The organism is Kribbella sp. NPDC050459 (assembly GCF_040655315.1).
Classification (GTDB): Bacteria; Actinomycetota; Actinomycetes; order Propionibacteriales; family Kribbellaceae; genus Kribbella.
Genome location: NZ_JBFAJQ010000002.1, coordinates 1003197 through 1059431, shown reverse-complemented (window position 1 = coordinate 1059431; position 56235 = coordinate 1003197). Strand labels below are relative to the sequence as shown.

53 protein-coding genes (1 of these 53 cut by a window edge) are annotated in these 56235 nt (G+C 69.7%); 33 read left to right on the top strand and 20 right to left on the bottom strand.

What is annotated here, in order from left to right; translation table 11 throughout:
• On the top strand, positions 1-100 hold a 100-nt coding region (locus AB0I12_RS11140; protein ID WP_359927761.1), incomplete at its 5' end, for an integrase core domain-containing protein.
• Here AB0I12_RS11140 and AB0I12_RS11135 read toward each other — a convergent pair.
• The gene (locus AB0I12_RS11135) at positions 97-1206 is read right to left on the bottom strand and encodes a hypothetical protein (protein WP_359927730.1); all 1110 of its coding nucleotides are present in this window, start codon (positions 1204-1206) and stop codon (positions 97-99) included. The genes AB0I12_RS11140 and AB0I12_RS11135 overlap by 4 nt on opposite strands.
• 54 nt (positions 1207-1260) lie before the next feature.
• Here AB0I12_RS11135 and AB0I12_RS11130 point away from each other — a divergent pair, with 54 nt between their 5' ends.
• The gene (locus AB0I12_RS11130; RefSeq protein WP_359927727.1) at positions 1261-2943 is read left to right on the top strand and encodes an ATP-binding cassette domain-containing protein; all 1683 of its coding nucleotides are present in this window, start codon (positions 1261-1263) and stop codon (positions 2941-2943) included.
• Between the two features lie 16 nt (positions 2944-2959).
• The gene (locus AB0I12_RS11125) at positions 2960-4720 is read left to right on the top strand and encodes a hypothetical protein (protein ID WP_359927724.1); all 1761 of its coding nucleotides are present in this window, start codon (positions 2960-2962) and stop codon (positions 4718-4720) included.
• Here the strand turns inward: AB0I12_RS11125 and AB0I12_RS11120 are convergent.
• Together AB0I12_RS11120 and AB0I12_RS11115 are read right to left on the bottom strand one after the other, a co-directional pair.
• Positions 4717-5673, bottom strand: a complete 957-nt coding sequence (locus AB0I12_RS11120) for a hypothetical protein (RefSeq protein ID WP_359927722.1) — start codon at positions 5671-5673, stop codon at positions 4717-4719. The two genes, AB0I12_RS11125 and AB0I12_RS11120, sit on opposite strands and share 4 nt — an antisense overlap.
• Positions 5674-5714: 41 nt before the next feature.
• Positions 5715-6263 (bottom strand): helix-turn-helix domain-containing protein, encoded by a 549-nt coding sequence (locus AB0I12_RS11115; RefSeq protein ID WP_359927719.1) that lies wholly within the window; start codon positions 6261-6263, stop codon positions 5715-5717.
• A 121-nt stretch (positions 6264-6384) separates the two neighbouring features.
• Here AB0I12_RS11115 and AB0I12_RS11110 point away from each other — a divergent pair, with 121 nt between their 5' ends.
• The gene (locus AB0I12_RS11110) at positions 6385-6840 is read left to right on the top strand and encodes a nuclear transport factor 2 family protein (RefSeq protein ID WP_359927716.1); all 456 of its coding nucleotides are present in this window, start codon (positions 6385-6387) and stop codon (positions 6838-6840) included.
• A gap of 200 nt (positions 6841-7040) precedes the next feature.
• On the opposite strand, the gene AB0I12_RS11105 is transcribed toward AB0I12_RS11110, so the two are convergent.
• On the bottom strand, positions 7041-8327 hold the full coding sequence (locus AB0I12_RS11105; RefSeq protein WP_359927713.1) for a citrate synthase: 1287 nt from the start codon (positions 8325-8327) through the stop codon (positions 7041-7043).
• A 279-nt stretch (positions 8328-8606) separates the two neighbouring features.
• On the opposite strand from AB0I12_RS11105, the gene rplM reads away from it, so the two are divergent.
• Genes rplM through glmM form a run of 3 tightly spaced genes read left to right on the top strand, consistent with a single transcriptional unit; the run spans position 8607 to position 10961 of the window.
• Positions 8607-9050 (top strand): 50S ribosomal protein L13, encoded by a 444-nt coding sequence (gene rplM, locus AB0I12_RS11100; protein WP_131286311.1) that lies wholly within the window; start codon positions 8607-8609, stop codon positions 9048-9050.
• Positions 9051-9085: 35 nt separating this feature from the next.
• Positions 9086-9607 carry a 30S ribosomal protein S9 gene (gene rpsI / locus AB0I12_RS11095; protein WP_355482625.1) on the top strand — a complete coding sequence of 174 codons (522 nt, stop codon included), beginning with the start codon at positions 9086-9088 and terminating at the stop codon, positions 9605-9607.
• Between the two features lie 7 nt (positions 9608-9614).
• Positions 9615-10961: a phosphoglucosamine mutase gene (gene glmM / locus AB0I12_RS11090; RefSeq protein ID WP_359927710.1), complete on the top strand. Its 1347-nt coding sequence runs from the start codon at positions 9615-9617 to the stop codon at positions 10959-10961.
• Between the two features lie 48 nt (positions 10962-11009).
• Here glmM and AB0I12_RS11085 read toward each other — a convergent pair whose 3' ends face one another.
• The 6 genes from AB0I12_RS11085 to AB0I12_RS11060 form a co-directional block, all read right to left on the bottom strand.
• Positions 11010-11810, bottom strand: coding sequence for an ATP-binding cassette domain-containing protein (locus AB0I12_RS11085; RefSeq protein WP_359927708.1), 801 nt, complete (start codon positions 11808-11810; stop codon positions 11010-11012).
• Positions 11807-12652: an ABC transporter ATP-binding protein gene (locus AB0I12_RS11080; protein WP_359927706.1), complete on the bottom strand. Its 846-nt coding sequence runs from the start codon at positions 12650-12652 to the stop codon at positions 11807-11809. Before AB0I12_RS11080 ends, AB0I12_RS11085 begins: the two co-directional genes overlap by 4 nt.
• Positions 12649-13566, bottom strand: a complete 918-nt coding sequence (locus AB0I12_RS11075; protein ID WP_359927703.1) for an ABC transporter permease — start codon at positions 13564-13566, stop codon at positions 12649-12651. The genes AB0I12_RS11080 and AB0I12_RS11075 overlap by 4 nt, the downstream gene beginning before the upstream one ends.
• Before the next feature lie 14 nt (positions 13567-13580).
• Entirely contained in the window at positions 13581-14570 is a 990-nt protein-coding gene (locus AB0I12_RS11070) for an ABC transporter permease (protein WP_359927701.1), read from the bottom strand.
• A gap of 13 nt (positions 14571-14583) precedes the next feature.
• Positions 14584-16281 carry an ABC transporter substrate-binding protein gene (locus AB0I12_RS11065; RefSeq protein ID WP_359927698.1) on the bottom strand — a complete coding sequence of 566 codons (1698 nt, stop codon included), beginning with the start codon at positions 16279-16281 and terminating at the stop codon, positions 14584-14586.
• A 134-nt stretch (positions 16282-16415) separates the two neighbouring features.
• Positions 16416-17621, bottom strand: coding sequence for an ROK family transcriptional regulator (locus tag AB0I12_RS11060; RefSeq protein ID WP_359927696.1), 1206 nt, complete (start codon positions 17619-17621; stop codon positions 16416-16418).
• 73 nt (positions 17622-17694) lie between these two features.
• Here AB0I12_RS11060 and AB0I12_RS11055 point away from each other — a divergent pair, with 73 nt between their 5' ends.
• The 3 genes from AB0I12_RS11055 to ilvY are packed head-to-tail and all read left to right on the top strand — an operon-like array spanning position 17695 to position 19776.
• Positions 17695-18552, top strand: coding sequence for a substrate-binding domain-containing protein (locus AB0I12_RS11055; protein WP_359927693.1), 858 nt, complete (start codon positions 17695-17697; stop codon positions 18550-18552).
• A gap of 10 nt (positions 18553-18562) precedes the next feature.
• Positions 18563-18946 (top strand): RidA family protein, encoded by a 384-nt coding sequence (locus AB0I12_RS11050; protein ID WP_359927692.1) that lies wholly within the window; start codon positions 18563-18565, stop codon positions 18944-18946.
• 2 nt (positions 18947-18948) lie between these two features.
• Positions 18949-19776 carry an HTH-type transcriptional activator IlvY gene (gene ilvY / locus AB0I12_RS11045; protein ID WP_359927689.1) on the top strand — a complete coding sequence of 276 codons (828 nt, stop codon included), beginning with the start codon at positions 18949-18951 and terminating at the stop codon, positions 19774-19776.
• On the opposite strand, the gene AB0I12_RS11040 is transcribed toward ilvY, so the two are convergent.
• Positions 19700-20764, bottom strand: a complete 1065-nt coding sequence (locus AB0I12_RS11040) for a LacI family DNA-binding transcriptional regulator (protein ID WP_359927686.1) — start codon at positions 20762-20764, stop codon at positions 19700-19702. The genes ilvY and AB0I12_RS11040 overlap by 77 nt on opposite strands.
• Before the next feature lie 148 nt (positions 20765-20912).
• On the opposite strand from AB0I12_RS11040, the gene AB0I12_RS11035 reads away from it, so the two are divergent.
• From AB0I12_RS11035 to AB0I12_RS11005, 7 genes are all read left to right on the top strand, one after another.
• Positions 20913-22142, top strand: a complete 1230-nt coding sequence (locus AB0I12_RS11035; RefSeq protein ID WP_359927684.1) for an ABC transporter substrate-binding protein — start codon at positions 20913-20915, stop codon at positions 22140-22142.
• Positions 22143-22147: 5 nt separating this feature from the next.
• On the top strand, positions 22148-23086 hold the full coding sequence (locus AB0I12_RS11030; RefSeq protein WP_359927681.1) for a sugar ABC transporter permease: 939 nt from the start codon (positions 22148-22150) through the stop codon (positions 23084-23086).
• 9 nt (positions 23087-23095) lie between these two features.
• Positions 23096-23896, top strand: a complete 801-nt coding sequence (locus tag AB0I12_RS11025) for a carbohydrate ABC transporter permease (RefSeq protein WP_355699499.1) — start codon at positions 23096-23098, stop codon at positions 23894-23896.
• 19 nt (positions 23897-23915) lie between these two features.
• Positions 23916-24689 (top strand): ThuA domain-containing protein, encoded by a 774-nt coding sequence (locus AB0I12_RS11020; RefSeq protein ID WP_359927678.1) that lies wholly within the window; start codon positions 23916-23918, stop codon positions 24687-24689.
• Positions 24682-25773, top strand: coding sequence for a Gfo/Idh/MocA family oxidoreductase (locus AB0I12_RS11015; RefSeq protein ID WP_359927676.1), 1092 nt, complete (start codon positions 24682-24684; stop codon positions 25771-25773). Before AB0I12_RS11020 ends, AB0I12_RS11015 begins: the two co-directional genes overlap by 8 nt.
• A gap of 199 nt (positions 25774-25972) precedes the next feature.
• Positions 25973-27418 carry a ketol-acid reductoisomerase gene (locus AB0I12_RS11010; protein ID WP_359927674.1) on the top strand — a complete coding sequence of 482 codons (1446 nt, stop codon included), beginning with the start codon at positions 25973-25975 and terminating at the stop codon, positions 27416-27418.
• A gap of 27 nt (positions 27419-27445) precedes the next feature.
• Positions 27446-28618 (top strand): low temperature requirement protein A, encoded by a 1173-nt coding sequence (locus AB0I12_RS11005; protein WP_359927672.1) that lies wholly within the window; start codon positions 27446-27448, stop codon positions 28616-28618.
• Between the two features lie 6 nt (positions 28619-28624).
• Here the strand turns inward: AB0I12_RS11005 and murQ are convergent, their stop codons facing one another.
• The 6 genes from murQ to AB0I12_RS10975 all read right to left on the bottom strand — a co-directional run bounded on the left by murQ (position 28625) and on the right by AB0I12_RS10975 (position 36715).
• Entirely contained in the window at positions 28625-29518 is an 894-nt protein-coding gene (gene murQ, locus AB0I12_RS11000; protein ID WP_359927669.1) for an N-acetylmuramic acid 6-phosphate etherase, read from the bottom strand.
• 59 nt (positions 29519-29577) lie between these two features.
• A complete protein-coding gene (locus AB0I12_RS10995) occupies positions 29578-30465 on the bottom strand; it encodes a MurR/RpiR family transcriptional regulator (RefSeq protein ID WP_359927667.1) in 888 nt (295 codons plus the stop codon).
• A gap of 36 nt (positions 30466-30501) precedes the next feature.
• Complete coding sequence (locus tag AB0I12_RS10990) at positions 30502-32178, bottom strand: serine hydrolase (protein ID WP_359927664.1); 1677 nt, start codon at positions 32176-32178, stop codon at positions 30502-30504.
• A gap of 44 nt (positions 32179-32222) precedes the next feature.
• Entirely contained in the window at positions 32223-33497 is a 1275-nt protein-coding gene (locus AB0I12_RS10985; protein WP_359927661.1) for a DUF1343 domain-containing protein, read from the bottom strand.
• A gap of 25 nt (positions 33498-33522) precedes the next feature.
• The gene (locus AB0I12_RS10980) at positions 33523-36087 is read right to left on the bottom strand and encodes a glycoside hydrolase family 3 N-terminal domain-containing protein (protein ID WP_359927659.1); all 2565 of its coding nucleotides are present in this window, start codon (positions 36085-36087) and stop codon (positions 33523-33525) included.
• Positions 36088-36169: 82 nt separating this feature from the next.
• Positions 36170-36715, bottom strand: coding sequence for a 4'-phosphopantetheinyl transferase superfamily protein (locus tag AB0I12_RS10975; protein WP_359927656.1), 546 nt, complete (start codon positions 36713-36715; stop codon positions 36170-36172).
• Between the two features lie 171 nt (positions 36716-36886).
• On the opposite strand from AB0I12_RS10975, the gene AB0I12_RS10970 reads away from it, so the two are divergent.
• Positions 36887-38047 carry an MFS transporter gene (locus tag AB0I12_RS10970; protein WP_359927654.1) on the top strand — a complete coding sequence of 387 codons (1161 nt, stop codon included), beginning with the start codon at positions 36887-36889 and terminating at the stop codon, positions 38045-38047.
• Positions 38048-38142: 95 nt separating this feature from the next.
• On the opposite strand, the gene coaA is transcribed toward AB0I12_RS10970, so the two are convergent.
• Positions 38143-39096, bottom strand: a complete 954-nt coding sequence (gene coaA / locus AB0I12_RS10965; protein WP_355482669.1) for a type I pantothenate kinase — start codon at positions 39094-39096, stop codon at positions 38143-38145.
• Between the two features lie 152 nt (positions 39097-39248).
• Between coaA and AB0I12_RS10960 the strand changes: the two genes are divergently transcribed.
• From AB0I12_RS10960 to AB0I12_RS10940, 5 genes are all read left to right on the top strand, one after another.
• On the top strand, positions 39249-41087 hold the full coding sequence (locus AB0I12_RS10960; protein ID WP_359927651.1) for an alpha-glucuronidase: 1839 nt from the start codon (positions 39249-39251) through the stop codon (positions 41085-41087).
• Positions 41088-41119: 32 nt separating this feature from the next.
• Complete coding sequence (locus AB0I12_RS10955) at positions 41120-42133, top strand: LacI family DNA-binding transcriptional regulator (protein WP_359927649.1); 1014 nt, start codon at positions 41120-41122, stop codon at positions 42131-42133.
• A 9-nt stretch (positions 42134-42142) separates the two neighbouring features.
• Positions 42143-42493, top strand: a complete 351-nt coding sequence (locus AB0I12_RS10950; RefSeq protein WP_141854699.1) for a holo-ACP synthase — start codon at positions 42143-42145, stop codon at positions 42491-42493.
• Positions 42494-42495: 2 nt separating this feature from the next.
• Positions 42496-43926 carry an NAD(P)H-hydrate dehydratase gene (locus tag AB0I12_RS10945; RefSeq protein ID WP_359927645.1) on the top strand — a complete coding sequence of 477 codons (1431 nt, stop codon included), beginning with the start codon at positions 42496-42498 and terminating at the stop codon, positions 43924-43926.
• A gap of 79 nt (positions 43927-44005) precedes the next feature.
• Positions 44006-46954 carry a PIG-L family deacetylase gene (locus AB0I12_RS10940; RefSeq protein WP_359927642.1) on the top strand — a complete coding sequence of 983 codons (2949 nt, stop codon included), beginning with the start codon at positions 44006-44008 and terminating at the stop codon, positions 46952-46954.
• Here AB0I12_RS10940 and AB0I12_RS10935 read toward each other — a convergent pair.
• Both AB0I12_RS10935 and AB0I12_RS10930 read right to left on the bottom strand, forming a co-directional pair.
• Positions 46903-47391, bottom strand: coding sequence for a hypothetical protein (locus AB0I12_RS10935; RefSeq protein WP_359927639.1), 489 nt, complete (start codon positions 47389-47391; stop codon positions 46903-46905). The genes AB0I12_RS10940 and AB0I12_RS10935 overlap by 52 nt on opposite strands.
• Before the next feature lie 5 nt (positions 47392-47396).
• Positions 47397-48194, bottom strand: a complete 798-nt coding sequence (locus AB0I12_RS10930; RefSeq protein ID WP_359927636.1) for an META domain-containing protein — start codon at positions 48192-48194, stop codon at positions 47397-47399.
• A 221-nt stretch (positions 48195-48415) separates the two neighbouring features.
• Here AB0I12_RS10930 and AB0I12_RS10925 point away from each other — a divergent pair, with 221 nt between their 5' ends.
• From AB0I12_RS10925 to AB0I12_RS10880, 10 genes are all read left to right on the top strand, one after another.
• A complete protein-coding gene (locus AB0I12_RS10925) occupies positions 48416-49660 on the top strand; it encodes a hypothetical protein (RefSeq protein WP_359927633.1) in 1245 nt (414 codons plus the stop codon).
• A 91-nt stretch (positions 49661-49751) separates the two neighbouring features.
• Entirely contained in the window at positions 49752-50393 is a 642-nt protein-coding gene (locus AB0I12_RS10920; RefSeq protein ID WP_359927630.1) for an HAD-IA family hydrolase, read from the top strand.
• A gap of 15 nt (positions 50394-50408) precedes the next feature.
• On the top strand, positions 50409-51587 hold the full coding sequence (gene alr / locus AB0I12_RS10915; protein ID WP_359927628.1) for an alanine racemase: 1179 nt from the start codon (positions 50409-50411) through the stop codon (positions 51585-51587).
• A gap of 6 nt (positions 51588-51593) precedes the next feature.
• Positions 51594-52709, top strand: coding sequence for an alpha/beta hydrolase (locus tag AB0I12_RS10910; protein WP_359927625.1), 1116 nt, complete (start codon positions 51594-51596; stop codon positions 52707-52709).
• A complete protein-coding gene (gene tsaE / locus AB0I12_RS10905; protein WP_359927622.1) occupies positions 52706-53632 on the top strand; it encodes a tRNA (adenosine(37)-N6)-threonylcarbamoyltransferase complex ATPase subunit type 1 TsaE in 927 nt (308 codons plus the stop codon). The genes AB0I12_RS10910 and tsaE overlap by 4 nt, the downstream gene beginning before the upstream one ends.
• A gap of 1 nt (position 53633) precedes the next feature.
• Positions 53634-54299, top strand: a complete 666-nt coding sequence (gene tsaB, locus AB0I12_RS10900) for a tRNA (adenosine(37)-N6)-threonylcarbamoyltransferase complex dimerization subunit type 1 TsaB (RefSeq protein WP_359927620.1) — start codon at positions 53634-53636, stop codon at positions 54297-54299.
• The gene (locus AB0I12_RS10895) at positions 54296-54745 is read left to right on the top strand and encodes a GNAT family N-acetyltransferase (RefSeq protein ID WP_359927618.1); all 450 of its coding nucleotides are present in this window, start codon (positions 54296-54298) and stop codon (positions 54743-54745) included. The genes tsaB and AB0I12_RS10895 overlap by 4 nt, the downstream gene beginning before the upstream one ends.
• Entirely contained in the window at positions 54742-55791 is a 1050-nt protein-coding gene (gene tsaD / locus AB0I12_RS10890) for a tRNA (adenosine(37)-N6)-threonylcarbamoyltransferase complex transferase subunit TsaD (protein WP_359927615.1), read from the top strand. The genes AB0I12_RS10895 and tsaD overlap by 4 nt, the downstream gene beginning before the upstream one ends.
• Positions 55788-56234, top strand: coding sequence for a GNAT family N-acetyltransferase (locus tag AB0I12_RS10885; protein ID WP_359927612.1), 447 nt, complete (start codon positions 55788-55790; stop codon positions 56232-56234). The genes tsaD and AB0I12_RS10885 overlap by 4 nt, the downstream gene beginning before the upstream one ends.
• A protein-coding gene (locus AB0I12_RS10880) for an alpha/beta hydrolase (protein ID WP_359927610.1) crosses the window boundary here: on the top strand, positions 56231-56235 show its 5' end (the start). Its footprint extends 721 nt past the window's final position; 5 of the gene's 726 nt are visible here — the first part of the coding sequence; its start codon is at positions 56231-56233; its stop codon lies beyond the right edge, outside the window. Before AB0I12_RS10885 ends, AB0I12_RS10880 begins: the two co-directional genes overlap by 4 nt.

The following is a 56235-nucleotide window of genomic DNA, read 5'->3' as shown; positions in this document are numbered from 1 at the left end:
CGGCTGGCTCCACTTCTACAATCATCACCGACCCCACAGCGCAATCGGCGGCCAGCCACCCATCACCCGACTAACCAACGTCCCTGGACATCACACCTAGCGGGCGTGCCCGCCGTTGGAGGGCGGCGGCCGCCAGGCGGAGCGGGCCGCGGCCGCGGCACCCGACGCTGCTGCTCCTGCTGCTCCTGCTGCCCCGCCGCCGGCCGCGGTTCCGCCAGCCGCCAGGCCGGAGTGGGCGCCGGAGTCGAGGAACTGCCGCAGATGGGTGGTTTCCAGGTCGATGGACGGCCGGCCGTAGTACGCCTCGATGCGCTGGACCTGCGCCCGCTCCTGCGCCGACATCGGCATCCGCGGCGGATGGTCACCGTGTGCGCGGTAGTGCAGCTCGATCCCCGCCAGCTGCTGTTCCACGGTGCCCAAGGCACGCTCCGCGTGTTCGTGTCCCAGGTTGTCGAGCGCCCGCTGGTCGCCGGTCGGTGACTCGTGCTCGGTCATCGCGGCGAGTTCGTCGAGCAGCGGGCGGGTGAGCGCCAGCCGGACCTGGGAGCGGTGCTCCGGAGGCATCAGGCCGTCCAGGCGGGCGTCGATGAGCAGGTCCGCCATGGCGTTGTAGCGCTGCAGCCGCGGTGCGTCCTGGATCGCCGAGACGATCTCGTGGCGCGGCCGGCCGGTGAGTTCCTGCAGGCCGAGCACGACGCCCTCGACGCTTCCCCGATAGCCCGGGTACACCGAGCCGATCCGCGCCTGGGTGCTCCCGGGGATCGCCCGATCCATGCCGGTGTCCTCCATGACCGCCGTCGTGAGGCGCTTCGCCTTCAGCTCCGCGAAGCCTTCGCTGAGCGCCATGTCCGCGGGGCCGAGTTCCCGAATCGCATCGGGTGCGGCCGGATCGCCGAGCTCGGCCTGGTGATGGTCGGTCTCGTGGATGACGACGGCCGTGGCGAGCCGGATCAGCTGGTGATCGTGGTAGCTCAGCTCTTCCGGGGCGTCGTACCCGCGCAGCACCGGATCGAGGACGTGCTCCCGGCTGACCGTCATCGGTCCGTTCGGGGTGGCCGCGGCGAATACTCCGCTGGTCTCCTCGAACAGCCGCCGGTCCCACCGCGACGGCCTGCCGGTACGACGCTCGACCGCGGCGACGACGCTCGCGACCCACGCGTACTCGCGGGTGCCGGGCAGGATCTCCGGGCCGGGGACGGACAGCACGGGCGTCACGATAACCGCTCGCGTGGGGCTTGCCGGTCCCGTCAGACTGGGGGAATGGGTCACGTGGATGTCGCCGGGATCGGGTACGAGCTGCCGGACGGGCGGGTGTTGCTGGACGACGTCACGTTCCGGGTCGGTGACGGTGCGAAGGTGGCGCTGGTCGGTGCCAACGGCTCCGGGAAGACCACGCTGACCAGGATCATCGCCGGTGACCTGAAACCGCACAGCGGCAGCATCTCCCGGTCCGGCGGGCTGGGCGTGATGCGCCAGTTCGTCGGCTCGGTGCGGGACGAGTCGACCGTGCGGGACCTGCTCCTCGGCGTCGCGCCGGAGGCGATCCAGCAGGCTGCGGCCAAGCTGGACAAGGCCGAGCTGGCGATGATGGAGGCCGACGACGAGAAGACCCAGTTGCGGTACGCGCAGGCGGTCGCGGACTGGGGCGAGGTCGGTGGGTACGACGCCGAGGTCCTCTGGGACGTCTGTACGACGGCCGCGCTCGGCGTGCCGTTCGACCGCTGTCGCTGGCGTGCGGTGAAGACGCTGTCCGGCGGTGAGCAGAAGCGGCTCGTGCTGGAGGCGTTGCTGCGCGGTCCGGACGAGGTGCTGATGCTGGACGAGCCGGACAACTACCTCGACGTACCGGGTAAGCGATGGCTGGAGGAGCAGCTGCGTGGCTCCGACAAGACCGTGCTGTACATCAGCCACGACCGGGAGCTGCTGGCCAACACCGCCACCCGGATCGTCACCGTGGAGCTCGGCGCCGCGGGTAACACCGCGTGGACGCACGGCGGCGGGTTCGCGACGTACCACGAGGCGCGACGGCACCGGTTCGAGCGTTTCGAGGAGCTGCGCAAGCGCTGGGACGAGGAGCACGCCAAGCTGCGCGCACAGATGCTGATGTACAAGCAGAAGGCCGCGTACAACTCCGACATGGCGTCGCGCTACCGCGCCGCACAGACCCGGCTGCGTAAGTTCGAGGAGGTCGGCCCGCCGCAGGCCCTGCCACGCGAACAGAAGGTCAGCATGCGTCTGACCGGCGGCCGCACCGGCAAGCGGGCCGTGGTGTGCACACAGCTCGAGCTGACCGGGCTGATGAAGCCCTTCGACCTGGAGGTCTGGTACGGCGAACGCGTCGCGGTCCTGGGGTCGAACGGCTCCGGCAAGTCGCACTTCCTGCGGTTGCTCGCGAACGGCGGCTCGGATCCGGACGTGGAGCACCAGCCCGTCGGCGACATCCAGATCGCGTCCGTGGCGCACACCGGCAAGGCCAAGCTCGGTGCACGGGTGCGGCCCGGCTGGTTCGCGCAGACGCACGAGCATCCGGAGCTGGTCGGCCGGACGCTGCTGGAGATCCTGCACCGGGGTGACGACCACCGGGACGGCATGGGGCGTGAGCTGGCCTCGCGCAAGCTGGACCGGTACGAGCTGGCGCATGCGGCCGAGCAGACCTTCGACAGCTTGTCCGGCGGTCAGCAGGCCCGTTTCCAGATCCTGCTGCTGGAGCTGTCCGGTGCGACTCTGCTGCTGCTCGACGAGCCCACCGACAACCTGGACGTCGAGTCGGCCGAGGCGCTGGAGGAGGGGCTGGACTCCTTCGACGGCACGGTCCTCGCAGTGACCCACGACCGCTGGTTCGCCCGGGGCTTCGACCGTTACCTGGTGTTCGGCGCCGACGGCTCGGTCTACGAGCCCGACGAGCCGGTCTGGGACGAAGGCCGCGTGGAACGGGCACGCTGACCCTTACAGTTCTCTGGTGACAGGCGCTCTCGCAGCCCGCTGGGCCCGCACCGTCGTCCCGAGCTGGACCTACCGATGGCTGCTACCGGCGGTCTGGCTCGGGGCGATCGTGGCGTCGGTGATCGGCGACACCAGCAACTGCTCGGTCGAGCACCCGACGGTCTGCGGGCCGGACCGGACGTTCTCACTGGCGATGATTGCCTGCTTCGCGTCGCTCGCCCTGCTGTGGTGGCAGCCGATCGTCGCAGCGCTGGCCGGCCTGGTGTTCATGGCGCTCGACCTCCGGTACGACGATGTGGCCTCTGCGCGCGTCGCGTGGACCGTCTACGGGGTCTTGTGTGCCGTACTGCTGGTCTGGGTCTTCACGAGCTGCCTTCGCCAACGGTCACTGGCCGGGCGGATGCATCCGGAGCAGGTCCAGATACCTGAGGCCGCAAGGATCGGTGTGACCAGCAGACTGCTCGTGGCGGTCGCCCTGGCTCTGGTGGGCGCTGCCGCGTTCGGCCTGATGAGCTGGCAGGACCAGCGCGAGGAAATCCATCTCCGACGTGCCGTGGAGCAGACTGCTGTTGCGAAGAGCCTGAACGACGAAGGGGAGCTCGCTCTCCAGTTGCCCGACGGCAGCAGCCGCACGGTGTCCGTGGCGGGCGACTACGACACCGGCGAGCAGATCCCGATCCTCGTCGACCCTGCCGACCGCGACTGGCTCCGGCTGCGAGCTGAGCTGGCCGACTACACCTTCTGGTACACGGTGGCCGGTGGTGCGTGGTTGCTGTCCCTCCTGTTCGCGCTGCGCGACCTCCGGCTCCGCCGAGCGCGTCCACGGAGATCCTGGAGCGGGCCGGCCATGCCGGTCCGGATCGATCCGCACGTTTCCGGTGCCTTCACGGTCCGGTCCGCCGACGGTACGGTCCTGCTGGGCTTCCTCGAGGCCGGCCTGGACGACGAGGAAGGCGATCTGCGGCTGCTCGAGGCCTTCAGCGCGCTCGACGACGAAGAGCAGGGCGACGCGCCGGCCAAGCTCAAGCGCGAGTGGGCGCAGACGCTGAACCGGTACCGCGGAGACGCGCTGCTGGTCGGAGACCTCGCCGAGGGCAGTTGGCCGACGCTGGTCTTCGGCGGCCAAACGCTCAGGCCGGTCAGCCCGTTCCGGGCGCCCAGAAAGCTGCCGTGGCACGACGAGACCGCCGGCAGCCTGCCGACGGACTTCGAGCCGGCCGAGGACCTGCCCACCGCGCCGCCTGTCGAGCCGGCGCGGGATGTGCCGATGTTGCCGTGGGAGGTCCCGCTGCGGGCCAGGTCCTGGTGGAGTCTGCCGGCGCTGATCGCCGTACTGCTCGTGGGGCCGCTTGCCGTCGGGGCGTTCGCGAACTGGGGTGACTGGTACGCCGCGTTCATGGCGACCCTGGTCGGCGCGCAGTTGGTGCATTCGCTCGGCTCTCGGGCACTGTTCCGGGTGACTGCAACCGCGACCGACCTGTGGATCCGCACCGGGTGGACCGACCGGCGCCTGTCCTGGCGGACCGTGGAGTCGGTCGAGGTCGAGGACGAGGCTCTCAGCCTGGAAGCGGGAGACGACTGGCACGTCGTCGGCGGCATCGCGGACAAGGACCTGCCCCAGGTCGCCGCGGTGTTCGAGACGCTCCGGCTGCGCTCCCACACCGGCCTGCCGGAGGAGCCCGTCACCACGCGACCCTCGCCGGTGCTGCTCATCAACGCGGTCTACGTCGCGGTCTGCGGACTCATCCTCGCTCTGACCCGCTGGAACCCGTTCTAGGGCGCCACGCACCAGCCGTCGCGGTACGCCGCCCAGTGCTCGTCGGTGGCCGCGAAGTCGACGTACAGGGCGAGGCCGAAGTTCTGGCGAGGTGTGTCGCCCAGGCCGAGGCGTGCGCCGCGGACCGCCGCGCTGACTGTCTCCGCGTTGCCCCAGTGCGCGGCATTGTTCTCCCAGTACGCGGGGAGACCCATGAGGAGGTCTGTGCCGGGTGGAGTGACCTCCAGCGCCAACTTGGTCTGCTTGGCGACATAGCCGCCGTACAGGGACTCCAGAGGCAGTGCGGTGTCGTAGGACATGACGGCGATCTGGTTGACGCGTTCGGCGACCTGACGGAAGTAGTCCTGCGACCACCACTTGTCGACCGGGATCGCATGCAGGTACCAGAGCGGGTCGATCTGCGCCGCCGCGACCGACAGCGTCGTACCGAGCGCGCGCGTCTCGTCCAGTATGGCGAGGTACCCCGCAGAGCCGGACCGTACCGGCTCGAAGTCGTAGTGGATGCCCTGGAAACCCTGCTGCAGAACGGCGGACGCCGACTCCACGACCCGTCGGCGGACCGCCGCGTCGTCGAGGTTCATGCCCGGGTCCTTGCCCGGTCGGACGACGTCACCGAGCCAGGCCTGGACGCGGACGCCGGGGGCCACGGCACGGACCGCATCGACGAACCAGCGCGCCTTCGGCGAGACCTTTGCCAACGGCAACGAGCCGTCGTGCTCCAGCGGACCCGTGTGCACGTACAGGTCGCGGATGCCGGTGCCCTGCAGGCGCTGCGCCAGCGCGGTCACGTCGGCGGCGGTCTTCCGGCCGTCGACCCAAGCATGGCCGAGCCACAGCGCGTCCTGGTTGCGGGTCCGGCCGGACGGATCACCGGAGTAGTGCATGCGCAGCGAGACGGCGTACGTTCCGAGCGGTACGACGATCAGCAGGACGGCCGCGACCGTCGCTGACACCAGGGCTCGACGCAGACGGGACCAGGACCGCCAGCGGCGCCTCACGAACGCGGCCGCAGGCCGTCGTACACGATGGCGAGCATGCGGTCGCGGGTCTCCGGGTCGAGGTTGGCCGCGGTCGCGCCGCGGGACGCTCCGATGAGCAGCGCGTAGACCTCGGGCAGCTCGGCATCCGCCCGCACCGCGCCGGCCTTCTGCGCCGCGGTCAACAACCCGCTGAACGCCGCCCGCATCCCGCGCCCGGCCTCCTGGGTCTCTTCGCCGGCGGCCGCGCCCGCAGCGGTCAGTGCTTCGCCGATCGCCAGCTTCGACGCGGACTCTGCCACCACCTGGGTGAAGAACTCGAAGAACGCCGTCCCCGGGTCGTCGCTGCCGGTCAGCTCCAGTGCGCGGTCCCGGATCCGCTCCAGGCGCAGCGTCAGGACCGCCTCGAGCAGCTCGGTCTTGGTCGCGAAGTGCCGGAAGACGGTGGCGATCCCGACCCCGGCCAGCTTGGCCACATCGTCGGTCGACGCGCCCGGCGACCGCCCGAAGACGTCGTCCGCGGCCGTCATGATCCTGGCCCGGTTGTCCCGTGCGTCTGCTCGCACCCCAGCTCCCCTCCGTCGCCCTCAGCCTAGAAGACGCGGCGAACCCCTGCCGGGTTGTAAACGAAGTCATGACTCCATATATTCGAAGTCATCACTCCGTTTAATCTTCGTGAGGTATCCGATGACTCCTGAGCAGGTCTTCCTGAAGCTGGTGCACGGCGTCGCCGACCGCGACTTCGCCGTGCTGCCGGAGTTGTACGCCGAGCAGACCGACGTACGGCACCCGATGAACCCGTACGGCGACCACCCGCTGCTCAGCCGGGACGCGCTCCGCGAGCACTTCGGCGGCGTCGGCCCGCGGGTCACCGAGGTGGTGCGCTTCCAGCCCGACAACATCCGCGTCCACGAGACGACGGACCCCGAGGTGATCGTGGCGGAGTTCGAGTACGCCGGCACGATCCTGGCCACCGGCGAGCCGTTCCGGGTCCCGGCGATCTTCGTCCTGCGCGTCCGCGACGGCCTGATCGTGGAGTCCCGCGACTACATCGACCACCTCGCGATGATCCGCGCCCGCGGCCAGGTCGGCGACCTCGTCGCGCACCTGACGGAACCGGCAGGCACCCCGGCGGCGTCGTAGTCCGCAGCGGCGCCGAACGGCCCCGGACCGAGGCATCAAGCCCGCCCGGGGCCGTTTCCAACCCTCAGGTGACGACGCCGCCCTGTCCCGGACGTGCCAGAAGTTCCGCAGGTACTCGTCGTGCACCGTGCCGGACGGTTTTCTCCCTGAACAGCGGAACGGCCCCCGACCGGGTGGTCGGGGGCCGTTCGGGGGTCAGCTCAGCGGTCGCCCATCGGGACGTACTGGACGCCGCGGCCGCCGGTGTAGATCTGCTTCGGGCGGGCGATCTTCTGGTCGCCGTCGCCGAGCATCTCCAGCCACTGGGCCAGCCAGCCCGAGGTGCGCGGGATGGCGAACAGCACGGTGAACATCTCCGGCGGGAACTGCAGAGCCTCGTAGATCAGGCCGGAGTAGAAGTCGACGTTCGGGTAGAGCTTGCGGGAGACGAAGTAGTCGTCCTCCAGCGCGATCTTCTCCAGTTCGACGGCGATCTTCAGCAACGGGTTGATGCCCGTCACCTCGAAGACGTCGTCGGCGGCCTTCTTGATGATCTTCGCCCGCGGGTCGTAGTTCTTGTAGACCCGGTGGCCGAAGCCCATCAGCCGCTCTTCGCCGTTCTTCACGCCCTCGATGAACGACGGCACGTTCTCGACTCCGCCGATCCGGCGCAGCATCTTCAGCACCGCCTCGTTGGCGCCGCCGTGCAGCGGGCCGTAGAGGGCGCCGATCCCGCCGGCCACCGCGGTGTACGGGTCGACCTGGGTCGAGCCGATCGCGCGGACCGCGTTGGTGGACGCGTTCTGCTCGTGGTCGGCGTGCAGGATGAACAGGATCTCCAGCGCGCGCACCAGCCGGTCGTCGGCGGCGTACTTCGGCTCGCTCATCTTGAACAGCATCGAGAGGAAGTTCGCCGTGTAGCTGAGCTCGTTGTCCGGGTACACGTACGGCTTGCCCTGGGCGTGCCGGAACGCGAACGCGCCGAGCGTCGGCATCTTGGCGATCAGCCGCCGGATCTGCAGCGCCCGGGACTCCTCGTCGAAGATGTTGCGCGACTCGGGGTAGAACGTGGACAGCGCGCCGACCGAGGCCAGCAGCATGCCCATCGGGTGCGCGTCGTACCGGAAGCCCTGCATGAAGGTCTTCAGGTTCTCGTGCACGAACGTGTGATACGTCACGTCGTGCGCCCAGGCCTCGTACTCCGCCTTGTTCGGCAGCTTGCCGTTCACCAGCAGGTAAGCCACCTCGAGGTAGTTCGACTGCTCGGCGAGCTGCTCGATCGGGTACCCGCGGTACTCCAGGATGCCCTTGTCGCCGTCGATGAAGGTGACGGAGGAACGGCAGGACGCGGTGTTGACGAAGCCGGGGTCGTAGGTGGCCAGGCCACCGTCGCCGTCGGATGCGCTGATCTGCTTGAGGTCTGCGGCACGGATGGTGCCATCGGTGATGGCAAGGTCGAAGTCCTTGCCGGTCCGGTTGTCCCGGACGGTGAGCGACTGTTCGGTCACAATGCCCTCTTCGGAAGCTGGCGTCATCGCCTGGATGAATGAGGGTAGATCAGCCGGCGGGACGCGGGTCTGGACTGCAATCTTCACCGCTAAACTAGTGCGGTCCTCAGCTGCTTCCAAGCCGGGGTCCCCTCGGCGTGTGGGCTCACTTTGACCCGAACACGGCGGCGCCGGTATTCTGGGCTGCTGTTGTGCGTTCCAGGTCCAGGACAGACACGTCTGCTGACCGCTCGCCGACGTCCAGTTCTGTTCAACTCTGAGAAACGAAGGTCAACGACCGTGCGCACGTACAGCCCGAAGCCTGCTGACGTCACTCGTGAGTGGCACGTGATCGACGCCACCGACGTCACGCTCGGTCGGCTCGCCGTCCAGATCGCCACCCTGCTGCGCGGCAAGCACAAGCCGACGTTCGCTCCGCATGTCGACGGTGGCGACTTCGTCGTCGTCGTCAACGCCTCCAAGGTGGCCCTGTCCGGCACCAAGCGGACCGACAAGCTGGCGTACCGCCACTCGGGTCACCCGGGTGGTCTGACCGCGACGCCGATCGGCGAGATCCTCGACAAGGACCCGCGCAAGGCCGTCGAGAAGGCCGTCTGGGGCATGCTCCCGAAGAACCGCCTGAGCCGGAAGCTGCTGACCAAGCTGAAGGTGTACGCCGGTCCGGAGCACCCGCACACGGCGCAGCAGCCGAAGCCGTTCGAGATCACCCAGATCGCCCAGTAAGCGATCGACGAACCAGGTAAACGAGGATTCACAGCGTGAGCGACATCACCACCGAGACCGAAGAGTTCGACACCGAGGTCCCCATCGACACCGAGGGCCCGGTCGCCTACACCTCCGAGACCAACCCGGCTCCGGAGCAGCGCGCCGAGACGGGTCGGGTTGCGGTCATCAACCCGGCCGGCGCCACCGGCCGCCGCAAGGAGGCCGTCGCTCGCGTTCGGATCGTCCCGGGCACCGGCAAGTGGAAGATCAACGGGAAGGACCTCGACGTCTACTTCCCGAACAAGGTGCACCAGCAGCACGTGAACGAGCCGTTCGTCGTCGCGGGCCTCGAGGGTTCGTACGACGTGATCGCCCGGATCAACGGCGGCGGCATCACCGGCCAGGCCGGTGCGCTGCAGCTCGGTGTGGCCCGCTGCCTGAACGCGGCGGACCTCGAGGCCAACCGCCCGGGTCTGAAGAAGGCCGGCCTGCTCACCCGCGACGCGCGGATCAAGGAGCGCAAGAAGGCCGGTCTCAAGAAGGCCCGTAAGGCGCCTCAGTACAGCAAGCGCTGATCACCTGATGGGGCGTTTGTTCGGCACGGACGGAGTCCGTGGCCTGGCGAACGTGGACCTGACCGCGGAGCTGGCGCTCGACCTCTCGGTCGCGGCAGCTCACGTACTCGGCGAGGCCGGTGCCTTCGAAGGGCACCGGCCGCGCGCCGTTGTGGGGCGGGATCCGCGTGCCAGTGGTGAGTTCCTGGAAGCCGCCGTGGTGGCCGGTCTGGCCAGCGCCGGCGTCGATGTCGTCCGGCTCGGCGTGCTGCCGACCCCGGCCGTCGCGTACCTGACCGGTTCGACCGGCGCCGACCTCGGCGTGATGCTGTCCGCCAGCCACAACCCGATGCCGGACAACGGCATCAAGTTCCTGGCCCGCGGCGGGATCAAGCTCGACGACGTGATCGAGGACGCCATCGAGGCCCGGATGGGCGAGGAGTGGCAGCGTCCGACGGGCGCCGATGTCGGCCGGGTGACCGACGACGGGCAGGGGTTCGAGACCTACGTCTCGCACCTGGTCCGCTCGGCCCCGAACCGGTTCGACGGCCTGAAGGTCGTGATCGACTGCGCGAACGGCGCCGCCTCGCAGACCGCGCCGGAGGCACTGCGCCGGCTCGGCGCCGAGGTGATCACGGTCGCCGCGGCCCCGGACGGGCTGAACATCAACCTGAACTGCGGATCCACGCACATCGAGGGTCTGCAGCGCGAGGTCGTCGGGCACCGCGCCGACGTCGGCATCGCGCTCGACGGTGACGCCGACCGCTGCCTGGCGGTGGACGCGAACGGCGAGCTCGTCGACGGCGACCAGATCCTCGCGGTGCTGGCGCTGGCGATGCGAGACAGCGGCCGGCTGTCGAACGACACCGTCGTCGCGACCGTGATGAGCAACCTGGGCTTCGTGCAGGCGATGGTGCGGGAGCAGATCGCGGTCGAGCAGACCAAGGTCGGCGACCGGTACGTGCTCGAGGCGATGAAGGCCGGCGGCCACAAGCTCGGCGGTGAGCAGTCCGGGCACGTGATCCTGTCCGACCACGCCACCACCGGCGACGGCACGCTGACCGCGGTGATGCTGCTCGCGCGCGTGGCCCAGACGGGCAAGAGCCTGGCCGATCTGGCCGGCGCGATGACCCGCCTGCCGCAGGTCCTGGTCAACGTGAAGAACGTGGACAAGTCCCGCGCGGGCACCGACTCCACGGTCCAGTCCGCCGTCACCGAGGCCACCACCCGCCTCGGCGACACCGGCCGGGTCCTGCTCCGGCCGTCGGGCACCGAGCCCCTCGTCCGGGTCATGGTCGAGGCGGAGTCCTCCGACACCGCCCACGAGATCGCCCACTCCCTCGCGGACGTGGTCGCCTCCGCACTGAAACTCTGAAGTCCAGCAAGTACGCCGGAGAGCACCCCTCTCCGGCGTACTTGTCGTTCAGGGGTGGAGTTCGGCGAGGCGGCGTTCGGGGGCGGGGGCTGCTTCGGCGAGGAGTTGGGTGTACTCGTGCTGGGGGTTGAGGATCACGTCGTCGGCGGGGCCCTGTTCGACGACCTTGCCGTGGTACAGGACCATGATCTCGTCGCTGAAGTGCCGGGCGGTGGCGAGATCGTGGGTGATGTAGAGGACGCCCAGGTTCTCCTCGCGCTGCAACGCGGCCAGCAGGTTGAGCACGCCCAGGCGGATCGAGACGTCGAGCATCGACACCGGCTCGTCGGCGACGAGGATCGCGGGCTCCGGTGCCAGCGCGCGGGCGATCGCGACCCGCTGGCGTTGACCGCCTGACAGCTCGTGCGGCTTGCGGTGTGCGAAGTCCTCGTCGAGGCGGACCCGGCGAAGGAGCTCGAGGACCCGTTCGTCGACCTCGTCCCGGGTGAAGGCGGGGTGGTGGAGCTTGACCGGGCGGGCCAGATGGTGCGCGATCGAGTGGTACGGGTTCAGCGACGCGAAGGGATCCTGGAAGACCATCTGGACGGCCTTGCGGTACGTCGCCGCCGCCGCGCCGCGGTACTGCATCGGCTTGCCGTCCACCAGGATCTGGCCGGACGTCGGCCGCTCCAGCTGGAGCAGGAGCTTGGCGATCGTCGACTTGCCGGAGCCGGACTGGCCGACCAGCGCGATCGTCCGGCCGGGCTGCAACTCGAAGCTGACCTGGTCCACCGCCCGCAGGCGCTTGCTCTGCAGCCCGTTCCGCAGCCGGTACTCCTTCACCACCTCGCGCATCTCGAGCGCACTCATCCTGCCTCCTCGTCGATCGCGCCGGTCCTGACGAAGCCGCCGCGGTCCCCGGTCAGGCTCGGGAACGACGACAGCAGTCGCTTCGTGTACGGGTGTTGCGGCCTCGTGTAGAGCGTCAAGGCGTCGTCGAGCTCGACGATCAGCCCGTCCCGCATCACCGCGATCCGGTCGCTGATCTCGAGCAGCAGCGGCAGGTCGTGGGTGATGAAGACGACCGCGAACCCGAGCTCGGCGCGCAGCCGGGTGATCTCGCGCAGGATCTCCCGCTGGACGACGACGTCGAGCGCGGTGGTCGGCTCGTCCATGATCAGCACCTGCGGCTCGAGTGCCAGCGCCATCGCGATCATCACGCGTTGCCGCATACCGCCGGACAGCTCGTGCGGATAGGCCCGCAGCCGGTCCCGGTCCACGCCGACGCGTTCGAGCAACTGGCCGCAGCGTGCGCGGCGCTCCGTCTTGCTCAGCTCGGGCCGGTGCGTCAGGAAGACGTCTTCGAGCTGCTCGGAGATCCGCAGGACCGGATTGAGCGAGTTCATCGCGCCTTGGAAGACCATCGCGATCTTGTCCCAGCGGAACGCCCGCAGGTCGTCCCCGGCCAGCGACGACAGGTCGATGTCGTAGCCCTCGCGGGACGAGAACACCACGCGTCCGCCGGTGATCTGCGCCGGCGGCTTCAGCAACCGGGTGATCGCGTACGCCAGCGTCGACTTCCCGCAGCCGCTCTCACCCGCCAGGCCGAGGATCTCCCCGCGTTCCAACGTCAGGGACACGTCGCGGACGGCGTGCACGGTGGTCTCGGCCAGGTAGTCGATGCTCAGGTTCTCGATGCTGAGGACCCTCATGCCTTCACGCTCCATTTGTTGCGTTCGGCACGCGTCTGCGAGCGCAGCTTCGGGTTGATGATCTCGTCGATGGAGAAGTTGATCAGCGACAGCGCCGCCCCGAACAGGGCGATCGCCAGGCCCGGCGGCGCGAACCACCACCAGGCACCGAGGCGCAGCGCCAGGCCGTTCTGCGCGTAGAACAGCATGGTTCCCCAGGTGAAGGACCCGGACGCGCCGAGCCCGAGGAACGACAGACCCGCCTCGCCGAGGATCGCGAAGATCACCGCGAACACGACCTGCGAGGCGAGCAGCGGGATCAGGTTCGGCAGGATCTCGACGAGCAGGATCCGCCAGCGCTTCTCGCCGCCGATCCGGGCCGCGAGCACGTAGTCGCGGCTGCGGACGCTGAGCGTGAAGCCGCGCAGCACGCGGGCGGAGCCGGCCCAGCTGGTGATCGCGAGCACGGCGGCCACCAGCCAGATCGACTTGTTCGGTACGTAGCTGGAGATCACGATCACCAGCGGCAGGCCGGGGATCACCAGCATGATGTTCGTGAACAGCGAGAACGCCTCGTCGGTCGCGCCGCCGACGAACGCGCCGACGACGCCGAAGAACGCCGACAGCAGCAGCGTGATCGCCCCGACCACGACGCCGATGATCAGCGAGCCGCGGGTGGCGTACGCGAGCTGGGCGAAGACGTCCTGGCCGCTCTGGGTGGTGCCGAGCAGGAAGCCGTTTCCGGGCGCGGTCAGCCCGATGTCGCGGACCGTCGACGGGTTGCCGACGAGCAGCGGACCGAGGACGCCGAACAGGACGATCAGCCCGGCGACGGCCAGACCGACCGCGAGCTTCAGGGTCAGCGGCGGCCAGGCCCGGCGGCGCACCGGCGCCGCCTTCTCGACGGCGGCCGCCCCTTCAGTGGTGATTGCCATTCGGGAGCCCCTTCTCAGGACCGCGCACGGGTGCGGGGGTCGATGACGCCGTACAGGAGGTCGACGAGCAGGTTCGCGCCGAGGACGGCGAGCGTGATGATCAGGAACACTGCCTGCATCAGCGCGTAGTCGTTGTTGTTGACGGCAAGCAACAGCGCGGAGCCGATGCCGGGGTAGGTGAAGACCGCCTCGGTGACGATCGATCCGGCGACCACGAAACCCAGCGAGATCGCGAATCCCGACACCGACGGCAGGATCGCGTTGCGGGCGACGTACCGGGACCGGATCCGGCGCGGGGTCAGCCCCTTCGCCTCGGCGGTGACGACGAAGTCCTCGGACAGCGTCGACACCATCATGTTGCGCATCCCGAGCATCCACCCGCCGATCGACGAGATGACGATCGTCAACGCCGGCAACGCCCCGTGGTACAGCACCGACTGCACGAACGGGAGGCTCCAGCCCGGCGTCACGGAGTACACGTCGTACCCGCCGGTCAGCGGGAAGACGGGCCAGGTGCTGCCGAGCAGGAAGAGCAGCAGCAGCGCGAGCCAGAAGTACGGCACCGACTGCAGCATCGTGGTGACCGGGATCAGGCTGTCGACCCAGGAACCGCGCCGCCAGCCGGCGGCGCGTCCCAGCAAGATCCCGACGGCGAACGAGATCACCGTCGCGAGACCGATCAGCCCGACGGTCCAGGGGAGTGTCTGGCCGATGACCTGAGAGACCGGCGCGGGGAAGTACGCGATCGACGTACCGAGGTCACCCTTGACCAGTTGGTGCAGGTACGTCCAGTACTGGTCCCACAGCGACGAGCTGGTGTCGGTGCCGAGCAGTGCCTGGATCGCGTCCCGCGTCGTCGGGGTGACCGGGCCCTTGGTCGCCAGCTTCGACAGCATCAGGTCGACCGGGTTCCCCGGCATCAGCCGGGGAATCAGGAAGTTCAGGGTCAGCGCCGCCCAGAGGGCGGCGACGTAGAAGGCCAGTTTTCGCAGCAGATAGCGCACGGCGGACCCGCGCTCAGCTGGCGGGCTTGATGGTCTTGAGGACGATTCCGGCGTCCCAGGCCTTCCAGGCCGCGGGCAGGACGTACATGTTGTCCTTGGTCGGCCAGCCGGTGGCGCGGGAGGTGTTGAACTCGGTCAGCATCGAGTTCACGTAGACCGGGATGTAGGGCAGCTGGTCCGCGATGACGGTCTGGATCTTCGCGTACTCCGCCTTCTGCGCGGCCTTGTCCGTCGTACCGGCGGCGACCTTGAGCGCGGCGTCGACGGCCGGGTTCGAGAACCGCGACTGGTTGCCGGCGGTGGCGGTCTTGCCCACCGGCGCGGTGTTCACGGTGGCGAGCTTGCCGTTGTAGGTGAAGTACGGGTTCGTGGAGGCGCCGAGGCCGACGGAGTCGAGCGAGAGCTGGAACTTCCCGTTGGTCTGGGCGGCGTTCCACTCGTTCCAGGAGACCTGGCTGGGCTTCAGCTCGATGCCGACGGCCGCGAGCTGCTGCTTGAGGGTGTCGTTGATCGAGATGTAGTCGCTCCAGCCGGTCACGGTCTGGACCGTCAGCGACAGCCGCTTGCCGCCCTTGGACCGGACGCCGTCGCTGCCCTTCGTCCAGCCGGCTGCGTCGAGGAGCTTGCTCGCCTCGGCGGAGTCGGGCGCCTGCGGCAGCTTCGCCTTGCCCGCGTCCGCGATCCATTCGTCGTCGCGACCGGGCAGCAGCAGGGTCGGCGAGCCGACACCCGCGACGCCGCCGCCGGCGAGCTTGGCCAGCTGCTCGCGGTTCATCGCGAGGTAGATCGCCTTGCGGACGGCCGGGTCGGTCTGCGGTCCGGCGCACCCGAGCTGGGCGTTGGAGCACGTCACGATGACGGTCGTCATCACGGGAGAGTTGACGTAGGTCAGGTTCTTGCCGGACTTGATGATGTTGTCGATGCCGGGCAGGTAGGCGCTCGCCCAGTCGACCTTGCCCGCCACGAGTGCGGCGCTGGCAGCGTCCGCGGAGCTCACCGGGAGGTAACGCACCTCCTTGATCTCGGGCTTGCCCTGCTCCCAGTACTGGTCGTTCTTGGTCAGCACGAAGCTCTGCGGCGTGTACGACTTCACCTTGAACGGCCCGGTGCCGACCGGGTTCTTGTTCAGGTCGGTCGTCGGGTCCTTGATGTCCTTCCAGATGTGCTCGGGCACGATCGCCTGGTTGGCGAGCACGGCCGGCTCCTGCATCAGGGACTTCGACTTGAACGTCAGGACGGCGGTGTCGTCGGCGGTCGCCTTCGCGGTGGCGGCGAGGCCCGAGGGGTTCAGCGCCGGGGTCTTCGCGACCAGGTTGAAGGTGAACGCGACGTCCTTGGCGGTGAACGGCTGTCCGTCGTTCCACTTCACGTCGTGGCGGGTCTTGATGGTGAGCTCGGTGCCGGCGGGGTTCCACGAATAGCCCGTGGCGAGCACCGGCGTCGGGTCCGACTGCTTCGCGAAGTTGTACCAGTAGAGCGGCTCGTAGATGACGCCCAGCGTCGGCTGCAGCGCGGTGGTGCTGAACGGGTTGAAGTTCTCCGCGGTGATGTCGCCCGCCGCGACGGTGACGGAGGCGTCCTTCGCGGCTGCCTGCCCACCGCCGGCGGCGGCGCCGTCGCAGGCGCTGATCAGGAGGGCGGTGGCTGTCGCGACGGCCGCGACGCTCACCAGGCGCCGCGTCCTCGTACGGTCCTTCGGGTTCCGGAGCATTGATCGTCCTTTCCGCACGTCACCCCGGCACCCGCCAGGGAAGCTGGCGGTAACTTAGTTCGCCTAATAAACATAAGACAAGACGTTGATCAGTAACGGTTTGACCGCGCAGAGTGGAGCAGACGGCGAAAGCCCTAGGCCGAAACGGTCCCGGAGCGGAGCATCATCAGGGCCGCGCCGATCGCGGCGGCGTCGTGGCCGCGCTCGTCGAGGACCACCTCGGTGTTCACCGCCCGGCCGAATGCGGAGCTCTGGATCCGCTCCTGGATGATCGGCAGGTAAATCGTCCCGGCGACGGCGAAGGCCGGCCCGGTCAGCACGAGCAGCTGGACGTCGTACATGTTGGTGATCGTCTGCGCGCCGAGCGCGAGCCAGGACGCGGAGTCGCGCAGGATCGCGTCGGCCCGGGAGTCGCCGGTCAGCGCCAGCCGGGCGATCGCCGCGAACGCCGCGACGCCGGTACGGCGCTGTGAGCCGAGGTCGAGCCCTGCCGCGCGGGCCTTGGCGACGACCGTCGCGGGCCCGGCGATCGCCTCGAGGCAGCCGGTGCTCCCGCACCAGCACTGCGGGCCGCCGATCTGGACGCAGACGTGCCCGACCTCGCCGGCGTTGCCGTGCGCGCCCTGGTAGACGTTGCCGTTCAGCCGCAGGCCCGACCCGATGCCCTCGCTCATGAACAGTGCGGCCATCACCGAGACGTCGTGGCTGGTGGTGAGCCGCGTGCCGGCGGCGGCCGCGGTGGCGTCGTTCTCGAGCAGCGCCGGCAACTGCAGGCGTTCCTCCAGGCGCTGGTGGATCGGGAAGCCGACCCAGTGCGCCATCGACGGCGGGGCCGACGTGACGCCGCGGTTGCGGATCAGCGGCCCGGGACACACGAAGCCGAGCCCGAGAACCAGCGAGGAGTCGATCCCGGACCGCTCGATCAGCTCGGTGGTCTCGGTCGCGATCCGCGCCACGACCTGCTCCGGGTCGCTCGCCTCGCCCGGCCCGGCCCGCCGCCAGCGCGCCACCACCCCGCCGGCGTAGTCGACCAGCACGTACGTCAGGCTGTCGGCGCTCAGGTGGACGCCGACGACGTACCGGGCCGCTGCCCTGATCCGGAGCAGCGTGCGCGGTTTGCCGCCGGTGGACGAGCCGCGGCCGGCCTCGTCGACCAGCCCGTCGTCGATCAGCCGCCGGACCACCGTGGTGACCGACGGGGCGGTGAGGCCGGTGATCTGGGTGAGTTCCACCCGGCTGACCGTGCCCGCGGAGCGGATGCTGTCCACAATGAGGGCACGACTGTTCGTCGGTGCCGGGTCGTAGCCCGGTGATCGCGACGCGTCGCTGACCTGCTGCATCGGAACATCCGCAATCTGTCGAGTTAGTTAGGTCTGTGAATATAGTGGCTTCGATGGCCTTGGAGGGCAGTGTATGGGGGACGTGACGTCGCGCGAGCGGATCGCGGGGCTGGTGCTGGCGCGTCCCGGGCGGTTGCTCGGTATGGAGCCGTTCATGGCCGATGTCGTGCAGGGGATCGAGGAGGTCTTCGACGGCCGGCGGGTGAGCCTGCTGATCGAATTCGCGGCCGACACCGCCGAGGAGATCGAGATCTGGCGGCGCTGGGTGCCGAACCGGCACGTCGACGGCATCGTCATGGTCGACCTGCGGACCAAGGATCCCCGGCTCGCCGAGCTCGGGCGGCTCGGGGTGCCGGCGGTGCTGCTCGGCGGCCCCGAGCTCGAGGCCCCGATCACCAACGTGCTGGTCGACAACGCCGAAGGCGCCCGGGCCGCCGTACGGGCGCTCGCGGACCTCGGCCACCGCGACATCGCGCGGGTCAGCGGTCCGCGCGACATGCTGCACTGCCAGGCGCGCGACGACGCGTTCATGGCGACCTGCGCCGAGCAGGACGTCGACGGCCGCGTCATCGAGGGCGACTACTCCGAGGACGCCGGCCGCGACGCGACGCGGCGGTTGCTGACCGGCAGCAGGGTCCCGACGGCCGTTGTGTACGACAACGACCTGATGGCGATCGGCGGTCTCGCCGTGGCGAAGGAGCTGGGCGTCGCCGTCCCCGGCCGGCTGTCGGTGATCGCGTGGGACGACACCGCGGTCGCCCGGCTGGCCACTCCGCCGCTGAGCGTGGTGACGGTCGACGTGCACGGTCTCGGCACGATCGTCGGCGAGGCCATCCTCGCGGTGATGGACGGCGGCGACGTCACGACGTACCAGGTCCCGAAGCCGACGATCCGGCTGGCCGGCTCGACCGCGCGGCCCGTGGTTGCCTAGCGTTCGGGGTATGACTGAGCGACGGGCGATTCTGAGCGGTTCGACGTTCGAGGAGCAGATCGGGTACGCGCGCGCCGTGGTGGACGGCGACTGGGTGCACGTCTCGGGGACGACGGGCTTCGACTACTCGACGATGACGATCGCGGACGACGTGGTGGCGCAGGCCGAGCGCTGCATCGTGAACATCGCGGACGCCCTGAAGGCGGCGGGATGCTCGCTGGACGACGTCGTCCGGGTGCGGTACATGCTGCCGGATCGGGACGACTTCGAGCCGTGCTGGCCGACGCTGCGGCGCGCGTTCGGCGAGATCCGCCCGGCCGCCACGATGCTGGTCTGCGGGCTGTCCGACCCGCGGATGAAGATCGAGATCGAGGCCTACGCCCGCCGGAGGTGACCGTGGAGCACCGGGAACTGGAGCTCTTCCTGCACCTCGCGCGCACCCTCAACTACGGCCGGACGAGCCTGGAGTGCCACGTCAGCGCGGCCACGCTGACCCGGACGATCCAGCGCCTGGAGACCCGGGCCGGCGCCCAGTTGCTCGATCGCGGGCCACGGGGCGTCGTGCTGACCGCCGAGGGGCGACGCTTCACGACGTACGCCGAGCAGGCGCTGGAATTGTGGGCGGACTACCGGTCCGGCTCCGCCGAGCCGGCCGGTCTCACCGGTGAGCTGCGCATCTTCGCCACCGTGACCGCCTGTCAGACTCTGCTGCCGGACCTGCTGGCGCCGCTGCGCGCGGAACACCCGCAGATCCGCCTCGCCATCCGCACCGGCGACGCGGCCGCCGCGCTCGCCCGCCTGGACGAGGGTGAGGTGGACGCCGCGGTGGCCGGCATTCCCCGGCGCCTCCCGCAATCGTTGGTCACCCGAACGGTTGCCGTCACCGACCTGGTCCTCGTCAAGGCCCGCGACAGCGCCGCCGACGGCCCGTACGTCGTACCCGCCCGGGGTCTGGTCCGCGACAACGCGTTCCGCTGGTTCCGCAGGAACGGTGTGAAGCCGGTGATCGCCGCCGAGCCGGACGGGCACGAGGCGCTGCTCGCCCTGGTGGCGCTGGGCTGTGGCGTCGGGGTCGTACCGCGCCTCGTCCTCGAGTCGTCGGCCGTCCGCGATCAGCTGACCGAGCTCCCGGCCGACCTGGAGCCGCTCACGATCGGGCTTTGCGCGCGCCGCGCCGACCTGCGCCGGCCTTTGGTCGCGGCGCTCTGGGACCTGCGACCGTAGCGCCCGCGAACAGCTTCGCCGGCACCAGTTGCGGTGGCAGCGGGGCGTCGCCCTCGAGCTGCCGGAGCAGGGCCTCGGTGCCGAGCTGGCCGAGCTCGGGGCCCGGCGTGCGCATCATGGTGAGCTCGGGGTCCGTCATTGCGGCGGTCTCCGGGACCATCAGCAGCGACAGCACCGAGAAGTCGCCGGGGATGTCGTGGCCGGCGCGTTTGAGGCCGGAGACGACGCCGAGCGCGGCGTACTCGTTGAGGACCAGGACCGCGGTCGTGCCGGGGTGGTCGGCGAGAACGTGTTCGGCCGCCGCCTTGCCGGCCTGGGTGGTGTCGGAGCAGGGCACGACGACGACCGGCAGGCCGTACGACGCGGCGACGCGCCGGTACGCCTCCTCGGTCCGCACCCACGGGCCGTAGGCGTGGAACCGCGGGTCGTCCAGGTCGCCGGAGATCAGCACGAGCTCGCGATGCCCCAGCTCGTACAGGTGCTCGACAGCGTCCTCGACGGTCGTGTCGAAGTCGATGTCCACATGCGACAGGCCGTCGAGCTCGGTCGTCCGCCCGATCAGCGAGAACGGCGTCCCGGACTGACGCAGTACGTCGATGCGCGGGTCGTCGAGCTGCACCTCCATCAGGACGACGCCGTCCACCAGGCCCTGCCCGAGCAGTTCGCGGAGCTCGACGCCGTCGTTGCCGACCGGCCACAGCACCAGGTGGTAGTCCTGCTTGCGGGCCGCCTCGGCCGCGCTGGTGAAGAACTCCGCGGTCGACATCCCGAACCTGTGCTCGAGCGCCGGGTACGCCATCGCGACGATGTGCGTGCGTTTGCTGGCCAGCGCGCGAGCGACCACGTTGCGCCGGTAGCCGAGCTCCAGCATCGCCTGCTCGATCCGCGCCCGGGTCGCGGCCGTCACCGGCTTGGTGTCGTTGAGCAGGAACGAGACGGTCGCGATCGACACCCCGGCCCGCTGAGCGACGTCGCGCATCGTGACCATCGATCGACCCCCTCTGAGCTCTTGACAGCGATGTGACGTAGGGAACATAGTCCTTCAACACCTCAGTTAAGCGGTTTACCGCCAAATCCACAACATCCGCCCCAGTCCCTCCGTCCATCGGTTAAACGCTTTGAAGGAGTCCGATGTCATGATCAGCAAGCGGATCGCCGCCGCGCTGGCGGGTGCGACGACGGTGTCGCTCCTGCTGGTCGCCTGCGGTGACAACGGCGGCGGCCAGTCGTCCGCATCCGGCGACAGCGTCAAGAGCCTCACGGTCCTCGACTACTACAACAACGACCCGGACAAATCCCTTGTGCAAAAGGGACTTGACTCCTGCGCGTCCCAGCTCGGCATCACCATCCAACGGGAGACGGTGCCTGGTGACACCTTGATCCAGAAGGTGCTGCAGCAGGCCTCGTCGAAGACGCTGCCCGACGTGCTGATGCTCGACAACCCCGACGTCCAGCAGATCGCCGCGACCGGCGCGCTGGCGCCGCTGAACGACATGGGCCTCAGCGGTGACGGCGTGATCAAGGGCATGGTCGACGCGACGTCGTACGACGGCAAGCTCTACGGGCTCGCGCCGGTCACGAACACGATCGCGCTGTTCTACAACAAGGACATGCTGGCCGAGGCCGGCGTGCAGCCGCCGAAGACCTGGGAGGAGCTGAAGGCGGCCGCCAAGAAGCTCACCAAGCCCGGTCGCTACGGGATGGCCTTCAACGCGAACGCGACGTACGAGGGCTCGTGGCAGTTCCTGCCGGCGATGTGGACCAACGGCGGTGACGAGACCGACCTGACCAGCCCGCAGGTGGCCGAGGCGCTGCAGTTGTGGGTCGACCTGGTGAAGTCCGGGTCCGCCTCGAAGAGCGTCATCAACTGGACCCAGGGCGACGTGAAGGACCAGTTCGTGGCCGGCAAGGCGGCGATGATGATCAACGGCCCGTGGCAGATCCCGGCGCTGCAGAAGACCCCGAACGTCAAGTGGGACGTGGTCACGTTCCCGCTGAACAAGCCGGACCAGACTCCGGTCGCGCCGCTCGGCGGCGAGGCGTGGACGGTGCCGCTGAACAAGGACCAGGCCAAGCAGCAGAAGGCCGCCGACTTCGTGAAGTGCCTGAACTCGGACGAGAACGAGCTGGCCTGGGCGAAGGCCCGGTTCACGATTCCGACCAAGACCGCGCTGCTCGACCAGTACGTCAAGGAAGTGCCGTCGATGAAGGCGTTCACCGAACAGGTGAAGACCGCCCGCGCCCGCACCGGCAAGCTGGGGGACAAGTGGCCGGACGCCGCGAAGGTGATCTACCAGGCGATCCAGCTGGCGCTCACCGGTAAGGCCTCGGCCCAGGACGCCTTCAAGCAGGCCTCCGGCGGCTGATGGGCATGGTGACGCTCACACGGACCACGGTGGCCGGCCGCGAGAAGGTTCGCGGCCGGCGCCACCGCGGCGAGTCCCTCACCAAGGTGCTGTTCGTCCTGCCCGCCGCGGTGGCGATGGTGGCGCTGTTCGGCTACCCGGTGGTGAAGAACCTGCTGATGAGCCTGCAGGACTACGGGCTGAAGACGTTCTTCACCGGCGCCGCGCCGTGGGTCGGGCTGAAGAACTACGGCACGGTCGTGACCGACAAGCTGTTCTCGGACGCGATGCTGAACACCGCGCTGTTCACTGTCGGCTCGATCGCCTTCCAGTTCGCGATCGGCCTCGGGCTGGCGCTGTTCTTCCACAAGAAGTTCCCGCTCAGTGGTGTGCTCCGGTCGCTGCTCCTGCTGCCGTGGCTGCTGCCGTTGATCGTGTCCAGTGCGACCTGGCGCTCGATCCTCGAGCAGGACAACGGCATCCTGAACCGCACCCTGCTGAAGCTGCACCTGATCGGCGACCCGGTGCCGTGGCTGAACTCGCCGTCGGTGGCGCTGATCGCGGTGATCGGCGTGAACATCTGGATCGGCATCCCGTTCAACGTGACGCTGCTGTACTCCGGTCTCGCGGAGATCCCCGACGAGCTGTACGAAGCCGGCCAGCTCGACGGTGCGACCGGGTGGCGGTCCTTCTGGTACATCACCTGGCCGAACCTGCGGGCGGTCGCGAGTGTGCTGCTGATGCTCGGTGTCGTCTACACCATCAAGGTCCTGGACATCATCCTCGGCCTCACCGGCGGTGGGCCGGCGAATGCGACGCAGACCTTGGCGACCCAGTCGTACGAGAAGTCGTTCATCGACTTCAAATTCGGGCAGGGCGCGGCACTGTCCAACATCCTGATCGCGATCTCGTTCGTGTTCGCGATCTTCTACCTGCGCGGCACCCGTCGTGCCGTCGACGAGTAGGGGGACCTGATGCGACGTACCACCTACACCGTGATCGGCGTGCTGGTCCTGTGCGTGATGCTGTTCCCGGTCTACTGGATGGTGAACGCCTCGCTGCAGCCGTCCGGAAACACGCTCACCGCCGGTTTCCTGCCGTTGCATCCGACGTTTTCCGGCTACGCCCGCGCGCTCGACGAGCAGGGCGGAAACCTCGTCACCAGCATGATCATCGCGGCCGGAACGGTCGTGCTGAGTCTGGCGATCGCGACGCCGTGTGCGTACGCGCTCTCGCAGTTCCGGTCCCGCTGGGTGTCGATCGGGCTGCTGGCGATCCTGATCTCGCAGATGATTCCGGGAATCGTGATCGCGAACGCGCTGTACACGGCGTACGAGCGGATCGGGCTGCTGAACTCGATCCCGGGCCTGATCGTCGCGAACTGCAGCAGCGGGATTCCGTTCGCGATCCTGATCCTGCGCTCGTTCATGCTCTCGCTGCCGCCGTCGCTGGTGGAGGCCGCGCGGGTGGACGGCGCCGGGCTGTTCCGGGCGTTCGTCGCGATCGTGCTGCCGATCAGCAAGAACTCGCTGATCACCGCCGGACTGTTCAGTTTCCTGTTTTCCTGGAGCGATTTCCTGTTCGCGCTGACGCTGACCACCAAGGGCGGCGTCCGGCCGGTGACGCTCGGGATCTACCAGTACCTCGGCACCCAGGTGCAGAACTGGAACGCGGTGATGGCGACCGCGGTGCTCTCGGCGATCCCGGCCATCGTGCTGCTGGTCGCCGCGCAGAAGTACATCGCCGCCGGTGCCATCGGCGGAGCCGTCAAATAACCCTTAAGGACAGAAAAATATGACGATTCGCGTACTCGTCTGGGGCGAGAACCGGCACGAGCAGGTGGAGCCGCACGTCCGGGAGATCTACCCCGACGGCATGCACGCCGCCATCGCGGCCGGCATCGCCGAGAACCTCCCGGACGCCAAGGTCGCCACCACGACCCTCGACGAGCCCGAGCACGGCCTGACCGAGGACGTGCTGGCGGAGACCGACGTCCTGGTGTGGTGGGGTCACGCCGCCCACGGCGAGGTTGACGACAAAGTGGTCGACCGCGTGTACCAGCACGTGCTGTCGGGCATGGGCCTGGTCGTGCTGCACTCCGGGCACTGGTCGAAGATCTTCGGCAAGCTGATGGGCACCACCTGCACGCTGCGCTGGCGCAGTGAGCGCGACCGTGAGCTGGTCTGGACGGTCAACCCGACGCACCCGATCGCGCAGGGCGTCCCGCACCCGATCGTGATCGAGCAGCAGGAGATGTACGGCGAGTTCTTCGACATCCCCGTCCCGGACGAGCTGATCTTCGTCTCATCGTTCTCCGGCGGCGAGGTGTTCCGCTCCGGCGTCACGTTCCGCCGCGGGCACGGGAAGATCTTCTACTTCTCGCCGGGCGACCAGGACTACCCGGTCTATCACCACAAGGACGTGCGTAGGGTGATCGCGAACGGCGTCGCGTGGGTGAACACCGACCTGCCCGAGCGGAAGATCCCGACGCTGCTGCGCTACGAGACCGACGACTTCTTCAACGGCCACGGGTACACCGGACCCATCGAGGAGCCTGCCGATGCCTGAACCCTTGCGACTGCTGCAGGTCGGAGCCGGCGGGATGGGGCGCGCCTGGCTGCGCACCATCGCCGCCAACCCCGACGTCGTCCTGGCCGGCCTCGTCGACCTCGACCTGGGCGTCGCGCGGGCGGCAGCCGACGAGCACGGATTCGGCGACGTACCGGTCGCCGCCGCGATGGGCGACCTGTCCGTCGAGTTCGACGCGGTCATCGACGTGACGGTGCCGGTGGCGCATCCGAAGGTCAGCGTCGAGGCGTTGCTGCGCGGCGTCCCGGTGCTGTGCGAGAAGCCGCTGGCCGAGACGGTCCGCGAATGTCTGACGATGGTCGCCGCGAGTGAGGTGAGCGGCCGGCTGCTGATGGTCTCGCAGTCCCGCCGCTACTTCCGCGCGGTGAACGCCTTCCAGCGTCAGCTCGCCGAGCTCGGGGCGATCGGGACGCTGTCGTGCGAGTTCTTCAAGGCGCCGCACTTCAGCGGTTTCCGGGAGCGGATGGCCGAGCCGCTCCTGGTCGACATGGCGATCCACCAGTTCGACCTGTCCCGCAAGCTGATCGGGTCGGAGCCGGTGTCGGTGTACTGCGATTCGTACAACCCGTCCTGGAGCTGGTTCGACGGCAACGCGGCCGCGTCCGCGATCTTCACCTACTCCGACGGCACCCGCTTCGCCTTCACCGGCAGCTGGTGCGCCCCGGGCCTGGAGACGTCGTGGAACGGCCTGTGGCGGGCAAGCGCCCCCGGCGGTACGGCGACCTGGGACGGCGACAACGCACCGGTCGCCGAGCTGGCCTCCGGTGAAGCGTTGCCCGCGGCAATGGCCGACGAGCCGGAGGAGATCGCCGGGTCGCTGGCCGAGTTCGTCGACGCCGTCCGGACGTCGACGATCCCGCAGTCGGAGGTGCACTCCAACGTCATCAGCCTCGCGATGGTGGAGGCCGCCGTACGGTCCGCCGATACCGGCTCGGCGGTCCGCATCGCCGACGTCATCACGGACGCGTACGAAGAGGCCCTGGCGACCACCCAGGACCCCGACCTGCACGCGGCCCTCAAGGCGTGGCCGGACCCGCTGAAGGCAGTCGGCCTGAACGCCTGAGGTCGTCGGCGGGCTGTAGGGGGCGGACCTCCGCCACTCACCAAGCCCGCCGGCACCCGCCGCGCAGCCCGGCCCCAGGCGTGGTCCCGCGAGCGCCCGGCAGGTTGGTGAGTGGCGCACGTCCGTTTCAGTTCGTGCAACGGGGCGGTGCAGACATTGCGCTTGCTGCAACGGCTGCGCCGCCCGTTGACTGGTGGGCATGAAGAGTTCGGTGTTTCGGGTTGAGGCGATGGACGTTCCCGGCGGGACCGAGGACATCGTGCGGGGTGGGCGGGACCTGTTTCCCTTGCTGCCCAAGGCGTTGCACGGGGTCGAGCGGATCGGCGTGCTCGGGTGGGGTCCGCAGGGACGGGCGCAGGCGCTGAACCTGCGGGACTCGCTCGACGGGACCGGCATCAGCGTGACGGTCGGCCTGCGCCCGGGATCGCGGTCCGCGCCGGACGCCCGCGCCCACGGGTTCACCGAGGCCGACGGGACGCTGGGGGACTGGCTCGAGGTCGCGGCCGCGAGCGACCTGGTGATCCTGCTGATCGCGGACGCGGCGCTGGCCGCGCACCACGAGGAGATCTTCGCGGTGCTGAAGCCCGGCGCGACCATTGGCCTGTCCCACGGATTCCTGCTCGGGCACCTGACCTCGACCGGGAGCTCGTTCCCCGACGGACATCCGGTGATCGCGGTGTGCCCGAAGGGCATGGGGGACTCGGTGCGCCGCTTGTACCAGCAGGGCGCGACCGTCAACGGGGCCGGGATCAACGCGAGCGTCGCCGTGCACGCGGATTCCGACGGGCACGCGTGGGACCGGGCACTCGCCTGGTCGGTCGGGCTCGGATCGCCGTACACGTTCGCGACCACGCTGCGCGACGAGTACCGCTCGGACATCGTGGGGGAGCGGGCGATCCTGCTCGGCGCGGTGCACGGGCTGGTGGAGGCGCTGTACCGCTACTTCCGGATCGACGGGGCAGATCCGGTGACGGCGTACGAGCGCTCCACCGAGGCGATCACGGGGCCGATCGCGCGGACCATCTCGGAGTCGGGGCTCGCGGCGGTGCGTGCGGTGTGCGGCGACGAGGACCTGTTCGACCGCGCGTACTCCGCGACGTACGGGCCGGCCCGCGACCTGGTCGCCGAGATCTACGACGAGGTCGCCGACGGCACCGAGCTGCGCAGCGTGATCCTCGCCGAGCAACGGCTGGCGAGCCGGCCGATGACCGAGATCGGCGGCAGCCCGATGTGGGCCCACAGCGCCGAGGTGCACGCCCGGCGCGGCACCGCGCCCGCCGTCGTCCATCCGCTGACCGCAGGGCTGTTCGTGGCGACGATGATGGCGCAGGTGGACGAGTTCGCGGCGCGCGGCCACGCATGGTCCGAGATCGTCAACGAGTCGGTGATCGAGGCCGTCGACTCGCTGCTCCCGTACATGCACGCCCGCGACGTCGCCTACATGGTCGACAACTGCTCCCGCACCGCCCGCCTCGGCACCCGCCGCTGGGGCCCGCGCTTCCAGGCGGCGTACGAGCAGATCGCCCTCCCACACCTCGACCACCCGGCCGACGCAGAGCTCCTCAAGACCTTCCTCGACAACCCGGCCCACGAAGCCCTCGCCGCAGCCGCCGAACTCCGCCCGTCCGTGGACATCTCCGTCTAAGGGCATGGCTGGCCTAATCTGGCGGCCATGACGTCTTCCACGACGCGGTCGCGGCTCGTTCCGATGCGGCCGCGGGATCCGCACGAGCCCGGCCGGACCGCGTCGTCGCTGGAGCTGTTCTTCGACCTGGTGTTCGTGGTCGCGGTGAGTGTCGCCGCGGCGCAGCTCCACCACGCGTTGTCCGACAAGCACGTCGCGAGCGGTGTCGCGTGGTACGCCGTCGTGTTCTTCGGGATCTGGTGGGCCTGGATGAACTTCACCTGGTTCGCGACGTCGTTCGACACCGACGACTGGCTCTACCGGGTGCTGACGATCCTGCAGATGAGCGGCGTGCTCGTCCTCGCCGCGGGGATCGAGCCGGTGTTCACCGAGCAGGACTTCACGCTCGTCATCTTCGGGTACGTCGTGATGCGGGTCGCGATGGTGGCGCAGTGGCTGCGCGCCTCGCACTCGGCCGGCTCCGCCCGCCGGGCCACGCAGATCTACGCGGGCGGGATCGCGACCATCCAGGTCGTGTGGCTGCTGCTGCTCCTGCTGCCCGGCGAGGTCTTCAACTACGCGGTGCTCGTGTTCATCGCGGCCGAGCTCGCCGTACCGGTGCTCGCCGAGCGGCACGGTATGACGCCGTGGCACCCGCACCACATCACCGAGCGGTACGGGCTGTTCACGCTGATCCTGCTCGGCGAGAGCCTGCTCGCGTCCGCGAACGCGATCATCGAGGCGGTCCACGACCACGAGTCCCTGGGCCGGCTGATCGCGCTGTCGGTGCTCACGCTGGTGGTCACCGCGTCGATGTGGTGGATCTATTTCTGGCCGCCGCACCACACCGCGATCACGTCGTTCGCGCGCTCGCTGCGGTACGGCTACGTGCACTACTTCGTGTTCGCCGCGGCCGGTGCGTTCTCGGCCGGTATCGAGGTCGAGATCGACAGCATCACCCACCACACCGAGCTGAGCGAGGTCGCCGCGTCCTACACGGTGACGATCCCGATCGCGATCTTCGTCCTCGGCATCTGGTGGATCGCGTTGCGCGACAGCGCCGACCGGGTGGTCAACACCGTGGTGCCGCTGGGCGCCGTCCTGGTCCTGCTGGACCCGCTGATCCCGATCCCGTTCGCCCTGACGGCGGTGTTCATGGCGTTGATCGTCGTCACCCTGGTGCTCCGCCCGCCGGTCCAGCGGGCGGCCGTTGCCGCCTGAGGGGGGTCAGACGGGGTTGCGCAGCTCCGCCAGTGCGGTGGCGACCCGGCCGTGGGCGGTGTCCAGGGCAGCGCGGGCTTCGGCGATGGGCGTGCCGGTGAGGAGGTGGACCAGGGCCGGCTTGAGTTCGCCGTCGGCGGCCGCGAGTGCGGTCTCGCAGGCGTCCTCGTCGGCGCCGGTGGCCTCGGCGAGGATCCGGAGCATCCGGCCGCGGAGCTTCTTGTTGGTGGCGACCAGGTCGACCATCAGGTTGGACCAGGTGCGGCCGAGCTTGATCATGAGCGTCGTCGAGAACGCGTTCAGGATCATCTTCTGCGCGGTGCCGGCCTTCAGCCGGGTCGAGCCGGCGATCACCTCGGGGCCGGTGTCCGCGGCGATCACGACGTCCGCGAGCGGCGCCAGCGGCGCATCCGGGTTGGACGTGACGAGCACGGTGCTCGCCCCGGCGGCGCGGGCCGCCTTCAGGGCGCCGGCGACGTACGGCGTGCTCCCGGAAGCAGCGAGCCCGACGACGAGGTCCTGACCGGTGACGGCGGCCGCGTCGGCGGCGCCGCCCTCCTCGGAGTCCTCGACGTTCTCGACCGCGCGGAGCAGCGCCTCCATGCCGCCGGCGTGGTGCGCGACCACCAGACCGTCGGGCACGTGGAACGTGGGCAGCAGCTCGGCGGCGTCCAGGACGGCCAGGCGGCCCGACGTGCCGGCGCCGAAGTAGTGCACCCGGCCGCCGCCGCGGACCGCCTCGACGGCGGCGTCGACGGCCTTGGTCAGCTCCGGGATCACCGCGCTGACCGCCCCGGCGACCAGGGCGTCCTCGTTGTTCACGAGATGGAGGATCTCGGACGTGCCCACCGCATCGATGGCGAGCGTCCTCGGGTTGCGCTGCTCGGTCGGTGAGGTCACGGGATCGATGTTAGTTTTCTACTGAAGGATTTTCAATTCCGTTGAATCTTGACAGGCTGCTACTCGGACCCCTTGAGGCGGTGACCGCGGACCGCGCTGGCCGTCTCCTCCAGCGCTTTCCGGGCGTCCGGCAGCACCTGCTGCGCGACCCCGATGAACAGGCAGTCGATCACCGTCAGTTGCGCGATCCGGCTGGCCATCGCGCCCGAGCGGTACGTCGTCTCGCGGGCGGCCGTGGTCAGGACGAGATCCGCGGTCCGGGCCAGCGGGGAGCGCGGAAAGTTGGTCACCGCAACGGTCGTGGCGCCGTGTTTGGCGGCCTCCTCGAGCGCCTCCACGACCTCGACCGTGGTGCCGGTGTGCGAGATGCCGATCGCGACGTCGCCCTCACCGAGCAGCGCCGCGCTGGTGAGCGCGATGTGCACGTCCGACCAGGCGAACGCCACGCGCCGGATCCGGTGCAGCTTCTGCTGCAGGTCCAAGGCGACGAAAGCGCTTGCGGCGAAGCCGTACAGGTCGACCCGCTTGGCCTTCACCACCGCGTCCACGACCTTGGCCAGCGCGTCCACGTCGACCTGCTGCGCGGTCTCCCGGACCGCCCGCTCGTCGGCGAAGGCCACCTTGCTGACCACGTCGGCCAGCGAATCGCCGGGCTCGATGTCCCCGCCGACCTCCGGGCGCACGCTCTCCTGCGCCGACTGGGCCGCCAGCTGCAGGCGGAGCTGCGGATAGCCGGGGACGCCGATCTGCTTGCAGAACCGGATGACCGTGGTCTCCGAGGTGGACGCCACCTCGGCCAGTTCGGAGATCGTCATCGCCGCCACTCCGCCCGGGTCGGCGAGGACCGCGTTCGCCACCCGCTGCTCGGCCGGCGCCAGCGCAGGCATCACCGCGCGGACCCGGACCAGCAGCGGCCCCGTGGGTTCTGGAGAGGATGTTGAATTCATGACAGCCACGGTACGGCGACTATGCACGAGATGGGGTCACCGACGCGAAAGTCTCCAACCTGTTGCGATAAATGCTTCCGGTGTCCGTTCGCCGTCGAGAAGAAGACCAGACGCGCTCGTGATCTTCACACCGTCGACGTAGACGCCGCGGCCCTGGTACAGCGGGTCGGTCGTGTAACGCCAGCGGACGGTCTGTGCGCCCGCACCCAGCTCCGCCGTCACCTGGTGCCAGTGCCGGTCGCCGGAGCCGCTGATCGAGCCGTCGGTGTCGATCACCGAGCCCCGGTCCCGGACCGTGAACGGAACCTTCGTCCACGTCGTCCCGTCCGCGGACGTCTCCAGGTACAGCAGGTCGGTGTCCTCGGTGTCGACGAACAGGTCGAACGCGAGCTTCGCGCCGCCGGCCGGTACGACGACCTTCGTGTCGAGCGTGCTGGTGGCGTTGTCCGTCGTCCCCGAGAACCAGGCGTCCTTGCCGTGCCGCGGGCCGACGCCGAGGGCGAGCGCGAGGCCCTGGGCGACCGCGCGGCGGGCCGGGTTGTTGCTGCCCCAGTTGCGGCTCGGGTGCACGCGGTTGGTGAGCAGGATCGCGAACGAGCGGGAGTCGAAATCGATCACCAGCGATGTGCCGGTGTAGCCCGTGTGGCCGGCGGTGCGCGGCCCGGACAGGCCGCCCATGTACCAGCGTTGATTGAGCTCGAAGCCGAGGCCGTGGTCGTTGCCCGGGAAGCCCTGGTTGAAGTTCGTGATCATCGCGGTCACCGAGGATTCCTTGAGGATCCGGGCGCCGCGGTAGCTGCCGCCGTTCAGGAACGTCTGCGCCAGGACGGCGAGGTCGTCGGCGGTGCTGAACACGCCCGCGTGACCCGCGACGCCGTCGAGGGACCAGGCGTTCTCGTCGTGCACCGACCCCCACACCATCCCGCGCGGCGGCGCGGACTGGTACTCGGTGGCGGCGATCCGCGGCTTCTTCTTCGGGTCCGGGTTGTAGCCGGTGTCGCGCATCTGCAGCGGTTTCGTGATGCCGTCGGCGACCAGTTTGTCCAGCGTCTTCCCGGTCACCCGGTGGGCGAGCTCGCCGAGGGCGATCAGGTTCAGGTCGCTGTACAGGTACGTCGTACCGGGCGCGTTCTGCAGCTTCGCGGTGAGGGCCATGTGCAGCCGGGACGCCGGGTCCGGCTGCGCGCTCCAGAGCGGGAGCCAGGACGGAAATCCGCTGGTGTGCGTGAGTGCTTGCCGGACCGTGACGGTTTCCTTGCCGTTTTCCGCGAACTCCGGGACGTAGGTCGCGATCGGCGCGTCCAGGTCGACCTTGCCCTTCTCGACCAGTTGCAGCGTGACGATCGAGGTGAACAGCTTGGACACCGAGGCCAGGTCGAAGATCGTGTCGGTGCGCATCGGGATCTGCTGGTCCGCCGGCAGCTCGGTGCCCTGGCCGTCGGCGTACTTCAGGGCCAGACCGGTGGCGGTCCGGGTGACGATCTTCCCGTCGTGGCCGAGCAGCGTGACGGCACCGGCGTACAACGGTTTCGCCGAACCGCTCGGCTGCGTCCAGCCGGCGACCTGGGCCAGCGCGGCGTCGATCGGCGCCGGGTCCAGGCCGGCCTTCGCCGGGGTCGCGTCACGCAGCAGCGTGGTCTTCGGCGCATAGCCGGAGTACGGGCGGTCGAACCGCCCGGAACTGTGGCCGGCAGCAACAGCAGGGGAAGCCATCGTCAGTATCACCGCAGAGACAGTCGTGAGTGCGGCCCACCGCTTCATCGGTGAGCTCCCTTGTACAGCAGGTACTGCGCGCGCCGGGCCGTCCAGGCGTCGGTCTCGGACTTCCAGGCTGCCACGATCTCCTCGGCGGTCGCATCCGCCAAAAGCATGGTCCGGAATCGGTCCGATCCGGTCAGCAGATCGATCCACCGGCCGGGTGGGGTCTCCGCCCGCCAGGTGAATGCGGGGTAGAGCTTACGGGCCTCGACGATCATGTGCGTCGCCGCGGTGATCGCCTCGACCCGGTGCGGGTCGGTGATCTGGACCTGGACGCCGCCGCACAGCATATTGGCGTTCTTGCTGATCGTCGGCGTGAAGTACGCCTCCCGGAACGCGACGCCCGGGATGTCCTTGGTCTGCAGCGCCTGCGCCCACCTGTAGTCGACGTACGGCGCGCCGATCAGCTCGAACGGGCGCGTCGTCCCGCGGCCCTCGGACATGTCGGTCGCCTCGAACAGGCACAGACCCGGGTACAGCAGCGCGGTGTCCGGCGTGGGCATGTTCGGGCTCGGCATCACCCAGGTCAGGCCGGTGTCGTCGAACAGCTGGTCCCGCTTCCAGTTCTTTGCCTCGATCACGGTCAGTTGCTTCAGCCGGCCGCCGTTCGGCTCCAGCGGCAGGTACTCGGCGTCGAACATCCGGGCCAGCTCGCCGACCGTCATGCCGTGCTGCTGGATGATCTCCTTCTTGCCGACGCCGGAGGTGTAGCCGGGTTTCAGCATCGGGCCGCGGGCGTAGCCGCCGACCGGGTTCGGCCGGTCGAGGACGACGAACCGGGCGCCGGTGCGGACCGCGGCGAGCATCGCCTCGAACATCGTCCAGATGTAGGTGTAGAACCGGGCGCCGACGTCCTGGATGTCGAAGACCACTGTTTCCACGCCGGCCTTCGTGTACAGCCCGGCGAGCTTGTCCGCGTTCGCGCCGTACGCGTCGTAGACCATGATCCCGGTGCGCGGGTCGACGTGGTCGCCCTCCGAGCCGCCGGCCTGCGCGCTGCCGCGGAAACCGTGTTCTGGACCGAACACGGCGACGATGTCGACCGCGCCGGACGCGTGCATGGTGTCCACGACGTGGCTGAAGTCCGGGAGGATGCCGGTCGGGTTGCTGATCACGCCGACCTTCTGGCTGGACAACGCCCGCCAGCCGTCGTTCGCGAGCACCTGGGCGCCCGTCATCACCTTCCGGCTGGAGACAGCCTGCGCGGCGGGTACGTCGATCAGCGGGGCGGCGGCGAGCGCGCCGGCGCCGGCCAGCAGATTGCGTCGTTTCATGATCTCTCCTCGGAACCAGAGCGGGTCAGCGACGGAAGGACAGGTGGGCGACGATCGCGCGGTGATCGCTCGCGGCCTCGGCGACCGGCACCTCGGCGGGCACTTCCGCGCTCCGCACGGACAGCCCCTTGCCGACGGTGACGAAGTCGATCCGCTTGACGGCGGCGACCGCCGGGTAGGTGTTCGGCCCGCCAACGGTCTCCGGGGCCGCGGTCCACGAGTCCGTCAAGCGTGTCCACAACCCGGAGAGCTCCGGTGCGGCAGCCTCCGCGTTGAAGTCACCGACGAGAATCTGCAGATCCTGACGCCGATCCTGGGACAGGATCCGGACCGTGTCCGCAACCTGCATCCGCCGCACAGTCGGATCCCCGCGGTAGTCGAGATGCGTGCAGTACACGTGCAGCCGCCGCCCGCGGACGTCGACCTGCACCTCGAGGAAACCGGGTGCCGGTGCGGGCACCGGGTTCGGGTCCTGGGTGGACAGCCGGGTGATCGGATGGTTCTCGACCCGCACCACCGGGAACCGCGAGAGCACCCCGACGCCGTACTGCCGGCGGGGCTGACCGTCGGCCGCCGGGTCGAGGTCGTAGATCGGCGCGAACGCCGGGTACATCCCGAGCTTTCCGGCCAGTTCCGCGATCGTGTCCAGCCACTGGCTGCGGTCGCCCCAGTGGACGTCGACCTCCTGCAGTCCGACGATGTCCGCGTCCAGCGCCTTGATCGCCCGCGCGGTGCGCTCGAGGTCGAAAACGTTGTCCTCGCCGGCCCCGGCGTGAATGTTGTACGAGGCAACAGTCAGCCGGGTGTCCCGCGGGTCGAACGTGAGCCCGTGGCCGAAGGGGTGCAGCACGGTCGCCTCGCCGTTCGCGTCCGGCCTCGCGGGGATCTCCACCGGTAGCTTGCCGGTCGGCGCGAGTTCGCCGTACAGCACCTTGGCGAGGGCCTCCATCGAGACCGCGGTGCTCCCGTACGTGACCAGCGTGGTCGCCGGGTCGTCGAAGTACGCGACGTCGTACGGGTCGCGGACCGGGACGACGATCACCGGGCGGCCCGTGGCGAGCAGGCCGTTGACCAGCTTCTGCTGCTTGGCCAGTTTGTCGGTGACCTCGGTGTCCCACGCCTTGTTGGTCAGTACGACGGTGAGGTCGGCGGCGGTCGAGGCGGCCAGCGCGTCGGCGATCTTGGCGTCGCTCGGCGCCGTACCGGTGTCCTTCACGACGGTCGTCGCACCGCGGCGCTGCAGCGCCGCGGCCAGCGTCGCCGGGCTGTACCCGGTGACGACGATCCTGCGCGGCGCGGGGGAGAGCGGCAGCAGATCGGCGTCGTTGCGCAGGAGCGTCGTACTGCGGTCAGCGATCCGCTGGGCCGCGGCGTAGTTGGCCGGCGTACCGACGACCGTGGCGATCCGGGACAGGTCGACGTACGGCTGGTCGACGAGGCCGCCGCTGTACTTGAGCTTGAGGATGCGCGTGACGCTCTCGTCGATGCGCGCCTCGGAGATGCGGCCGCCGCGGACGGCGTCGAGCACCGAGTTGTACGCCAGGCCGGGATCGACCGGCATCAGCAGCTGGTCGACGCCCGCCTCGATCGCCCGGAGCGGGATCTCGGCGTCGCCGTACTTGTCGCGGACGCCCTTCATCCCCAGCGAGTCGGTGATCACCACGCCGTCGAACCGGAGCTGCTCGCGCAGGATCCCGGTCAGGATCGGCCGGCTCAGCGTCGCCGGGTCGCCGGACGGGTCGAGCGCCTTGACCACGATGTGCGCGGTCATGATCGAGTGGATGCCGGCCCGGATCGCGGCCTGGAACGGCGGCAGGTCGATCTCGGTCCACTGCTCGCGGGTGTGGTGGATCTCCGGGATCCCGACGTGGCTGTCGGTCTCGGTGTCGCCGTGCCCGGGGAAGTGCTTCGCGGTCGAGACGATCCGGCCGTCGCGCTGGTACCCCTTCACCTGCGCGGCGACGATCTCGGCGGCCAGCGCCGGGTCCGACGACGCCGAGCGGACGCCGATCACCGGGTTCAGCGGGTTCACGTTGACGTCCGCGTCCGGGGCGAAGTCGGTGGTGATGCCGAGCGCCTTCAGCTCGCGGCCGGCGATCGCGCCCGCCTCGCGCGCGAAGTTCGCCGAGCGGGTCGCGCCGAGCGCCATCCCGCCGGGGAACTGGGTTGCGGGCGGGCCGACGCGGACGACCGAGCCGTACTCCTGGTCGGTGCTGATCTGCAGCGGGATGCCCGTGTTGGCCAGCGAGGCTTGTTGCAGGCCGTTCGACAGGTTCGCGATCTGCTGCGGGTCCTTCACCGAGTCGGTCCAGGTGAAGTAGATGACGCCGCCGAGGTTGAACTTCGCGACCACCTCGGCCGGCGTCGCCACGCCGTACAAGCTGGTGTTGCGCGCGTCCGCGGTGGCGGCGGTCGGGCCGTAGGCGTAGAGGACGAACAGCTGGCCGACCTTCTGCTCCAGCGTCATCCGGCGCAGGGTGTCGCGGACCCACCGGTCGGTGTGGGCGGAAGCGGTCATGGTGCCGGCGACCGTCGACCCTGCGACGGCAGCCGCCGCGAGTCCGAGGGTCTGGCGTCGGGTCAGTTCCATCGGTGTCACCAACTCAGTCCGGGCGGGCAGGGGGCGAACGCCAAAGTAATTGAATTACAGATACTCCCCCGCGACGCGAAAGTTACCCACGCGCACACACCGGGTCAAGACCCGGTGACGCCAGGTGGACACCCACACCGGTAGGCGCTGCCACCGCGAGAACGCCGCCCGCGCACCGCAGATGCGTCACGGACAGCTCAGGCACCGACGGAACCGGCCCCTCGTCGAGCGGCATCTCCCGCCGCAGCCCCGACTTCCGCAACCCAAGACCGAGCGCTTTCCCGACCGCTTCCTTCGCAGTCCAAAGCCGTAGAAACGCCACGAGTTGATCTGGCTGCCGACCCAACCACTGCAACTCCCGAGGCCCGAACCAACGCTCCGCCAACGGACGGAAATCGCGTGGCCGCACTTCCTCCAGATCAATACCGATCGGGCCGCCGTACGCCGCTGCAACGGCAACGAAGCGCTCGGTGTAGCTGACACTCACCGCCAGGCCCGGGATCTGCGGACGCCCGCCGGCGTCGTGCGTCAGCGACGGACGATCGACTAGAATCCCCGCGAGTTCGAGGAGAAGGCTGTGCGCCGCGGGGCGCAGCTCCTGTGCGGCCGGTGCCAGCCGGACATCCACTGAGCCTCTCACCGGACGAACGTATCCCGTCGGCCATCCACCGAGTGAGCGACTCGTGCGGAAAGCCTCCGGGCGGGCGGTTTGTCGACAAAGACACCTTGGTAACTGGTCCTCTCAGGCAACTTGAAACTGGATCTGTAGGGCGTACCGGTATTTGCCTAGCTTCTAGGTATGACCACCGTTTGCGAGATCCCCACCGTTGCTGTTGACCGGCTTTTGAGTAGCCAGTTCGTGCGGCTGTTGTTGATGGTGTTCGGGTCGGGGCTGAGCATGTACTTGCTGACCTCGGTGGTGCCGATGTATCTCGCTGCCAACGGGTCCGGCGGTGTCGGGGCCGGGCTGTCGACTGCGGCGATGATGTTCTCGGCGGTGGGGGTCGAGTTGGTGGTGCCGCGGATGTTGGCGCGGTGGGGGTACCAGGTTGTGTTGGGGCTCGGGCTGGTGCTGCTCGGAGTGCCTTCGTTGGTGTTGCTGGGGTCGGCTTCGTTGCCGGTGGTGTTGGCCGTGTGTGTCGTGCGGGGCGCGGGGCTGGCGATTCTGGTTGTCGGTGCGGTGGCGTTGGTCGCGGATCTGGCGCCGGCGAGCCGTCGTGGTGAGGCGCTCGGGGTGTACGGCGTTGCGGTTGGGGTGCCTGCGGTGATCGGGCTGCCGCTCGGGGTTTACCTGACTCACGTGGTTGGTTTTGGCGCGCTGTTCGTGCTGGCCGCGGTGGCCTCGCTGGTGGGGCTTGTCGCGTTGGTCGGGCTGCCGGCGCGGGTTGCGGTCGAGGGGCAGCACGTGAAGGTGCTGGGCGGCGTACGGCGGAGTGGGCTGTTGATGCCGACGCTGGTGTTCGCGGCGGTGACTGTGGCGGCCGGGATCAGTGTGACCTTTCTGCCGCTGTCCGTTGCTTCGGGCAAGCAGTCGATGGTGGCGACGGCGCTGTTGCTGCAGGCGATCGCGGCGCCGGCGGCGCGGTGGCTGGCCGGGCGGTACGCCGATCGCGTTGGTCCCGCGAAGCTGCTGGGGCCCGCGCTGGGCTTCGCGGTGATCGGCGCCGGGGCGCTGGTTTTCCTGCCGAGCGGGGCCGCGATTCTGATCGGCTCGACCTGTTTCGGGATCGGCTTCGGCGCCGCGCAGAACCTGACGCTGGCGTTGATGTACAACCGCGTCGACCGGTCCCGCTACGGTCAGGTCAGCGCGTTGTGGAACCTCGCGTACGACGGCGGCTGGGGACTCGGCGCGCTGGCCTTCGGGGCGGTCGTCAGCGGCACCGGCTACCCGCTGGCGTTCGGCCTGACCGCGGCCGTCGTCGCGCTGGCCGTCGTACCAGCGCTTCGCGCCCGCGCCTGACCGCCGAGTCGTGGCGATTGGCTGTCGCCAGGAAACGCGAGTCGTGGATTGAGGTCGTCGGCGCCAGCCGATTTCCACGACTCGGCGGGCGGTGATCAGAGTTTGCGGAGGCGGACCCAGCGGACGGCGTGGTCCTGGCCTTTGCGGAGGACGAGGGTGGCTCGGGAGCGGGTGGGGAGGATGTTCTCGCGGAGGTTGGGGCCGTTGATGCCGTCCCAGAGGGATTCGGCTTTCTTGATGGCTTCCTCGCGGCTGAGTTCGCCGTAGCGGACGAAGTACGACTCGGGGTTGCGGAACGCCGTTTCCCAGAGCTTGAGGAAACGGGCCACGTACCAGGAGCGGATGTCGTCCGCGGCGGCGTCGACATACACCGAGAAGTCGAAGAAGTCGCTGACCGCGAGACCGCTCTTGCCGTCCGCATGCCGGGGTGCCGGCTGTAGCACGTTCAAGCCTTCGAGCAGCAGGATGTCGGGCTGCTCGACGGTCGTCCGGACGCCGGGCATCCGGTCGTAGTGCAGGTGCGAGTAGACCGGCGCCTCGACCGTGTCCATCCCGGACTTCACCTCGACGACGAAGCGCAGCAGGGCCTTGCGGTCGTACGACTCCGGGAAGCCCTTGCGCTGCATCAGGTTCCGGCGCTCGAGCTCGGCGTTCGGCCAGAGGAAACCGTCGGTGGTGACGAGCGCGACCCGCGGGTGCTCGGGCCAGCGGGCGAGCAGTTCGCGCAGCAGGCGCGCGGTCGTCGACTTGCCGACGGCAACCGATCCGCCGATCCCGATCACGAACGGCGTGCGGGTCTCGACCTGCTTGCCGAGGAACCCCTCGGTGTCCGCGTGCAGTGCGCGGGCGTGCCGGACGTACAGCGAGAGGATCCGCGACAGCGGCAGATACACCTCGCGGACCTCGTCCATGTCGATCTCGTCGCCGAGACCGCGCAGTCGCTCGACCTCGTCCGCCGTCAGCGGGGAGATGGTGGTCTCGGCCAGTTGCGCCCAGGTGGCCCGGTCGAGCTCGGTGTAGGGAGTCACCTCCCGCGACGGCTGCAGCATGTGGCCCATTCTTCCCATCGGCGACGGATGCACCCACATCGGACCGGAGTGGCCTTGGTCTCAGCTCCGACACGGTCGCGTCAGCTACAGTACGGTTTCGAAACTTTCGGTCACCGTCCGGTGACCGTCCGGTATGTCAGGATCAGCGCTCGATGACCGCCGATTCCGCCTGGCTGGGTACGCAACGCCTGCCCGAGGTGACTGTCCACGCGTCCGGGGTGCTCGCCCAGACGATCCGGGCCGAGCTCCGGCAGATCCGCCGTTTCCGCACCGACGTGCAGGTCGCCGTCTGCGCGCTGAGCCGCGTTCGCGAGACCGCCCTGTGGCGCGAGGTCGAGGCTGCCGTCCCCGAGCACGGGCTGGGCGTCGAGGGGTTCGTGGTGGTGCGACGAGGCAACGACCTGGTCGTCGCGGCCGAGGGCGGGCACGGCCTGCTGTACGGATACTTCTACCTGCTGCGGTACTTCGAGTGGATGAGCGGCGACTTCACCGTCGTCGAGCAGCCCGCCGTACCGATCCGGATGCTGGACCACTGGGACGAGCTGTCCGGCGCGGTCCGGCGCGGGTACTCGGGCGAATCGATCTTCTTCCGCGACGGCGAGGTGGTGCCCGACCTGACCCGGGTTCGGGCGTACGCGCGGTTGCTGGCCTCGATCGGGATCAACACGGTCGCCCTCGCGAACGCCGAGCTGCCGGACGTGGCGCGGCTCGCCGGCGTTTTCCGGGACTACGGGATCGCGGTGAGTCTCGCGATCGACTTCGTCGACGACCCGCGCGACGAACGCGTCGCGCGCTGGTGGGCCGCCGCGATCGCCCGGGTGTACGACGTGGTTCCCGACCTGGGCGGCCTGGTGGTGCGGACCGCCCGCGACCCCGAGGGTGCGAACCTGCTGGCCCGGGCGGTGGCGCCGTACGGCGGAACGGTTTTCTGGCGGGTTTCCGCCGCGGAATCCGAGCAGGACTGGCGCGATCGCCGGACGGATCGGGCACGCGCGGCGTACGACGCGGTCGTCCCGCTGGACGGACGGTTCGAGGAAAACGTTGTCTTGCAGATCCAGCACGGGCCGCTGGACTTCCAGGTCCGGGAGCCGGTCTCGCCGCTGCTCGGGGAAATCCAGGAAACCGTGTTCGGTGTCGAGCTCCAGGTCACGCAGGAGTACTCGGGCCAGCAGCAGGACCTGTGTTACCTGGGGCCTTGGTGGCGGGAGATCCTGCAGTTCGACACCAGCGGTGGCGGTGGCGCGACGGTCGCCGACCGGATCGGCGCGATCGTTGCCGTGTCCAACGTCGGCGACGACGCCAACTGGACCGGCAGCAAGCTTGCGCAGAGCAACCTCTACGCGTTCGGGCGGCTCGCGTGGGATCCGGCCGCGGACCCGGTCAGCCTGTTGCACGAGTGGGCCGCCGCGACCTTCGCGATGGACGACCGGACCCGGAGCGAGCTGGTGACGATCATGGCCGGCTCGTGGCAGACGTACGAGCGGTACACCGCGCCGCTCGGCGTCGGGTTCATGGTGACGCCGGGCACCCACTACGGGCCGAGCGTCAACGGCTACGAGTACTCGGGAACGGGGCGGTATCACTTCGCGGACCGGTACGGCGTCGGCGTGGACCGCACGGTGAAGACGGGCTCGGGTTTCACCGGGCAGTACCCGGAGCCGCTGTCGAGTCGGTACGAGGACCCGTACACGTGTCCCGACGAGCTGCTGCTGTTCTTCCACCACGTGCCGTACGACCACGTGCTGCAGAGCGGCAGCAGCGTGCTGCAGCACATCTACGACACACACTTCCAGGGGTACGCCGAGGTGGAGGCGATGGTCGCGCGCTGGCGGGTGATCGCCGAACGCTTCGAGCCGGCCGTCCGGGCCGACATCACCGCCCGCTTCGAGACGCAACTGTCGAACGCGCGTGCGTGGCGGGACCAGGTCAACACGTTCTTCTACCGGCTGAGCGGCGGAGCGGACGCCCGGGGACGCGCGATCCACAGGTAGCCTGGTCCGAAAGTTTCGGATCGGGAGGCGTCGTGGGCGAACGGCCGACCATTGCCAAGATCGCCGAGCAGGCCGGGGTGTCGGTGCCGACCGTCTCCAAGGTGCTGAACGGGCGCTCGGACGTGGCCGCGGCGACCCGGGCGCGGATCGAGAGCCTGATCCAGGAGCACGGGTACCGGCGGCGCAGCGCGAGCACGACGGCCGGCCCGATGATCGACCTGGTGTTCAACCAGCTCGGCGGCGAGTGGGCGATGGAGCTGATCCGCGGCGTCGAGGAGGTCGTCCGCGCCGAGGGCGTCGAGCTGGTGCTGTCCGAGTGCGGCGGCGCGCTGCGGCCGCGGCAGGAGTGGATCGAGTCGGTGCTGAACCGGCGGCCGCTCGGCGTGATCATGGTGTTCTCGGACCTGGACGCCGACCAGCGCGCCCAGCTGGAGGCGCGCCGGATCCCGTTCGTCGTGGTCGATCCGGTCGGCGACGTGGGCGACGACGTACCCTCGATCGGCTCGGCGAACTGGAACGGCGGGCGGCTGGCGACGACGCATCTGCGGACCCTCGGCCACACCCGGATCGGGATGATCGGCGGTCCGGTCACGACGCTGTGCTCACGGCAACGCGTCGACGGGTACACCGACGCGTTGCGCTCGACCGGCGTCGAGGTCGATCCCGCGCTGATCCGGTGGGCCGACTTCGAGGTCGGCGGCGGCCACCGCGAGGCACTCGCGCTGCTGCGGCTCGCCGATCCGCCCACCGCGATCTTCGCCGGCAGCGACATGCAGGCGCTGGGCGTCTACCAGGCCGCCCGTGAGCTGGGCCTCGAGATTCCGCGCGACCTGTCCGTCGTCGGGTACGACGACCTGCCGATGGCGGACTGGGTCACACCGCCCCTCACGACCGTCCATCAGCCGCTCCAGCAGATGGCCCAGCTCGCCACCCGGGTCGTCCTCGACCTGTCCCGCGGCAAGACCCCGACCGCCCTGCGCCTGGACCTGGCCGTCGACATGCGCGTGCGCCAATCCACCACGTCGCCCCTCACCGACGGCGGCTAGGGTGGCTGCATGATCGTCGGCGTGGGTATCGATGTGGTCGACGTGGATCGGTTCATGCGGACGCTGGAGCGGACGCCGGGGTTGCGGGATCGGGTGTTCACGGCCGTCGAGGCGGTCAAGCCGCCTGCGTCGCTGGCGGCCCGGTTCGCGGCCAAGGAGGCGCTGGCGAAGGCGCTCGGGGCCCCGGGCGGGATGCACTGGCACGACGCCGAGGTACAGACCGACGAGACCGGGCGGCCGTGGCTGGAGATCACCGGCACGGTCGCGGCGCAGGCGGCCAAACTCGGCGTCCAGAGCCTGCACCTGTCGCTCAGCCACGACGCCGGGATCGCCTCCGCCGTCGTCGTCCTGGAGGGTTGACCATGCGGCACGCGCACACCGTCGAGCAGGTCCGGGCGGCCGAGGCCGAGCTGATGGCGAGGCTGCCCGAGGGCACGCTCATGCAGCGCGCGGCCGGCGGTCTCGCGGTTGCCATCAGCAACTTCCTCGGCGGCACGTACGGCGCCCGCGTGGTGCTGCTGATCGGCTCCGGCGACAACGGCGGCGACGCGCTGTACGCCGGCGCGCGGCTGGCTCGTCGCGGCGCGAAAGTCACGGCGGTGCTGCTCTCGCCCAAGGTGCACGAGCGGGGTCTTGCGGCGTTGACGGAGGCCGGCGGGCGCGGCGTCTCCACGACCGGTGAAGTCTCCGCCGAGATCTCCGGGGCCGTCGAGGAGGAGATCGCCGCCGCCGACGTCGTGGTCGACGGGATCGTGGGCATCGGCGGGCGGCCGGGCCTGCGCCCCGACGCGCTCGCGGCCGTGCGGCTGGCCAACGACTACGGCGTACCGATCGTGGCCGTCGACACGCCGTCAGGCGTCGATGTCGACACGGGTGAGGCTCCGGAGCCGCACGTCGCCGCCGCCCTCACCGTCACGTTCGGCACGCACAAGATCTGCCACTTCGTCGACCCGGCGGCGACCGCCTGCGGCCCGGTGCACCTCGTCGACATCGGCCTGGATCCCTCGCCCGCCGAGGTGCAGGCCTTCCAGGCATCCGACGTACGAGCGCTGTACCCCGTCCCGCACGGTGAGTCCGACAAGTACTCCCGCGGCGTCCTCGGCCTGATGGTCGGCTCCAAGCAATACCCGGGCGCGGCGGTCATCGCCACCTCCGGCGCGCTCGCCGGCCCGGTCGGCATGGTGCGCTACATCGGCCCGGACGCCGTCGCGCGCGCCGTGCGCGAGGCCCATCCGGAGGTCGTCGGCGACGGCCGCGTGCAGGCCTGGACGATCGGCTCCGGTCTCGGCGACGACCTGGATGTCCCACGGATCCGCGACCTGCTGGACGCCGACGAGCCAGTAGTCCTGGACGCCGACGGCCTGAAGGCGCTCGACGACTCCGGCGACCACGTCAACGTCCTCGCCACCCCACACGCCGGCGAGTTGTCCCGCCTCCTCGGCGTTGACCGCGCGACCGTCGAGGCCGAGCGGCTGAAGCACGCCCGCCTGGCGGCCGAGCGGTTCGACGTGACCGTCCTGCTCAAGGGCTCGACAACGGTGATCGCGAGCCCCGACGGCGAAGTGCGGGTGAACACGAACGCCACCCCGTGGCTCGCCACCGCCGGCGCCGGCGACGTCCTCGCGGGCCTGTGCGGTTCGCTCCTGGCCGCTGGTCTGTCCACTCTGGACGCGGCCGCCGCAGGCGCGTACCTGCACGCCGCCGCGGCCAACCTCGCGTCGGGCGGCGGGCCGGTTACGGCTATGACCGTCGCGCAGGCGCTTCCCGAGGTGACTCGCCGCCTCCTGAGCTGAGGCGCGCGATTGGTGTTGCGGGCGCGGGGAGGCGGACGTAGGACTGGAGCGTTGCCTCCGCCGCCCTTGGAGTGTGCTCGTGAAGCGATTCGTGGGGTTCGTGGTCCTGGTCGTCCTGGCTGTCCTGGCTGTTCTGCCGCTGCCGGCGCACGCGCAGCAGGCGCGGGCGTACGTCGCCGACGCACGGACGAAGATCGACGTGATGGGGGAGTGGGCCCATCCCGACGACGACACCAGCATCATCGGCCCGTGCGGTGTCTGGCATCAGCTGTACGGCGTCAAGTGCGGCGTGATCATGGTGACCCGCGGCGAGGGCGGCGGGAACGCGACCGGACCCGAACTCGGCCCCGACCTCGGTCTGCGGCGCGAGAACGAGGACCGGGTCGCGCACTACCGCTCCGGGACCGTCGACATCTTCAACCTCGACCGGATCGACTTCTTCTACAACCAGAGCGCACCGCTGACGCAGTACTTCTGGGACGAGCAGGAAACGCTCCGCCGGGTCACGCGGGTGATCCGCGAGACGCAGCCGGAGATCTACATCGGCTTCACGCCGACCCTCGCCGCCGGCCACGGAAACCACCAGCAGGCCGGCCGGCTGATCTGGGAAGGTGTGCTCGCGGCCGCGGATCCGGCCAGGTTCCCCGAGCAACTGAAGGGCCCGCACGCCCTCAGCACCTGGCAGGTGAAGAAAGTCTTCTCCGGCGGGAGCACCGCGGGCGCCGGCGGTACGACGGCCTCGGCGAACTGCACCACCGGATTCACCCCGACCGGCCTCGACACGGTCGCGGGCGTGTGGACCGGCTACAACTCGCCGTACACCTGGCCGGCCGGCAACTCGCAGGGGCAGCCGGCCGGGACGCCGAAGATCTGGCAGCAGGTCGCCGACGAGGGGCGCGCGGCGTACCCGACACAGAGCCGCGTGATGTACAAGGGCACGTCGGCGCCGGCCTGTCCGCGCTTCGGGATGACCGAGTCGTTCGTGCCGTTCCAGCCGAACAGCAGCCCGCTCGCCGGCCGCGACGACGCGATTCTGTTCGGTGCGAAGAAGCCTGATCCGGGCGGGTTGCCGCTGGGAACGCTGGAGTACATCACGTTCTCGCGGTTCTACAACGTCGCCGGTGAGCCGTTCCAGGCGACCGTGCACCTGCGGGCACCCGTCGGAAAGCTTGCTGCTGGCAACGTTCAGCTCGGCGTTCCGGCGGGCTGGTCGGTGGACGGTCCGCGGCAGGTGCAGCCGAAGCAGTCGGCCGACCTGACGTTCACCGTCACGCCCGCCGCCGGCGCGACGGTCGACCAGAACGCCAAGGTTTCCGCGCTCTACACGACGACCGGCCACGCGACGGGCTACACGGAAAACGTGGTACGAATCGTTTCCGCCGCCGAAGGACGTTTCCAGCGCTGGGGGAACTGGCAGGAGTACGACGAGTGGCTGCGGGACACCGCACCGCAGGCCAACCGGCTCGGCCGGTCCCAGGCGATCCAGTCGATGGGCGTCGGACAGACCATCGACGTACCGGTCGTCGTCCACAACTGGTCCGCCAAGCAGCAGACCGGCGCGGTGTCGCTCGATCTCCCGGCGAACTTCACCGTCGACGCGAACGCCAAGCCGTACGATCTGGCACCCGGCGCGGACACGACCATCACGTTCAAGCTCACCAACACCGACGCGACCCTGCCGGCCCAGCAGAACGCCAGCATCCCGATCCGCACCGCCACCGGCAGCGAGACCCTCACCCTCACCCTCGTGCCGACCACGGCGATCCCGCAGACAGCACAGGCTCCGGTCGTCGACGGGAAGGCCGCTCCGGGGGAGTACCCGGGCCCGACGCTCGACCTCGGCCGGATCTGGCAGGGCGCGAGCGGTTGCACCGGCGTCGACGACTGCGGTGTGTCCGCGACCGGCGCCGGCAGCACCGCGAAGGTGAGCCGGTCCGGCGACGCGCTGTACTTCTTCATCCACGTCCGCGACGACTTCCAGTCGTACGCCGTGACGCCGGCCGAATGTGTCGGGCACTGGCAGGCCGACTCCGTCGAGATCCTGCTCGACCCGCGCGGCACCGCGTCGCAGGACCTCAAGGACACGGCGAACACTTTCAAGCTCGGCATCTTCCCCTTCACCCAGGCCGGTGCGCCGTGCTGGGAGCGGGACGCCGACAACCACCAGGGCTATTCGAGCGGCGCTCTGGACACAGGCAACGCGCCCGGCGTCCAGGTCGCGTCGACGGCGCAGTGGGTCGGGAGCAACGAGACGACCGTGCCGCACGCCTACACCGGCGGCGGGTACGACCTCGAGGTGAAGATCCCGCTCGCGGACCTGCCGTCCGCCGTCGACCCGTCGCGGCTCGGGCTGAACATCACGCCGTACGACAACGACGACACGTCGGCGCCCGGTACGACGACGCTGCGGCACATCGACATGAGCACCCGGCTCGGCTGGTCGGCGCTCGGATCCGTGCAGTCCGACCCGTACCGCTGGGGCCTCGCCACGCTCCCCGGCTACACGCCGCCCGCGGACCGTCCGACTACACCGGCGCCGCCTGACGTGTCGAACCCGAACCTCAACGGCGCGCTGTCGCCGCAAACGATTGCGCAGTCCGCGCGCAACGGCGTACCGATCTCCGGCCGGGTGCCGGCCGACGACCTGCGGATTGTGTCTGCCACGGCGCACGGGAACGCCGTCCAGTTGGTCACGTCGTCGAAGGGCACGGGCACCGCCCGGGCGTTCCTGACCAGTGGGGAGCTCGGAGCGATCCCGGTGTGGACGACGTCGTGTACGGCGGACCCGCCGCCGGATTACGGGTTCACGCCCTGTGCGATCACCGACGGGGCGACGCCGCCGTGGTCACCGGACATGAGCGGTCACCTGGTGCAGCAGGCCACACAGCAGGTCACGCGCGGCATCCAGCAGTGGACGATCCCGTTGACCGCGGCCCAACGTCAGCAGCTGAAGGACCGCGGGCACCTGCTGGTTTCCTACGAGACGACGAAGAACGAGGTCCAGGCCTTCGACATCCGCATCGCGTAGTCGGCCGCCTCGCGGACCTGCTCGCTCGGGTGGACGAGAGCCCGTTCCAGCAGGTCCGCGGTGGCGGGCTCGGCCGCCGCGCCGCCTGTTGCCATCAGCAACGGAACGAGGCCGTACGGGTCCGTCTCCAGTGACAGCAGCGAGCGCAGGACCGGCTCGGTCCAGGTCAGGGTGTGCCGGTTGACGGCTACGGTGACCGCGGCGGTGCGTTCGGCCGAGCGCAGCCGGAGGAAGAGCGCTTTGGCCCCGGCGCACTCCACCTCGACGATCTGCTCGTCGCCGGCCGCGAAGACGGTGCCGCTGTCGGTACGACCGAGCCGCTCGAAGGTGGTGCCGGTCGCGAGCGTGATCGCGGTCAGCAGATCCTTGTCCAACCAGTCGTCCGGCCGGATGACCAGACCTGTCCAGTGCTGCCCGCTCGTGGGCTCCTCACTCACTCGCGTCAGCGTAGCGCGGTGAAGTCCAGACCGCCGGAGGAGGAGCGCAGCTGCAGCGTCGAGCCGTCGATCGTGGAGGTCAGCTCGCCCTTCAATCCCTTCAGGACAACGGATTCCAGCGTGGCCGCGGCACCCGTGCAAGCCCGCCGGGTGGTGGCGAGTTCGCCGAAGGTCAGCGTGCCGGTCCCGCGCGCGACCGTGCCCTGGAACTCGTTGCAACCGGTCGAACCGGTGACCCGCTCGCCGTTCAGCGTCATCCAGGCCTTCTCGGAACCGACCTGGTGCGACGCGGACTCGCCGGTGACGACGGTGGACAGCGCCCACTTCGTCCCGTCGAGCGCGAGGTCCGGCTCTGCGGTCTGCCGGTCCAGCAGCGAGATCGTCGCGCTGTCCGTGGACAGTTCGAGCTTGTCGCCGTCGAGCTTCCAGGCCGGCTTGGCCGCGATCACGCCGGCCATCCAGGCGTCCTGGCTCTGGAGCGGCTCCATGCAGCCGATCAGCGTCGACGTGATTTCCTTGTCAAGGACCAGCCGGCCGTCGCTCGTCGACACCTTCGCCTGTGACGAGTTGCAGCCGGCATCGAAGGACAGCCGGCCGTCCTCGGTGAACTCCAGCCGGATCCGGGTCCGCGGAGCGAGTGCTCGCGGTTTCCCGTTCTCGCTCACCGAGGTGGACAGGAAGGTCCGCCCGGTCAGCGCGGCGCCGTCCCGTGCGCCGTCCCGTGCGCCGTCCCCGGAGCCGGTTCCGGCCTCGGTCCCGCACGCGGTCAGGAGGAGCAGAGCCGTCGCGGAGAGTGAGATCATCCGTGTGTTCACACTCTGAGGACGCTGCCGGCAGCGCTCGCGTTGCAGGTGAAGGCTCCGTTAATTCAGGACCCGGGGTTGACATCTCTTGGTCACGGTTGGATAACGTCAGGCGCCGTACGCGAGAGCAACCTTCCTGGGGACCCAACCGAAGAGCTGGTCACCCGGTAGCACTGGGGCAACACCGGGCGGACCGTCAGAGACAGACAGGAACGTTTCGCATGCCCCCCTCCTCCCGATCATTCCGGAGTCGCACCCTCCTCCCGGCGGCCGTCCTCGCGGTCGGCGTGCTGGTCGCGGCGCCGATCGTCGTGCACGCGAGCAAGGACTCGCCGGTCGCGACCGCGAACGCCGCGGACAGCACGGTGACCGCCCTGCCCAGTGCCGGACGTGTGGAGACCTGCGTCCTGGACGCGTACTCCGGATGCACGGTCCTGCACGGCTTCGGCCAGAAGCCGGTCGCGATCACCGCGACCCCCTCCGGCCCCGCGATGCTGTCGATCGACCCGGGCCGCACGACGGACCAGAGCTACCGCCTGCGTGCGCTCCGGTACGACGGCAACAAGTACGCGGCCGGCACCAAGCTGACGTACACGGCGCACTACGACTTCGCAGCGGTAGCGGGTCAGCCCACGACCCCGGCGCCGTCCACCACCACGACACCGACCAAGCCGCCGACGTCCAGCACGCCCACCGCGACGCCGACGCAGACCACCACCACACCGACGAAGCCGCCCACGTCGAGCCCGCCGACCAGCACGCCGACGAGCCCGCCGAGCAGTACCCCGACGAGCACGCCGACCGGGACCAAGAGCTGCACCAACCCGGGCTGGGTCACCACGGCGACCGGTAACGCCGGCGAGGGCCGGACCTATGGCCAGTACTACGTGCACAACAACATGTGGAACAACCACAACGGCACGTACACGATGTCGGTCTGCAACTACGACAACTGGTTCGAGGACGTCACCCAGCCGAAGCCCGGCGACCTCGGCGTCCAGGCGTACCCGAACGTGCACAAGGACTACGCCGACTTCCCGCTCGCGCGGATCCAGTCGGCGAAGTTCGCCGCCACCGCGCCGAGCTGCTCGGGCTGCATCTACAACGTGGCGTTCGACATCTGGATCAACAACGGCTTCGAGAACGAGCTGATGATCTGGACGCAGAACTCCGGCCAGACCCCGGCCGGCTCGAAGATCGGCACCACGACGATCGGCGGCCAGCAGTACGAGGTCTGGAAGACCGACGGCGCCAACACCCCGGGCGGCATCTTCACCTACAAGTCGGTGAACACCCAGACCGCCGGCACCATGCCGCTGCAGTCGTTCTTCCAGGACCTGGAAGCCCGGAAGTGGATCCCGGCGAACTCCACCACCTGGCAGGTCGACTACGGCGTGGAGGTCGTCTCCACCAACAACACCAAGCAGCGCTTCGCCTTCACCGATTTCTCCATCCAGGAGAGCTGACCCCCGCGCTCTCGCGACCCCCGGCGGCCACCGCGTCCTCGCGGTGGCCGCTGAAGGTGTGTCTCCCGAGACACACCTTAGGGTTCTGGATGTGACCGAACTGGTGATCTTCGACAACGACGGCGTGCTGGTGGACTCCGAGCGGCTGGCCAACACGATTCTGGCCGAGCTGCTCACCGAGGCGGGGCTGCCGTACACGTTCGAGGAGGCGGTGCGGGACTTCATGGGCGGGTCGATGGCCTCGATGCGCCGGACGGCGGAGGCGCGGCTCGGGCGGCCGCTGCCGGCCGATCTCGAGGACCGCTACCACCAGCGGCTGTTCGACGGGTTCGCGAACCTGCGGGCGATCGAGGGCGTCGAGGCGGTCCTCGACCACCTGGACGACCGCGGCGTGACCTACTGTCTGGCCTCCTCCGGCACCCATCGGCGGATCCGTACGGCGTTGACCGCGGTCGGCTTCCTGCAGCGGTTCGAAGGCCGGATCTTCAGCGCCGAGGACGTCGCCCACGGCAAGCCCGCCCCCGACCTGTTCCTGCACGCGGCCGCCTCGATGAGCGTGAAGCCGGTCGACTGCCTGGTGATCGAGGACAGCCCGCTCGGCGTCGCGGCCGCGGTCGCCGCCGGGATGAAGGTCTTCGGGTACGCCGGCATGACCGACCCCGCGAAACTTTCCGATGCGGACACGGTTTTCCACACCATGACCGCCCTCGCGCCCCTGATCGACGGCGCCTGAGACACTGGAACGACCATGCCTACTCCTCAGTCACGCCCGGTCCGCGCCGAGGCGGTGGTCGATCTGGCCGCGATCCGTCACAACGTGACCACGCTGCGCGCCCGCGCCGCGGGTGCGCAGCTGATGGCCGTGGTCAAGGCCGACGGGTACGGGCACGGGATGGTCCCGGTCGCCCGGGCCGCTCGCGAGGCCGGCGCGGACTGGATCGGCGCCGCGGTGCTCGACGAGGCGCTGGCGCTCCGCGAGGCCGGTGACACCGGGCGGATCTTCTGCTGGCTGACCACGCCCGGCGAGCCGCTCGCCGACGCCATCGAGGCCGGGATCGACCTGTCGGCCGGGGCGCCGTGGGAGATCGACGAGCTGGCCGCGGGCGTGCAGGACCGTCCGGCGCGGGTGCACCTGAAGATCGACACCGGCATGTCCCGCGGCGGCGCCGTACCGGAGGAGTGGCCGGCGCTGATCCGCGCCGCCGTCCGCGAGCAGGCCGCCGGGCGGATCGAGATCAAGGGCATCTGGTCGCACCTGGCGTCCTCGGACGAGCCGAAGAGCCCGGTGAACGAGTCGCAGCTGGCGACCTTCACCGAGGCGATCGAGGTGGCTGAGTCGTTCGGCGTCGACGCCGAGTTCAAGCACCTGGCGAACTCCGGCGCCACGCTCGCGCTCCCGGAGACCCATTTCGACCTGGTCCGGCCGGGCGTCGCGACGTACGGGCTGTCGCCGTTCGGGCATGCGTTGCCGTCGGCCGAGCTCGGGCTGAAGCCGGCAATGACGCTGAAGGCGCGGCTGGCGATGGTGAAGCGGGTGCCGGCCGGCGCCGGCGTCTCGTACGGGCTGACCTGGACCGCGCCGCGGCCGTCGACACTCGGCCTGGTCCCGCTCGGGTACGGCGACGGCCTGCCGCGGCACGCCTCGAACGGCGGCCCGGTCCAGGTGCACGGCCGGCGCCGGGCGATCGTCGGCCGGATCTGCATGGACCAGTGCGTCGTCGATCTCGAGGACGACGAGGCCGCGGCGGGCGACGAGGTCGTGTTGTTCGGCCCGGGGACGGCGGGCGAGCCGACCGCGGACGACTGGGCCGACGCGGCCGGGACCATCAACTACGAGATCGTGACCCGGCTGGGTGCGCGGATCCCGCGCAGGTACGTCGACAGCGCCCAGGACTTGCCCCGCCCTGCCGCCCCGGCCGAAAGGTAGGCCGGCATGTCCAAAGCAAGTCGGACTGCTGGTCTGATCGGGGCCGCGGTCGGCGTGCTGGCGGCGGGTGCCGCGGCTGGTGTCGCGGTCGAGCGTCAGGTGATCGGGCGGCGCTCGGGCCAGCGCAAGCAGCTGGAGGCGGAGCCCTTCGGTTCGCAGCGCGGGACGCCGTACATCTTCACCGCCGACGACGGCGTCGAGCTGTACGTCGAGGTGGACGAACTCAAGCGTTCCCGGCGACCCGCGCCACCGAAGCGACGGCTGGGCCGCAAGCTGCCGTTGCCGCCGGAAGATCTGACCGTGATCTTCGTCCACGGGTACGGCCTGAACCTGGACGCCTGGCACTTCGAGCGCCGTGACCTGGCCGGCATCGGCACGATGGTCTTCTACGACCAGCGCTCGCACGGCCGCTCCGGCCGGTCGCCCAAGGACGGCGTCAGCATCGACCACCTCGGCCAGGACCTGTACGGGATCCTCGAGCGGTTCGCGCCGACCGGGCCGGTGATCCTGATCGGTCATTCGATGGGCGGCATGACGATCATGGCGCTCGCCGAGCAGCAGCCCGAGCTGTTCGGCGACCGGGTGATCGGCGTCGGCCTGTGTTCGACGAGCGCCGGCGGGCTGGACCAGGTCCCGATCATGTTTCCCGGCAAGGTCGGCATGCTGGCGCGGGCGCTCGCGACGCCGACGGTCGCCGCGCTGGCCCGGATCCCGGACGTGGTGGAGCGCAGCCGGAAGGCCGGGACGGACCTCAGCTACCTGCTCACCCGGAAGTACTCGTTCGGCTCCGAGGTGCCGCCGGCGTTCACCGAGTTCGTCAACGAGATGATCGCAGCGACGCCGATCGAGGTGATCGCGGACTTCTACCCGATCTTCGCACTGCACGACAAGTTCGAGGCGCTGGAGCCGCTGCAGAAGGTGGAGTGCGTCGTGATCGGCGGCGACAAGGACCACCTGACGCCGTTCGCCCACGCCGAGGAGATCGTCCGGCGGGTGCCCGGCGCCGAGCTGGTCGAGGTGAAGAACTGCGGCCATCTCGGCCTGATCGAGCACCACCGCGAGTTCACCGCGGCCCTCCTTGGGATGATCGAGCGAGCTGAACAATCGTTAGGGGGGTCATGACCGACCTGCACGTCGTCGACGCGACACCCGAGCATGCCGCGGAGATCGTGTCGGTGATCCACCACGCGTTCGCCGCGCGGCGGGTGCTCGATCCGCCGTCGACGCAGCTGTCCGAGAACGTCACGACCGTGGCGGCCGCGCTCGCGGAGCACGGCGGGCTGCTCGTGCTCAGCGACGGGGTGCCGCTGGGCGCGATGCTGTTCGAGCAGGCCGGTGACGTGCTCAACCTGCGCCGCGTGTCGGTCGACCCGCGGTCCCAGGCCCGCGGCGTCGCCTCGGCGATGGTCGGCTGCGCCGAGGAGGTCGCCGTACGGCGGGGGCTCAACCGGGTGAACCTGATCGCGCGGATCGAGCTGCCGGACACCGTGGAATTCTGGCGCCGGCGGGGGTACTCCGTCGTCGACCAGCAGGCGCACAACCTGATCTTCGCCAAGGCGATGCCTGTCGAGCTGGAGGTGCCGACCGCCGACGACATGCAGGCGATCGGCGAGGAGCTGGCCGGACAGCTGCGGGCGGGCGACGTGCTCGTACTGTCCGGGGACCTCGGGGCGGGGAAGACGACGTTCACGCAAGGGCTGGGCGCCGGGCTGAAGGTGCGCGGCGCGATCACGTCGCCGACGTTCGTGATCTCGCGGGTACATCCGTCGCTGGTCGACGGGCCCGCGCTGGTGCACGTCGACGCGTACCGGGTCGGGGGCTTCGCGGAGCTGGACGATCTCGACCTGGACGCCAGCCTGGAAGACGCGGTCACCGTCGTCGAATGGGGTCACGGCCTGGCCGAGGCGCTCGCGCCCGACCGGCTCGACATCGTGGTGACGCGCGGCGACGACGACACCGACGAGACGCGCGCGCTGCGGATCACCCCGGTCGGCCCGCGCTGGGCCACCTCCGGCGTCCGCGTGTCGGCTTTGGAGAAGAACTGACATGCTGCTTGCCTTCGACACCTCGAGTGCCGCGGTCACGGTCGCGCTGGCGACGCCGGCCGGTGAGATCGTCGCGTCGTCGACGACCGTCGACGCGCTCCGGCACGGCGAGCTGCTCGCCCCCGCGATCGCGTCGGCGCTGGAAACAGCGGGAGCCGGCGCGCGCGACCTGACCGGGATCGCGGTCGGCGTCGGTCCCGGTCCGTTCACCGGCCTGCGGGTCGGGCTGGTGACGGCCCGGACGATGGGTGAGGTGCTGGGCATCGAGGTCTCCGGCGTCTGCAGCCTCGACATCCTCGCGCGCCAGTCGTCGCTGACCCTGCCGGTCGCGGTCGCCACGGACGCGCGCCGCAAGGAGATCTACTGGGCGCTGTACGACGGGCCAGCCGTGGACGGGAGTCGCCGGCGCCTGGAGGGGCCCGCGGTCGACAAGCCGGCCGACGTCGCCCACGTGCTGTCCGGGCTGCCCGTCATCGGCCGAGGTGCTGTTCTGTACGGCGACGTGCTGGGTCTGCCGCCGGCCGCCGACGCGGTTGCCGAGTATCCGTCGGCCGAGGTGCTCGCGACCGGTGTCGCGACCGGGACGCTGGTGGTCGTCGAGCCCGAGCCGATGTACCTGCGCCGCCCGGACGTGACGCTGTCCGCCGGGCCGAAGAGCGTGCTGTGAGACCTGCCATCCGGCCTGCGCGCGCGGACGATCTGCCGGCGTTGGCCGCGCTCGACGAGGTGTGCTTCGGGTCGGACGCCTGGAGTGCGGGCGCGTGGGCGGACGAGTTCGAGCGGCTGTCCGAGGACCGGACGATCCTGGTCGCGGACGAGGGCGCGGTCGTCGGGTACGCCGTACTGCTGGTGCCTCCGGTTGTGGAGGACGTGGTCGAGGTCCTGCGGATCGCGGTGACGCCGGCCGAGCGGCGGACCGGTATCGGTGGGCAGCTGATGACGATCGCCCTGGATCGTTGTGCGGGCCGGACGGTTCTGCTTGAAGTTGCCTCGGGCAATCAGTCGGCGCAGGCCCTGTACGCCGGGTTCGGGTTCGAGGAGATCAGCCGGCGGCAGGGGTACTACGGCGGCGGCGAGGACGCGGTGATCATGCGGTGGCGGGAGGAACTGTGAACGAGCCTTTGATCCTGGGGATCGAGACGTCGTGCGACGAGACCGGCGTCGGGATCGTGCGCGGGCAGACGCTGCTCGCCGACGCGGTCGCGTCCAGTGTCGAGGAGCACGCCCGGTTCGGCGGTGTCGTCCCCGAGGTGGCCAGTCGCGCGCACCTCGAAGCGATGGTGCCGACGATCCGGCGGGCCTGCGAGACCGCCGGGATCAAGCCGGCCGATGTGGACGCGGTCGCGGTGACCAGCGGCCCCGGGCTGGCTGGTGCGCTGCTTGTCGGTGTCGCGGCGGCCAAGGGCCTGGCGTTGTCGCTGGGCAAACCGATCTACGGCGTGAACCACCTCGCGGCGCACGTCGCGGTCGACACCTTGGAGCACGGTGACCTGCCGAAGGGCTGTGTCGCGATGCTGGTGTCCGGCGGGCACTCGTCGCTGCTCGCGGTCGAGGACATCACCGACGGCGTCGTACCGATGGGCAGCACCATCGACGACGCGGCCGGCGAGGCGTTCGACAAGGTCGCGCGGGTGCTCGGGCTGCCGTTCCCGGGCGGGCCGTACATCGACAAGGCGGCGCGCGACGGCGGCGACCGGCTGTACGTGACGTTCCCGCGCGGGCTGACGTCGCAGCGCGACCTCGAGCGGCACCGGTTCGACTTCTCGTTCTCGGGGTTGAAGACCGCGGTCGCGCGCTGGGTCGAGGCGCGCCGGCGCGACGGCGAGGACGTGCCGGTGAGCCACGTGGCCGCGGCCTTCCAGGAGGCGGTCTGCGACGTGCTGACCCGCAAGGCGATCGACGCCTGCAAGGACCGCGGGTTCGAGCACCTGCTGATCGGCGGTGGTGTCGCGGCGAACTCGCGGCTGCGGGCGATGGCCGAGGAGCGGGCCGCGGCGGCCGGTATCGCCGTCCGGGTGCCGCGGCCGGGGCTGTGCACCGACAACGGCGCGATGGTCGCCGCGCTCGGCTCGGAGCTGGTCCGGGCCGGGAAGCAGCCGTCGCCTCTCGATCTCCCCGCCGATTCCTCGATGCCGATCACGGAGGTACTGAACAGATGAAGTGGACCGGGCCGGACGGTTTTGAGGCCGACGACACCGCCGAACGCGTCGACGCCGCTGTCGTCCAGAGCTTCCTGAGTTCGTCGTACTGGGCGCAGGGGATCCCGCGCGAGGTGGTGGACCGCGCGATCGCGGGATCGCTCAACCTCGGGGTGTACGACGCGGCCGGCGCGATGGTGGCGTACGCGCGGATGGTGACGGACCGGGCCACGTTCGCGTGGCTGGCCGACGTGTTCGTGCTGGAGTCGCATCGGGGTCACGGCCTCGGGCGGTTCGTCGTGTCGACGCTGCTGGAGCACCCGGACCTGAAGGGCCTGCGGCAGATCCTGCTGGCGACGGCCGACGCGCACGAGCTCTACCGCTCGTACGGCTTCACCGAGACGCCGCCCGGCCGGATGATGGCCATCCGCAAGGAGCCGACCGAGCTGTACAACCAGCTGTGAG

Coding starts and splice junctions, on each gene's coding strand:
- AB0I12_RS11130 (WP_359927727.1), top strand. CDS start 1,261: ATGGGTCACGTGGATGTCGCCGGGATCGGGTACGAGCTGCCGGACGGG.
- AB0I12_RS11110 (WP_359927716.1), top strand. CDS start 6,385: ATGACTCCTGAGCAGGTCTTCCTGAAGCTGGTGCACGGCGTCGCCGAC.
- glmM (WP_359927710.1), top strand. CDS start 9,615: ATGGGGCGTTTGTTCGGCACGGACGGAGTCCGTGGCCTGGCGAACGTG.
- AB0I12_RS11085 (WP_359927708.1), bottom strand. CDS start 11,810: ATGAGTGCGCTCGAGATGCGCGAGGTGGTGAAGGAGTACCGGCTGCGG.
- AB0I12_RS11080 (WP_359927706.1), bottom strand. CDS start 12,652: ATGAGGGTCCTCAGCATCGAGAACCTGAGCATCGACTACCTGGCCGAG.
- AB0I12_RS11075 (WP_359927703.1), bottom strand. CDS start 13,566: ATGGCAATCACCACTGAAGGGGCGGCCGCCGTCGAGAAGGCGGCGCCG.
- AB0I12_RS11065 (WP_359927698.1), bottom strand. CDS start 16,281: ATGCTCCGGAACCCGAAGGACCGTACGAGGACGCGGCGCCTGGTGAGC.
- AB0I12_RS11060 (WP_359927696.1), bottom strand. CDS start 17,621: ATGCAGCAGGTCAGCGACGCGTCGCGATCACCGGGCTACGACCCGGCA.
- AB0I12_RS11055 (WP_359927693.1), top strand. CDS start 17,695: ATGGGGGACGTGACGTCGCGCGAGCGGATCGCGGGGCTGGTGCTGGCG.
- AB0I12_RS11050 (WP_359927692.1), top strand. CDS start 18,563: ATGACTGAGCGACGGGCGATTCTGAGCGGTTCGACGTTCGAGGAGCAG.
- AB0I12_RS11040 (WP_359927686.1), bottom strand. CDS start 20,764: ATGGTCACGATGCGCGACGTCGCTCAGCGGGCCGGGGTGTCGATCGCG.
- AB0I12_RS11035 (WP_359927684.1), top strand. CDS start 20,913: ATGATCAGCAAGCGGATCGCCGCCGCGCTGGCGGGTGCGACGACGGTG.
- AB0I12_RS11030 (WP_359927681.1), top strand. CDS start 22,148: ATGGTGACGCTCACACGGACCACGGTGGCCGGCCGCGAGAAGGTTCGC.
- AB0I12_RS11025 (WP_355699499.1), top strand. CDS start 23,096: ATGCGACGTACCACCTACACCGTGATCGGCGTGCTGGTCCTGTGCGTG.
- AB0I12_RS11020 (WP_359927678.1), top strand. CDS start 23,916: ATGACGATTCGCGTACTCGTCTGGGGCGAGAACCGGCACGAGCAGGTG.
- AB0I12_RS11015 (WP_359927676.1), top strand. CDS start 24,682: ATGCCTGAACCCTTGCGACTGCTGCAGGTCGGAGCCGGCGGGATGGGG.
- AB0I12_RS11010 (WP_359927674.1), top strand. CDS start 25,973: ATGAAGAGTTCGGTGTTTCGGGTTGAGGCGATGGACGTTCCCGGCGGG.
- AB0I12_RS11005 (WP_359927672.1), top strand. CDS start 27,446: ATGACGTCTTCCACGACGCGGTCGCGGCTCGTTCCGATGCGGCCGCGG.
- AB0I12_RS10995 (WP_359927667.1), bottom strand. CDS start 30,465: ATGAATTCAACATCCTCTCCAGAACCCACGGGGCCGCTGCTGGTCCGG.
- AB0I12_RS10990 (WP_359927664.1), bottom strand. CDS start 32,178: ATGGCTTCCCCTGCTGTTGCTGCCGGCCACAGTTCCGGGCGGTTCGAC.
- AB0I12_RS10985 (WP_359927661.1), bottom strand. CDS start 33,497: ATGAAACGACGCAATCTGCTGGCCGGCGCCGGCGCGCTCGCCGCCGCC.
- AB0I12_RS10980 (WP_359927659.1), bottom strand. CDS start 36,087: ATGGAACTGACCCGACGCCAGACCCTCGGACTCGCGGCGGCTGCCGTC.
- AB0I12_RS10970 (WP_359927654.1), top strand. CDS start 36,887: ATGACCACCGTTTGCGAGATCCCCACCGTTGCTGTTGACCGGCTTTTG.
- coaA (WP_355482669.1), bottom strand. CDS start 39,096: ATGCTGCAGCCGTCGCGGGAGGTGACTCCCTACACCGAGCTCGACCGG.
- AB0I12_RS10960 (WP_359927651.1), top strand. CDS start 39,249: ATGACCGCCGATTCCGCCTGGCTGGGTACGCAACGCCTGCCCGAGGTG.
- AB0I12_RS10950 (WP_141854699.1), top strand. CDS start 42,143: ATGATCGTCGGCGTGGGTATCGATGTGGTCGACGTGGATCGGTTCATG.
- AB0I12_RS10945 (WP_359927645.1), top strand. CDS start 42,496: ATGCGGCACGCGCACACCGTCGAGCAGGTCCGGGCGGCCGAGGCCGAG.
- AB0I12_RS10930 (WP_359927636.1), bottom strand. CDS start 48,194: ATGATCTCACTCTCCGCGACGGCTCTGCTCCTCCTGACCGCGTGCGGG.
- AB0I12_RS10925 (WP_359927633.1), top strand. CDS start 48,416: ATGCCCCCCTCCTCCCGATCATTCCGGAGTCGCACCCTCCTCCCGGCG.
- alr (WP_359927628.1), top strand. CDS start 50,409: ATGCCTACTCCTCAGTCACGCCCGGTCCGCGCCGAGGCGGTGGTCGAT.
- AB0I12_RS10910 (WP_359927625.1), top strand. CDS start 51,594: ATGTCCAAAGCAAGTCGGACTGCTGGTCTGATCGGGGCCGCGGTCGGC.
- tsaE (WP_359927622.1), top strand. CDS start 52,706: ATGACCGACCTGCACGTCGTCGACGCGACACCCGAGCATGCCGCGGAG.
- tsaB (WP_359927620.1), top strand. CDS start 53,634: ATGCTGCTTGCCTTCGACACCTCGAGTGCCGCGGTCACGGTCGCGCTG.
- AB0I12_RS10885 (WP_359927612.1), top strand. CDS start 55,788: ATGAAGTGGACCGGGCCGGACGGTTTTGAGGCCGACGACACCGCCGAA.